This is a genomic window from Arenibacterium sp. CAU 1754 (genome assembly GCF_054482635.1).
The window spans coordinates 62811-120481 of sequence record NZ_JBTLRG010000005.1; the positions used below are offsets into that span (position 1 = coordinate 62811).

52 protein-coding genes (2 of these 52 cut by a window edge) are annotated in these 57671 nt (G+C 61.5%); 44 read left to right on the forward strand and 8 right to left on the reverse strand.

Translation table 11 applies throughout. The annotated features are described in order from the left end of the window. Both ACXYMO_RS16855 and hisG read left to right on the forward strand, forming a co-directional pair. Window positions 1-780, forward strand: partial view of an ATP phosphoribosyltransferase regulatory subunit gene (locus ACXYMO_RS16855; RefSeq protein WP_458879900.1) — the 3' portion only. Its footprint begins 303 nt before the window's first position; the window shows 780 of its 1083 coding nt (coding positions 304-1083); its start codon lies beyond the left edge, outside the window; it ends in the stop codon at window positions 778-780. Between the two features lie 2 nt (window positions 781-782). After that, window positions 783-1478, forward strand: coding sequence for an ATP phosphoribosyltransferase (gene hisG, locus ACXYMO_RS16860; protein ID WP_458880151.1), 696 nt, complete (start codon window positions 783-785; stop codon window positions 1476-1478). Between the two features lie 157 nt (window positions 1479-1635). Here the strand turns inward: hisG and ACXYMO_RS16865 are convergent, their stop codons facing one another. After that, window positions 1636-2067, reverse strand: coding sequence for a hypothetical protein (locus ACXYMO_RS16865; RefSeq protein ID WP_458879901.1), 432 nt, complete (start codon window positions 2065-2067; stop codon window positions 1636-1638). A 107-nt stretch (window positions 2068-2174) separates the two neighbouring features. On the opposite strand from ACXYMO_RS16865, the gene ACXYMO_RS16870 reads away from it, so the two are divergent. Continuing rightward, window positions 2175-2861: a helix-turn-helix transcriptional regulator gene (locus tag ACXYMO_RS16870; RefSeq protein ID WP_458879902.1), complete on the forward strand. Its 687-nt coding sequence runs from the start codon at window positions 2175-2177 to the stop codon at window positions 2859-2861. Window positions 2862-2895: 34 nt separating this feature from the next. On the opposite strand, the gene ACXYMO_RS16875 is transcribed toward ACXYMO_RS16870, so the two are convergent. Continuing rightward, the gene (locus tag ACXYMO_RS16875) at window positions 2896-3327 is read right to left on the reverse strand and encodes a DUF1489 family protein (RefSeq protein WP_458879903.1); all 432 of its coding nucleotides are present in this window, start codon (window positions 3325-3327) and stop codon (window positions 2896-2898) included. Window positions 3328-3446: 119 nt separating this feature from the next. Here ACXYMO_RS16875 and ACXYMO_RS16880 point away from each other — a divergent pair, with 119 nt between their 5' ends. Then, on the forward strand, window positions 3447-5759 hold the full coding sequence (locus ACXYMO_RS16880; protein ID WP_458879904.1) for an adenosylcobalamin-dependent ribonucleoside-diphosphate reductase: 2313 nt from the start codon (window positions 3447-3449) through the stop codon (window positions 5757-5759). A 488-nt stretch (window positions 5760-6247) separates the two neighbouring features. Here ACXYMO_RS16880 and ACXYMO_RS16885 read toward each other — a convergent pair whose 3' ends face one another. Beyond that, on the reverse strand, window positions 6248-6499 hold the full coding sequence (locus ACXYMO_RS16885; RefSeq protein ID WP_458879905.1) for a hypothetical protein: 252 nt from the start codon (window positions 6497-6499) through the stop codon (window positions 6248-6250). 6 nt (window positions 6500-6505) lie between these two features. Beyond that, window positions 6506-7429, reverse strand: coding sequence for a LysR family transcriptional regulator (locus tag ACXYMO_RS16890; RefSeq protein ID WP_458879906.1), 924 nt, complete (start codon window positions 7427-7429; stop codon window positions 6506-6508). A 164-nt stretch (window positions 7430-7593) separates the two neighbouring features. On the opposite strand from ACXYMO_RS16890, the gene chvE reads away from it, so the two are divergent. The 19 genes from chvE (at window position 7594) to ACXYMO_RS16985 (ending at window position 27863) form a co-directional block, all read left to right on the forward strand. Then, on the forward strand, window positions 7594-8658 hold the full coding sequence (gene chvE, locus ACXYMO_RS16895) for a multiple monosaccharide ABC transporter substrate-binding protein (RefSeq protein WP_458879907.1): 1065 nt from the start codon (window positions 7594-7596) through the stop codon (window positions 8656-8658). Window positions 8659-8721: 63 nt separating this feature from the next. After that, window positions 8722-10242 carry a multiple monosaccharide ABC transporter ATP-binding protein gene (gene mmsA, locus ACXYMO_RS16900; RefSeq protein WP_458879908.1) on the forward strand — a complete coding sequence of 507 codons (1521 nt, stop codon included), beginning with the start codon at window positions 8722-8724 and terminating at the stop codon, window positions 10240-10242. 10 nt (window positions 10243-10252) lie between these two features. After that, window positions 10253-11455, forward strand: a complete 1203-nt coding sequence (mmsB, locus tag ACXYMO_RS16905) for a multiple monosaccharide ABC transporter permease (RefSeq protein WP_458879909.1) — start codon at window positions 10253-10255, stop codon at window positions 11453-11455. A gap of 48 nt (window positions 11456-11503) precedes the next feature. Next, window positions 11504-13246: an L-arabinonate dehydratase gene (gene araD / locus ACXYMO_RS16910; RefSeq protein ID WP_458879910.1), complete on the forward strand. Its 1743-nt coding sequence runs from the start codon at window positions 11504-11506 to the stop codon at window positions 13244-13246. Continuing rightward, the gene (locus ACXYMO_RS16915) at window positions 13246-14181 is read left to right on the forward strand and encodes a Gfo/Idh/MocA family protein (protein WP_458879911.1); all 936 of its coding nucleotides are present in this window, start codon (window positions 13246-13248) and stop codon (window positions 14179-14181) included. The genes araD and ACXYMO_RS16915 overlap by 1 nt, the downstream gene beginning before the upstream one ends. An 8-nt stretch (window positions 14182-14189) precedes the next feature. Continuing rightward, complete coding sequence (locus ACXYMO_RS16920; RefSeq protein WP_458879912.1) at window positions 14190-15203, forward strand: aldose epimerase family protein; 1014 nt, start codon at window positions 14190-14192, stop codon at window positions 15201-15203. 13 nt (window positions 15204-15216) lie between these two features. Beyond that, a complete protein-coding gene (locus tag ACXYMO_RS16925) occupies window positions 15217-16134 on the forward strand; it encodes a dihydrodipicolinate synthase family protein (RefSeq protein WP_458879913.1) in 918 nt (305 codons plus the stop codon). Between the two features lie 28 nt (window positions 16135-16162). Next, entirely contained in the window at window positions 16163-17071 is a 909-nt protein-coding gene (locus tag ACXYMO_RS16930; protein ID WP_458879914.1) for a 2-dehydro-3-deoxygalactonokinase, read from the forward strand. Continuing rightward, entirely contained in the window at window positions 17068-17673 is a 606-nt protein-coding gene (locus ACXYMO_RS16935; RefSeq protein WP_458879915.1) for a 2-dehydro-3-deoxy-6-phosphogalactonate aldolase, read from the forward strand. The genes ACXYMO_RS16930 and ACXYMO_RS16935 overlap by 4 nt, the downstream gene beginning before the upstream one ends. Then, the gene (locus tag ACXYMO_RS16940) at window positions 17670-18521 is read left to right on the forward strand and encodes an SMP-30/gluconolactonase/LRE family protein (protein WP_458879916.1); all 852 of its coding nucleotides are present in this window, start codon (window positions 17670-17672) and stop codon (window positions 18519-18521) included. Before ACXYMO_RS16935 ends, ACXYMO_RS16940 begins: the two co-directional genes overlap by 4 nt. A 108-nt stretch (window positions 18522-18629) precedes the next feature. After that, window positions 18630-19331, forward strand: coding sequence for a hypothetical protein (locus ACXYMO_RS16945; RefSeq protein WP_458879917.1), 702 nt, complete (start codon window positions 18630-18632; stop codon window positions 19329-19331). Next, on the forward strand, window positions 19328-20860 hold the full coding sequence (locus ACXYMO_RS16950; RefSeq protein WP_458879918.1) for a GH3 family acyl-acid amido synthetase: 1533 nt from the start codon (window positions 19328-19330) through the stop codon (window positions 20858-20860). Before ACXYMO_RS16945 ends, ACXYMO_RS16950 begins: the two co-directional genes overlap by 4 nt. Window positions 20861-20880: 20 nt before the next feature. Further along, window positions 20881-22239, forward strand: a complete 1359-nt coding sequence (locus ACXYMO_RS16955; RefSeq protein WP_458879919.1) for a B12-binding domain-containing radical SAM protein — start codon at window positions 20881-20883, stop codon at window positions 22237-22239. Further along, complete coding sequence (locus tag ACXYMO_RS16960) at window positions 22236-23591, forward strand: B12-binding domain-containing radical SAM protein (RefSeq protein ID WP_458879920.1); 1356 nt, start codon at window positions 22236-22238, stop codon at window positions 23589-23591. Before ACXYMO_RS16955 ends, ACXYMO_RS16960 begins: the two co-directional genes overlap by 4 nt. After that, window positions 23588-24688, forward strand: coding sequence for a hypothetical protein (locus tag ACXYMO_RS16965; RefSeq protein ID WP_458879921.1), 1101 nt, complete (start codon window positions 23588-23590; stop codon window positions 24686-24688). The genes ACXYMO_RS16960 and ACXYMO_RS16965 overlap by 4 nt, the downstream gene beginning before the upstream one ends. A 36-nt stretch (window positions 24689-24724) precedes the next feature. Then, on the forward strand, window positions 24725-25327 hold the full coding sequence (locus tag ACXYMO_RS16970; protein WP_458879922.1) for a YybH family protein: 603 nt from the start codon (window positions 24725-24727) through the stop codon (window positions 25325-25327). Window positions 25328-25347: 20 nt separating this feature from the next. Next, complete coding sequence (locus ACXYMO_RS16975) at window positions 25348-26331, forward strand: Rieske 2Fe-2S domain-containing protein (protein ID WP_458879923.1); 984 nt, start codon at window positions 25348-25350, stop codon at window positions 26329-26331. Continuing rightward, the gene (locus tag ACXYMO_RS16980; RefSeq protein WP_458879924.1) at window positions 26324-27247 is read left to right on the forward strand and encodes a fatty acid desaturase family protein; all 924 of its coding nucleotides are present in this window, start codon (window positions 26324-26326) and stop codon (window positions 27245-27247) included. The genes ACXYMO_RS16975 and ACXYMO_RS16980 overlap by 8 nt, the downstream gene beginning before the upstream one ends. Next, on the forward strand, window positions 27240-27863 hold the full coding sequence (locus tag ACXYMO_RS16985) for a phosphatase PAP2 family protein (protein WP_458879925.1): 624 nt from the start codon (window positions 27240-27242) through the stop codon (window positions 27861-27863). The genes ACXYMO_RS16980 and ACXYMO_RS16985 overlap by 8 nt, the downstream gene beginning before the upstream one ends. Here ACXYMO_RS16985 and ACXYMO_RS16990 read toward each other — a convergent pair. Then, the gene (locus tag ACXYMO_RS16990) at window positions 27817-29001 is read right to left on the reverse strand and encodes an alpha/beta hydrolase family protein (RefSeq protein ID WP_458879926.1); all 1185 of its coding nucleotides are present in this window, start codon (window positions 28999-29001) and stop codon (window positions 27817-27819) included. The genes ACXYMO_RS16985 and ACXYMO_RS16990 overlap by 47 nt on opposite strands. A 107-nt stretch (window positions 29002-29108) precedes the next feature. Between ACXYMO_RS16990 and ACXYMO_RS16995 the strand changes: the two genes are divergently transcribed. The 18 genes from ACXYMO_RS16995 to ACXYMO_RS17080 all read left to right on the forward strand — a co-directional run bounded on the left by ACXYMO_RS16995 (window position 29109) and on the right by ACXYMO_RS17080 (window position 51537). Beyond that, the gene (locus ACXYMO_RS16995) at window positions 29109-30050 is read left to right on the forward strand and encodes a LysR substrate-binding domain-containing protein (protein WP_458879927.1); all 942 of its coding nucleotides are present in this window, start codon (window positions 29109-29111) and stop codon (window positions 30048-30050) included. Between the two features lie 131 nt (window positions 30051-30181). Next, window positions 30182-31852, forward strand: coding sequence for a sulfatase-like hydrolase/transferase (locus ACXYMO_RS17000; protein ID WP_458879928.1), 1671 nt, complete (start codon window positions 30182-30184; stop codon window positions 31850-31852). A gap of 56 nt (window positions 31853-31908) precedes the next feature. Next, complete coding sequence (locus ACXYMO_RS17005) at window positions 31909-32961, forward strand: TAXI family TRAP transporter solute-binding subunit (protein ID WP_458879929.1); 1053 nt, start codon at window positions 31909-31911, stop codon at window positions 32959-32961. A gap of 68 nt (window positions 32962-33029) precedes the next feature. Further along, window positions 33030-35372: a TRAP transporter fused permease subunit gene (locus ACXYMO_RS17010; RefSeq protein ID WP_458879930.1), complete on the forward strand. Its 2343-nt coding sequence runs from the start codon at window positions 33030-33032 to the stop codon at window positions 35370-35372. 38 nt (window positions 35373-35410) lie between these two features. Then, a complete protein-coding gene (locus ACXYMO_RS17015) occupies window positions 35411-36937 on the forward strand; it encodes a cryptochrome/photolyase family protein (RefSeq protein ID WP_458879931.1) in 1527 nt (508 codons plus the stop codon). A gap of 158 nt (window positions 36938-37095) precedes the next feature. Continuing rightward, on the forward strand, window positions 37096-37761 hold the full coding sequence (locus ACXYMO_RS17020; RefSeq protein WP_458879932.1) for a DNA-3-methyladenine glycosylase I: 666 nt from the start codon (window positions 37096-37098) through the stop codon (window positions 37759-37761). A gap of 21 nt (window positions 37762-37782) precedes the next feature. After that, the gene (locus tag ACXYMO_RS17025) at window positions 37783-38397 is read left to right on the forward strand and encodes a DNA-3-methyladenine glycosylase I (protein ID WP_458879933.1); all 615 of its coding nucleotides are present in this window, start codon (window positions 37783-37785) and stop codon (window positions 38395-38397) included. A gap of 175 nt (window positions 38398-38572) precedes the next feature. Further along, entirely contained in the window at window positions 38573-39637 is a 1065-nt protein-coding gene (locus ACXYMO_RS17030; protein ID WP_458879934.1) for a Hint domain-containing protein, read from the forward strand. Between the two features lie 117 nt (window positions 39638-39754). Then, a complete protein-coding gene (locus tag ACXYMO_RS17035) occupies window positions 39755-41143 on the forward strand; it encodes an SLC13 family permease (RefSeq protein ID WP_458879935.1) in 1389 nt (462 codons plus the stop codon). A gap of 192 nt (window positions 41144-41335) precedes the next feature. Next, window positions 41336-41956, forward strand: coding sequence for a 30S ribosomal protein S4 (rpsD, locus tag ACXYMO_RS17040; protein ID WP_458879936.1), 621 nt, complete (start codon window positions 41336-41338; stop codon window positions 41954-41956). A gap of 86 nt (window positions 41957-42042) precedes the next feature. After that, complete coding sequence (locus tag ACXYMO_RS17045) at window positions 42043-43464, forward strand: homospermidine synthase (protein WP_458879937.1); 1422 nt, start codon at window positions 42043-42045, stop codon at window positions 43462-43464. A 107-nt stretch (window positions 43465-43571) separates the two neighbouring features. Further along, window positions 43572-44675: an endonuclease/exonuclease/phosphatase family protein gene (locus tag ACXYMO_RS17050; protein WP_458879938.1), complete on the forward strand. Its 1104-nt coding sequence runs from the start codon at window positions 43572-43574 to the stop codon at window positions 44673-44675. An 81-nt stretch (window positions 44676-44756) separates the two neighbouring features. After that, complete coding sequence (hisC, locus tag ACXYMO_RS17055) at window positions 44757-45842, forward strand: histidinol-phosphate transaminase (RefSeq protein ID WP_458879939.1); 1086 nt, start codon at window positions 44757-44759, stop codon at window positions 45840-45842. Further along, the gene (locus ACXYMO_RS17060; RefSeq protein WP_458879940.1) at window positions 45839-46765 is read left to right on the forward strand and encodes a prephenate/arogenate dehydrogenase family protein; all 927 of its coding nucleotides are present in this window, start codon (window positions 45839-45841) and stop codon (window positions 46763-46765) included. The genes hisC and ACXYMO_RS17060 overlap by 4 nt, the downstream gene beginning before the upstream one ends. Continuing rightward, window positions 46762-47601, forward strand: coding sequence for an extensin-like domain-containing protein (locus tag ACXYMO_RS17065; RefSeq protein WP_458879941.1), 840 nt, complete (start codon window positions 46762-46764; stop codon window positions 47599-47601). The genes ACXYMO_RS17060 and ACXYMO_RS17065 overlap by 4 nt, the downstream gene beginning before the upstream one ends. A gap of 4 nt (window positions 47602-47605) precedes the next feature. Beyond that, on the forward strand, window positions 47606-48136 hold the full coding sequence (locus ACXYMO_RS17070; protein WP_458879942.1) for a gamma-glutamylcyclotransferase: 531 nt from the start codon (window positions 47606-47608) through the stop codon (window positions 48134-48136). 71 nt (window positions 48137-48207) lie between these two features. Continuing rightward, window positions 48208-49386 (forward strand): biopolymer transporter ExbB, encoded by a 1179-nt coding sequence (locus ACXYMO_RS17075; RefSeq protein WP_458879943.1) that lies wholly within the window; start codon window positions 48208-48210, stop codon window positions 49384-49386. Window positions 49387-49389: 3 nt separating this feature from the next. Then, window positions 49390-51537, forward strand: coding sequence for a peptidoglycan -binding protein (locus tag ACXYMO_RS17080; protein ID WP_458879944.1), 2148 nt, complete (start codon window positions 49390-49392; stop codon window positions 51535-51537). A gap of 3 nt (window positions 51538-51540) precedes the next feature. On the opposite strand, the gene ACXYMO_RS17085 is transcribed toward ACXYMO_RS17080, so the two are convergent. From ACXYMO_RS17085 to gloB, 3 genes are all read right to left on the reverse strand, one after another. Further along, on the reverse strand, window positions 51541-52437 hold the full coding sequence (locus tag ACXYMO_RS17085; RefSeq protein WP_458879945.1) for a M23 family metallopeptidase: 897 nt from the start codon (window positions 52435-52437) through the stop codon (window positions 51541-51543). A 65-nt stretch (window positions 52438-52502) separates the two neighbouring features. Next, window positions 52503-54824 carry an ATP-dependent Clp protease ATP-binding subunit ClpA gene (gene clpA / locus ACXYMO_RS17090; RefSeq protein ID WP_458879946.1) on the reverse strand — a complete coding sequence of 774 codons (2322 nt, stop codon included), beginning with the start codon at window positions 54822-54824 and terminating at the stop codon, window positions 52503-52505. Window positions 54825-54999: 175 nt separating this feature from the next. Next, complete coding sequence (gene gloB, locus ACXYMO_RS17095; RefSeq protein ID WP_458879948.1) at window positions 55000-55770, reverse strand: hydroxyacylglutathione hydrolase; 771 nt, start codon at window positions 55768-55770, stop codon at window positions 55000-55002. Between the two features lie 71 nt (window positions 55771-55841). Here gloB and ACXYMO_RS17100 point away from each other — a divergent pair, with 71 nt between their 5' ends. The 3 genes from ACXYMO_RS17100 to atpA form a co-directional block, all read left to right on the forward strand. Further along, on the forward strand, window positions 55842-56582 hold the full coding sequence (locus tag ACXYMO_RS17100; RefSeq protein ID WP_458879949.1) for a class I SAM-dependent methyltransferase: 741 nt from the start codon (window positions 55842-55844) through the stop codon (window positions 56580-56582). Between the two features lie 353 nt (window positions 56583-56935). Next, window positions 56936-57496, forward strand: coding sequence for a F0F1 ATP synthase subunit delta (locus ACXYMO_RS17105; protein WP_458879950.1), 561 nt, complete (start codon window positions 56936-56938; stop codon window positions 57494-57496). Further along, window positions 57497-57671 carry the beginning of a F0F1 ATP synthase subunit alpha gene (gene atpA / locus ACXYMO_RS17110; RefSeq protein WP_458879951.1) on the forward strand. 1364 nt of this gene lie beyond the right edge of the window, so only the first 175 of its 1539 coding nucleotides appear in the window; the start codon lies at window positions 57497-57499; its stop codon lies beyond the right edge, outside the window. It abuts the gene before it with no gap.

The window sequence follows — 57671 nt, forward strand, 5'->3', positions numbered from 1 at the left end:
AACGAATTCGTTCAGGTCGGATACGAGGTGTTCGATCGCTCGAACGTGGCCGCCGCCGATGCCGAGGTATTCGCGCTGTTTGCCGAGGTTCTCGCACCGCTGAACCTGCGCGCGGCAACCGGGGATATCGGCATTCTGATGGCGGCCGTGCAGGGGCTGACCACATCCGACCGGCGCAAGGCGGCACTGATGCGCCACATCTGGCGCCCGCGCCGGTTTCGTGCGCTGCTGGATCGTTTTGCCCACCGGTCGCCCGTGCCAGCCAGCCGCACAGCTCTGTTGGCAATGTCCGATCCGTTCGATGCCACCGGTCCCGAAATCGGGTTGCGCAGCCGTTGCGAAGTTGAAGCGCGTATCGAGGCCCTGCGCGCCGATGCCGCCGAACCCCCCATTGCCAATCATGAGCTTTCGGCGCTGGAGAGCCTTCTGGCGGTGCGCGAAACCGTGCCCTTCGCTCTGGAAAGGCTCAGCGATATCGCGGTTGACCTGCCGTCGATCCTGCCTGCGGTCGAGCGTTTGAAACTGCGTGCCGAGGCGTTGACCCAACGCGGCGTCAACGTGCAAACCCTTGATTTCGAGGCGAGCTATGGCCGCACGTCGATGGAATATTACGATGGTTTCGTGTTCGGGTTCTACGCCGAGTCCAAACCCGACCTGCCCGCGGTGGCCAGCGGCGGGCGCTATGACGCGCTGACCCGCCGGCTGGGGCAGGGCGCCGAAATCCCGGCTGTGGGCGGGGTCCTGCGCCCCGGCCTGATGCTTGAGCTGGAGGGCGCATGACCATGACGCTTAAGCTGGGTGTGCCGTCCAAGGGGCGGCTGATGGAAAAGACATTCCAATGGTTCGAAAAGCGCGGCGTGACCCTGTCGCGCACCGGCAATGACCGTGAATATGCCGGGGCCGTCGACGGTGTCGAAGGCATGGCGCTGGTTCTGCTGTCTGCCGGTGAAATCCCGCGGGAACTGGCCGCCGGGCGCATTCATCTGGGCGTGACCGGCACCGATCTGGTGCACGAAAAACTACCCCGCTGGGAACAGCAGATCGAAGAGATCGCGCCGCTTGGGTTCGGTCATGCCGATCTTGTTTTGGCCGTGCCGAATTTCTGGGTCGATGTGGACACGCTGGATGATCTGGATGCCGCCGCAGCCGCGTTTCGCGACACTCACGGGTTCCGCATGCGCATCGCCACCAAGTATCACCAACTTGTGCGCGATTTCCTGCGCGATGGGGGCGTTGCCGATTACGCCCTTGTCGACAGCCAGGGCGCGACCGAAGGCACGGTGAAAAACGAAACCGCCGAGGCGGTGGCGGATATCACCTCGACCGGCGAAACCCTGCGCGCGAACCACCTGAAACTGCTGAACGACGGTTTGATCCTGCGCAGTCAGGCAACCCTGTGGCGCAGTCGCGTCGCCGAGTACTCGGATGAGGAAAAGGCGACCCTGAAGGCCCTGTTCAAACTCCTCGACGCGACCTGAGCAGCGCTGGCCGTTGTGGACCGGCAGACACCTTTGACTTTTCTGTCACAGAGCTGACCCAGCCGATCGGGGATCGAACGGCAGACATTCACGCGGGCTGCTACAGGTCCGAGCCAGGGTCGCAAGAATGCTGCTCTGAAGCGAACGGCCGCGTCATCTAGACGTCAAATCCCCGGTTCCACCATCGGTTGGGATTTTCGCGATCTTCGCTATAGTCTGCGCGGCTCGCCATGACCTGCTGTATGATGATGACCGGTTCCTCGTAGGAATGTGTATGCCGAACGGCTTCAATCGCCTTTGCAAGCATTTCAATGCCACCGGCGACTGTGAACGTCAGCACCCTTGCCGGCATCTTAACCGTTTCTTCTGAGGTGCCCAGCTTTGAGCCCTGTTTGGGCCGGAAAAACTGCATACCCGGTCCACTCTCGAATGCGACGCCTTCATACGGACCGTATTCAAGTCCCACGGCATCAACCACTGCCTGACGAACGCGCGCATCATCGCGATCCGCCAGTTCGACCCATAACATCCACGACTCAACGAACGAACATGTCGTCAGGGTGTTGTTCAGTTCAGATAGCTCTCTCATTTTCCGGAACCTTTCTCGCCTTGATTGGAAGATTCCCTATCAGGGGCTTACTGACACATGCGTGGCAGTAGTGTTATGGTTTCCAAAGTCACAGCTGGAGGTACTCCATGGCGAGGACAGAGCGTCTCTTCGACATCATTCAAATTCTCCGCACGGCGTCGAAGCCTGTTCTGGCGGCGCAAATCGCGGAAACTCTGGAGGTCTCAATCAGGACTGTTTATCGCGATATTGCCCATTTGCAGGCGCGGCAGGTTCCCATCTATGGCGAAACCGGGGTCGGGTACATCATGCGCGCCGGGTACGATCTCCCACCCCTGAGCTTTGATGAAGACGAGGCCGAGGCGATCATTCTCGGTCTGTCCATGGTCGCAAGGACAGGGGATGGTGGATTGTGGAAGTCAGCAAAAGCCGCGGCGCGGAAACTTCGAGAAGTGGCGCCGGGCGTGCGGCATCTGATAGCGTCCTCGTGGGGGAATGATGCGTCGGACGCAGGATACACCTCGCTCATCAGGCGCGCGATCCGAACGGAAACGAAACTGCGACTGTCTTATGGCGACGCCAACGGAGTGCGGACTGATCGTACCGTTTGGCCTCTGGCGATGATCTACTATTGCGACAACGAGGTGCTTGTTTCCTGGTGCGAATTGCGGGGCGCAATCAGGCATTTTCGTGTGGACAGGATGCTTGGGTGCGCGCTGTTGGCTGATGAATTTCAGGGCTCAGGGGCTGCGATCTTGTCCGATTGGGAGGAAAAACAAAAGGCGCTGGTCGTTCAAACCGAGCAGCTTCTTTGAACCTGACCCTTCGATAGCCGTCGGTTTTTCGACCTCAAAGCACGCCGATTTCTGCCAGCGCGCGGTTCAACTCGACCGGCAACGGGTCTTCGTTTTCGCGCCCTTCCGGCAGGTCGGGCGGCGCCTCGGCAACGGGAAGGTAGCGCCAGCCCTGAAACGGGCGTTTGGTTGCGCTCTGGGTGCGGTGCAACGCAGGGTCCAGAACGATGGCGCAGCGCCGGATGCCGTCCTGTCCAATCACCTCGTCGAGACGCAGGATGCGCTGGCGGCACTGGATCAGCCCCTTGAAAACCCAATAGATCGACCCGCCGTTCAGGATCTCCTCCGCGCGCTTGGGCCACATGCGGGTGACGTGGCGCGGCAATCCGTCGGCCCCCTGCGCGCGCGTGCTCGCCTGCCATGCGGCCAGCGTTTCCACCGTCTCGGTCCCGACGGAGAGTTTGATCAGATTGACGGTTTTATCCACAGAGTCGTCCCCAGGCCACAGCCCATATTGTAGCTTGCTGACGAGGCACGGCAACCTGTTGTGCTGCTGGGCCGCTTTGCGGTACTGTGAGACCCTGTCTCCATTTCGGGAATCCTGCCATGAGCCGTTTCGCTGCCCCCATCGCCGAGCAGATCTGGGATATGAAGTACCGCTTCAAGGATGAAGAGGGCACGCCCATCGACAAAAGCGTCGAGGACACGTGGCGCCGCATCGCCCGCGATCTGGCTCGGGTCGAGGATGACCCGGGCAAGTGGGAAGAGGTGTTTTACGAGGCCCTGACGGATTTCAAATACCTGCCCGCAGGACGGATCACCGCAGGGGCGGGCACCGCCCGGCAGGTCACCCTGTTCAACTGTTTTGTCATGGGCACCATCCCCGACAGCATGGGCGGCATTTTCGAGATGCTGAAAGAGGCCGCCCTGACCATGCAGCAGGGCGGCGGCATCGGGTACGATTTCAGCACCATTCGCCCCAAGGGTGCATCGGTGTCGGGCGTTGCGGCGGATGCCTCCGGGCCGCTCAGCTTCATGGATGTCTGGGACGCCATGTGCCGCACCATCATGAGCGCCGGGTCGCGCCGCGGGGCGATGATGGCGACGATGCGCTGCGATCACCCCGATATCGAAGATTTCATCATCGCCAAATCCGATTCCGCCCGTCTGCGGATGTTCAACCTGTCGGTGCTGGTGACGGATGCCTTCATGGAAGCGGTCAAGACCGATGGACCGTGGGAGCTGGAGTTCGACGGCAAGGTCTATCACACGCTGCAGGCGCGCGACCTGTGGAACAGGATCATGCAGGGCACCTATGATTACGCCGAACCCGGGGTGATCTTCATCGACCGGATCAACGCGGCCAACAACCTGAATTATTGCGAAACCATCGCCGCGACGAACCCCTGCGGGGAACAACCGCTGCCGCCCTATGGCGCCTGCCTGCTGGGGTCGATCAACCTCGCGCGGATGATCAGTGAACCGTTCGAAGACGGCGCCGCGCTGAACGAAGCCGCGCTGAGCGACCTGGTGACAACAGCGGTCCGGATGATGGACAACGTGGTGGATGCATCGAAATTCCCGCTGCCGCAACAGGCCGAAGAAGCGCGCAACAAACGGCGGATCGGGCTGGGCGTGACCGGGTTGGCCGATGCCCTTTTGATGCTGGGCCTGCGCTATGGCTCGGACGAGGCGGCGCGTCAGACCGAACACTGGTTGCACGCGATCGCCCGCGCCGCATACCTGGCGTCGGTGCAATTGGCCAAGGAAAAGGGCGCCTTCCCGCTGTTCGACGCGGATGGATACCTGGCCAGCGGCAACATGATGAACATGGATGACGATGTCCGCGCCGCGGTGCGCGAACACGGTATCCGAAATGCTTTGCTGACCTCGATCGCGCCGACCGGGACCATCAGCCTGTATGCCGGTAACGTCAGTTCCGGGATCGAGCCTGTCTTTGCCTATGCCTATAACCGGAAGGTCCTGCAAAAGGACGGCAGCCGCACCGAAGAGGAAGTGGTCGATTACGCCGTGCAGATGTGGCGCGACGAATTCGGCGACCGCGAACTGCCAGAGTATTTCGTGAATGCCCAGACGCTCAGCCCGTCGGACCACGTCAAGATGCAGGCCGCCGCGCAGAAATGGGTGGATTCGTCCATTTCCAAGACGATCAACTGCCCCGAGGACATCAGTTTCGACGACTTCAAGGACGTTTATATGCAGGCCTGGGATACGGGCTGCAAAGGGTGCACCACCTATCGGCCAAACGAGGTAACAGGATCGGTCCTGAGTGTCGCCGAGAAGCCGGACGCGCAGACGACGGCCAATGGCGGCGCGCCCGAGGTGATCACATCCGAGATGGGCGAACCGATGACCCCGCATGGCGATGTCATCTACATGTCCGAACCGCTGGACCGTCCGCAGACCCTTGAGGGGAACACCTACAAGCTCAAATGGCCTGACAGCGAACACGCGATCTACCTGACGATCAACGACATCATCATCAACGGCCACCGCCGTCCTTTCGAGGTGTTCATCAACTCCAAGAACATGGAGCATTTCGCCTGGACCGTCGCTCTGACGCGGATGATATCGGCAGTGTTCCGGCGCGGCGGGGATGTGAGTTTCGTGGTAGAAGAACTCAAGGCCGTGTTTGATCCGCGTGGCGGGGCCTGGATGCAGGGTAAATACATCCCGTCGATTCTGGCGGCAATCGGCAGCGTGATCGAACGCCACCTGATTTCCATCGGCTTTATCGAAGGCGAGGGCATGGGGCTGAAAAGCGACCCGCAAGCGCAGGTTATGGCGGTTGGGGAAACGCCGCGTGGCAAGGCCTGCCCCAGCTGTGGCCAGTACGAAATGCGCATGATCGAAGGCTGCATGACCTGTGCAAGCTGCGGCTATTCGAAATGTCAGTAGGGCTGCCAAAGGATCAATTGTTGTTCTGACCGCCAATTAATGGCCACCGGCGGGGCTGAAATAGCCATTTTGCAAGCATAAGAGGGGAATCGGGCCGAAACGCCCGATTTTCTGGTTTTGAGCCCCTGAAACACGATCCCCGAGGTTCGACTCTGTCCCAAGGGATATGGTGTGGTAGAAGTGTTGTCCAAAACTGAATTCGAAGAAATTCTTATCCGGTTCGGAGTTCTCAAGAGCAGGGATGCAAAGCCTATTGCTCCTCGTCGGATGTGATGCGGTTGACGCTTGACCGGTGGGTCGTCCGGAGCAGTGTGGCTTCCATGAGATAGACGCGTTGAATGGGGCGGTCGCGTCTGCTGACCAGGGCGATAGGTTGTCTCAGAGGGCAACTATACCCGGTGGCCCCTTATCTGAGGAAACCTTTCATGGGCTGAAACGCAAATGGGGCGGCCAGAGGCCACCCCATTGTCTATCAGTTTATCTCTGGTCTACGTGAGGTTCGTTGTTGGTGCGCGCACCGCTGCTTCTATCCGTGCATAGGCAATGAGGATCTCGTGCTGCGAATGTCCGCCATCGCAGCAAGGACAGGAGATCAAAGTGCCACCCGTATCCAAGATCTGATACCCGAGCGCGACAAAAGCCTCCCTTGCTGCTTCTGCAAACAGATCGAGGTGGTGCTGCCATTGCATCACCGAGAAGCACGCGATTTCGCGCTGCCGGAAGGCCCGTGGAGGAGCCATCCTGGATCATCCCGCCAATCGCTCCACCACGAGATCAAAAAGCCTCTGTGTGACCGGACTCAGCGGGCGCCCCGATTGCCGGATCAAATGATAGGGCGGCATGGTGATCGGGGACTTCAGGTCAAGAACCCGACAGCCTTCTCCGCCGGATGTGCAGATCAGTTCCGACACCTCGCGCGCCACGGGTGAGATCGCATCCGACGTGCGCAGATAGGCCATCATCACAAGCAGCGAGGCCGAGTCGATCACATCCCGCGGCTGGGTCAGCCCAATCGCCACATGCGCCAGTTCGACGGCCGATCGGATTGGCATGCCCGGGGCCTGCATGATCCAGGGAAATCCCGACAACTGGCGCAGATCGAGGTGGCGGAGCCCGGACAAAGGGTGATCCTTGCGCGCCAGAATGTCCAGATGCTCGGCCCGGCTGTATTGAATGTCCAAAAGGCGCGGGTCGATGCCTTCGGGCAGGCGCGACAGAACGAAATCATATTTGCCGCCCAAAAGCCCGTCCATCAGGTTGGTGCTGGGCGCGACATCGACGCGAATGTCGGGGTTTTCTGTTTCCCGTTTGAGGTCCTGAATCGCGGGCACCACAAACCCCACGGCCGCGCCGGTGACCGCACCAACCCGCACCGTCCCTGCGCGCCCGGAGCGAACGGCGGCCAATTCGTCTGATATCGCTTCGAGATCGCCGAGGATCACACCGGCATGACGCACTAGGATTTCGCCAACATGGGTCGGCGTCATCCCCTTGGGATGCCGCTCGAACAGGGGGGCGCCCGCCAGCCTTTCGATCTCGGCCAGCGACCGTGACGCCGACGGCTGGGTCATGCCCAATATGTTGGCGGCATGCGAAAGCTGACCGTGCGTGGCGATGGCATGGATCAGTCGCAGGTGGCGGGGCTGCAAGCGGGTCAGGATTTTGCTCATGTCGCTACATACCACTATCGGTATGAAAGCGGCAAAATTAAGCAATTGAACGATATGCTGAACTGCAACTACGCTTGGTCAGGGCGTGTCGAGTCTTCGACAGCCCCAGCTTTATGAGCAGGGCGGTCCGCGGATGGAGACGCCCGATTTCGGGAGGAAATACATTGAAACGCATTACGACCGGGCTTAGCGCCCTAGCAATCGCTCTGGGTCTGGTGGCTGCACCGGCCATCGCCCAGGACAAGGGCACCATCGGCATCGCCATGCCCACCAAATCATCTGCGCGGTGGATTTCGGACGGTCAATCGATGGTCGCGGAATTCGAGGCGGCAGGCTATGCGACCGATCTGCAATATGCCGAAGACGACATCCCCAACCAGCTCGCCCAGATCGAGAACATGGTGACAAAGGGTGTCAACGTTCTGGTGATTGCGGCGATCGACGGGACGACCCTGTCGAACGTGCTGGAAAACGCGCATTACGCCGGGATCAAGACCATTGCCTATGACCGCCTGATCCGCGACAGTGAATATGTCGACTATTATGCGACCTTCGACAATTTCAAAGTCGGCGTGCTGCAGGCGAACTCGCTGGTCAGCGGGCTCAAGGAACGGTTCGGTGACGGGCCTTACAACGTCGAGCTGTTCGGCGGGTCGCCGGACGACAACAACGCCTATTTCTTCTACGATGGCGCGATGAGTGTGCTTCAGCCGCTGATCGACGCGGGCACCATCAATATCGTGTCCGGTCAGATGGGCATGGACACCGTCGGCACATTGCGCTGGGACGGTGCTGTGGCACAGGCCCGTATGGATAACCTCCTTTCGGCCCATTACACCGACAAGCAACTGCATGGTGCGCTGGCCCCCTATGACGGGCTGTCGATCGGCATCCTGTCCTCGCTCAAAGGGGTCGGATATGGTTCGGGCGATCTGAAAATGCCGATCGTCACCGGCCAGGACGCGGAATTGCCGTCGATCAAGTCGATCATCGCAGGCGAGCAGTATTCTACCGTGTTCAAGGACACCCGCGAACTGGCCAAGGTTGCCGTCGGCATGGCCGATGCGCTGCTGCAAGATGGCGAGCCCGAGATCAACGACACCAAGACCTATGACAACGGTGTCAAGATCATCCCGTCCTACCTGCTTGAGCCAGTGTCTGTCGACATCACCAATTACGAGGAAATCGTGATCGGGTCCGGCTATCATAAGGCCGAAGATCTCAAGTGATCTGACGTGAACAAGCCCTGTCCGCCGCCGTGGCGGCGGGCGGGCATTCGGGGGGAGGGTATCATGTCTGCTTTGCTGGAGATGCGTGGCATCACCAAGACCTTTCCGGGGGTCAAGGCGCTGGACGATGTCAGTTTCTCGGTCGAGGAAGGCGAGATTCACGCGCTGGTCGGTGAAAACGGCGCCGGCAAATCCACGCTGATGAAAGTCCTGTCCGGCATCTACCCTTTCGGAGACTACCAGGGCGAAATCCACTATGGCGGCGCGCTGGCCAGCTTTTCCGGCATCAAGGATAGCGAAAGCCGCGGCATCATCATCATTCACCAGGAACTGGCGCTGGTGCCGCTCCTGTCGATTGCCGAGAATATTTTCCTGGGCAATGAACGCGCCAGCAATGGTGTGATCAACTGGAACGAAACCTTCCGGCGCACCGAAGAATTGTTGAAAAAGGTCGGGCTGTCCGAGGGCCCCGCGATCAAGGTGGACAAGCTGGGCGTCGGCAAACAGCAATTGGTCGAGATCGCCAAGGCGCTGTCGAAAGAAGTGCGGCTGCTGATCCTGGACGAGCCGACTGCGGCCCTGTCCGAAGCGGACAGTCAGGCGTTGCTTGACCTGATCCTGGAACTCAAGACCCAGGGCGTCACGTCGATCATCATCAGTCACAAGCTGAACGAGGTGCGCAGGGTGGCCGATACGATCACCGTGCTGCGGGACGGTGCCACGGTTTCAACGATCGATTCCCGCACCCATGACGTCACCGAAGACAGGATCGTGCGCGACATGGTCGGTCGTGACATGGCGCACCGATACCCCGAGCGCGAGCGCAAGGTCGGAGATGTTCTGTTCGAAATCCGTGATTGGAACGTCACCCATCCACAACATGCCGACAGGCAGGTCATCAAGAATGTCAGCTTCAACGTGCGCGCCGGCGAAATCGTCGGGATCGCCGGGCTGATGGGCGCCGGGCGGACCGAACTGGCGATGAGCATCTTCGGCCAAAGCTATGGGCGCAACATCACGGGCGAGGCGCTGCTTGACGGACACCCGGTGTATCTGGGCGATCCGGGCGCCGCCATCCGTGCGGGCCTTGCCTATGTCACCGAAGACCGCAAGGAACTGGGCCTTATTCTTGAGGACGAGATCCGCCAGAATATCACGTTGGCCAACCTGGGCGAGGTGTCGAGAAACGGTGTCCTCAACAGAAGCGAGGAAACCCAGGTCGCCGAAAAATACCGCAAGGCGATGAACATCCGAACGCCCAGCGTGTTCCAGCGGGTCATGAACCTGTCGGGCGGGAACCAGCAAAAGGTCGTGCTGTCCAAGTGGCTCTTTACCGATCCCAGGGTGCTGATCCTGGACGAGCCGACCCGCGGCATCGATGTCGGGGCCAAGTTCGAAATCTACAACCTGATGAACGACCTTGCCGCCGAAGGCCGGGGCGTGGTGATGATTTCGTCCGAAATGCCCGAGTTGCTGGGCATGTGTGACCGGATTTATGTCATGAACGAAGGCAGTTTCGTCGGCGAACTGGCCGCCGAGGACGCCAGCCAGGAGCGCATCATGTCGCTCATTGTTACGGAATAGGACAATCGAGATGAGTGAAGCAGCCACCCCCAAGGACACACAGGCCGAACCCTCAGGCATTGCCCATTACTTGGGCACGCACTTGCGGGAATATGGATTGTTGTTCGCCCTGATCGCGATCATGGTGTTTTTCCAGGTCGTGACCGGCGGCACCCTGATGCGCCCCATCAACATCACGAACCTGTTCCTGCAAAACAGCTATATCATCATCATGGCGCTGGGCATGCTGATCGTCATTGTCGGCGGCAATATCGACCTGTCCGTCGGCTCGGTCATGGGGTTTGTCGGGGCCCTTGCGGCGGTGATGATCGTGAACTGGAACTGGTCTGTCGTGCCAACGGTGGCGGCCTGCCTTGTTGTCGGCATGCTGATCGGCGCCGCGCAGGGGTATTGGGTCGCCTTCTGGAAAATCCCGTCCTTCATCGTCACGCTGGCGGGGATGCTCGTCTTTCGCGGTCTCTCGCTCTGGCTGTTGGAGGGTCAATCGATCGGCCCGTTCCCGAAAACCTTTCAGCGGCTGTCGACCGGGTTCATCCCTGACATTTTCGGCGTAGACCGGCCGAATATGACCGCGCTTGCCGTGGGGGCGATCGTCGTTGTTCTGCTGATTTATCTCGGTCTTTCGCGACGGAAACAGAACCGGGCCTACGGGGTCGAGATTGAACCCACCGCATTTTTCGTCGTGCGCACGGCCATCGTTGCTGGCGCGATAATGTTCCTCGTCTATTCTCTGTCGACCTTTCGCGGTTTGCCCAACGTGCTGATCACGATGGGCATCCTGACCGTGGTCTATGCGTTCATCACCGAACAGACGACGCTGGGCCGGCGTATCTATGCGCTGGGCGGCAACGAAAAGGCCGCGAAACTGTCGGGGATCCCGACCGAACGGCTGACCTTCCTGACCTTCGTCAACATGGGCTTTCTCGCGGCACTGGCCGGTCTGATCTTTGCGGCGCGTCTGAACACAGCCACGCCCAAAGCCGGTTTCGCGCTGGAACTTGACGTGATCGCCGCGGTCTTCATCGGCGGGGCATCGATGTCGGGCGGTGTGGGCAAGATCGTCGGGGCGGTCGTCGGCGCCTTCATTATGGGGGTGATGAACAACGGCATGTCGATCATGGGGATCGGCATCGATTATCAGCAGGTGATCAAAGGTCTTGTGCTGCTCGCAGCGGTGATCTTTGACGTCTACAACAAGCAGAAACAGGGCTGATCCTCTGAGACGCTCAAACAGCGTCCAGATGTGCCCGGGAGGACGGACATGACCTTCAAGCCAGCTCAATGGCCCCGGAAACTGCGCTCGCAGGAATGGTACGGCGGCACGTCGCGCGACAGTATCTATCATCGGGGATGGCTGAAAAATCAGGGCTATCCACATGACTTGTTCGACGGGCGCCCGGTGATCGGCATACTCAACACCTGGTCCGATCTGACCCCCTGCAACGGGCACCTGCGCGAACTGGCCGAAAAGGTAAAGGCCGGCGTGTGGGAGGCCGGGGGGTTCCCGCTGGAGGTTCCGGTGTTTTCGGCCTCCGAAAACACCTATCGCCCAACGGCAATGATGTATCGCAACCTCGCGGCCCTGACCGTTGAGGAAACGATGCGCGCCCAGCCCATCGACGGCGCGGTGCTGCTGGTCGGATGCGACAAGACCACGCCAAGCCTGATCATGGGCGCCGCCTCGACCGACCTGCCGTCGATCGTCGTAACCGGCGGGCCGATGCTGAACGGCTGGTTCAGGGGCGAACGTGTCGGCGCCGGCACCCACCTGTGGAAATTCTCCGAGGCGGTGAAAGCCGGGGACATGACGCAGGAGGAATTCGTCGAGGCCGAGGTCGCCGTGACCCGCTCGACCGGTACCTGCAACACAATGGGCACGGCCTCGACCATGGCGTCGATGGCCGAGGCTTTGGGCATGGCATTTTCCGGCAATGCCGCGATCCCGGCCGTCGATGCGCGGCGGCGGGTCATGGCACAGATATCGGGCCGCCGCATCGTGCAGATGGTCAAGGACGATCTCAAACCCTCCGACATCATGACCAGAGAGGCGTTTGAAAACGCCATCCGCACCAACGGGGCCATTGGCGGCTCGACCAACGCGGTGATCCATCTGATGGCCATTGCCGGACGGGTGGGCGTTGATCTGACGCTTGACGATTGGGACCGGCTGGGCCGTGACATCCCGACCATCGTCAACCTTCAACCGTCGGGCAAATACCTGATGGAAGAATTTTTCTATGCCGGGGGTCTGCCGGTGGTGCTGAAACGGCTGGGCGAGGCGGGCAAGCTTCACAAACAGGCGCTGACGGTGTCGGGCGAAACCATCTGGGACGAAGTCAAAGACGTCACAAACTGGAATGACGACGTGATCCTTCCGGTCGACAAGGCGCTGACCCCGCAGGGGGGCATTGCCGTGCTCAGAGGCAATCTGGCTCCGGGCGGGGCGGTTTTGAAGCCGTCCGCCGCCAGCCCGCACCTTATGAAACATCGCGGCCGGGCCGTCGTGTTCGAGAATATCGACGACTACAAGGCCAGGATCGACGATGACGCCCTCGACATCGACGAAACTTGCGTGATGGTTCTGAAAATGTGTGGTCCCCGTGGGTATCCTGGCATGTCCGAGGTTGGTAACATGGGCCTGCCTCCGAAAGTTCTGAGAAAGGGCATCACCGACATGGTCCGGATATCGGATGCCCGCATGTCCGGAACGGCCTACGGCACCGTGATCCTTCACACCGCGCCCGAGGCCGCACGCGGCGGGCCGCTGGCCATCGTGCAGACCGGTGACATGATCGAAATCGACGTGGCGGCGCGGCGTCTCCATCTCGATCTGTCCGAGCAGGAGATCGCCCGCCGGTTGGCGAACTGGACCTGCCCCGAAGACCCGCCGCAAAGTGGCTATGCCAGGATGTTCTACGATCACGTGGAGGGGGCCGAAACCGGCGCTGATTTCGATTTCCTCAAAGGCTGCCGCGGGGCCGCCATACCGAAGGATTCACACTGATGGTCAGAAAAATTGCCCTTGTCGGGATTGGTAAGATCGCCCTGGATCAGCATGTTCCGGCCCTTGCCGCCTCCCCGGACTGGGAGCTTGCCGCCACCGTCTCGCGTTCAGGCACCGTGCCGGGCGTGGAGAGCTTCACCGACATAGGCGATATGCTGGCGGCGCGCCCGGATATCGAGGTGGTCTCGCTCTGCCTGCCGCCGGTCCCGCGATTTGCCGCTGCCGCCGCCGCCCTGCGCGCCGGGCGGCACGTCATGCTGGAAAAACCGCCGGGCGCCACCCTTTCGGAATGCCATGCGCTGGAGGCGCTGGCGCGCGAAAACCGGGTGTCGCTTTATGCAACCTGGCATTCGCGCGAGGCCGAAGGCGTCGCCGGGGCCAAGGCCTGGCTGGCGGAAAAACGGCTGCGCCGCCTGACGGTGACCTGGAAAGAGGACGTGCGGCGATGGCACCCCGGACAGGCCTGGATTTGGCAGCCCGGGGGTTTGGGGGTTTTTGATCCCGGCATCAATGCGCTGTCGATCGTGACCGAGATCCTCCCCGACCCGATCCACGTGACCGAAGCGCTGCTGGAAGTGCCCGCAAATTGCCAGACACCGATCGCCGCCGCGCTCAGGTTTTTTCACCCCGACGGTGCCGACATTTCCTGCGATTTCGATTTCCGCCAGGAAGGCGAGCAGATTTGGACAATCGACGTGGAAACCGACGCTGGTCAGATCAAGCTGGAAAACGGCGGCGCGCTGCTGTCGATAGACGGGGTTGCGGCGGCCTCCTCCGGTGAACTGAGCCTTCTGGGCGAGTACCCGCGCCTTTATGCCAATATGGCCCGGCTCGTGAGCGCAGGTGAAATCGACATGGACCTCGCGCCGATGCGCCATGTGGCCGATGCCCTTGCGCTTGGTCGCCGGGCAACTGTCGAACCCTTCGTCGAGTGAGACCAGCCGTGCGGGATGGACAGGGTCACCCCTTTGGCACCGCCCCGGACGGCAGTCCGGTGCGCCGCGCTGTACTGTCAAACGGCGGCACCACCGCCGCTGTGATGACCTGGGGTGCCAGTCTGCAGGATTTCCGGCTGGCCGGCATTGATCGCTCGCTTGTTCTGGGCAGTCCTGAATTCGCGCCATACCTGGGCCCGATGCGTCATTTCGGTGCGATCGTCGGTCGGGTCGCCAACCGGATTGCGGGCGGGCGGGCCGTGCTGGACGGGCAGAACCTGACGCTGGAGCGTAACGAGAACGGGCGCACGACCTTGCATGGCGGGGCGACCGGCACCAGCGTTTCGAACTGGCATCTGGACGATTTCGATGCCACCTCCTGCCGCCTGTCGATCCGGGTGCCGGACGGCGCGGGTGGGTTCCCCGGTACTTTGGACCTTGCGGCGCTGTATCGGCTGGATGATGACGGCGCCCTTACGCTTGAGATGGAGGGGCGCACCGACGCGCCGACCTTTTGCAGCCCGGCGCATCATTCCTACTGGGCGCTGACGCCGCGTTTGGCCGACCACCGGTTGTGCATCGATGCCGAGAGTTACCTGCCGGTCGACGCCGACAAAATCCCGCTTGGTCCACCGGCCCCGGTGGCCGGAACCCGGTTCGATTTCCGCACTCCACGCAGGGTGACCAGCCAGGGCGACGCGCCGCTTGATCACAATTTCTGCCTGACACAGGGCTGCGGAGCGCGGTTTGCCTGCCGGCTGGAAAGTGGTCCGCTGCGGCTTGATATCGCCACGGACGCGCCGGGGTTGCAGGTTTATGACGGGTCCGGAATCGACAGCGGCGACGCCCCTACACACTTGGGCCAAGCCTATCGCACCCATGCCGGGTTGGCGATCGAACCGCAGGGATGGCCCGACGCCCCGAACCACGCCGATTATCCGCAAATCACGCTCCGACCCGATGAAACCTTTCATCAGGTTTCGCGCTTTCAGGTCACCGCGCCGGGCCGGTCAGAGCCATGAAAAGGACAGCCCCATGATAGACAAACTGACCGGCATCCTGCCCGTCGCGCCAACCCCCTTCCACGACGACGGCCGCGTCGACGAGGACGGCATGCGCCGCGTTCTCGATTGCATGATCGATCAGGGGGTCGATGCAATCTGCATCCTCGCCAATTACTCGGAACAGTTCCTGCTGTCCCATGACGAGCGGGCGACCTTGATGCGCCTCAGTCTTGAGCATGTTGCCGGACGCGTGCCGATGATCGTCACGATCAGCCACTTCCATACCGGTATCGTGGTGGAGCGCGCCCGCGCGGCCCAGTCCATGGGCGCGGCGATGGTTATGATGATGCCGCCCTATCACGGGGTCGGGCTGGTCCCGGGCGAGGCTGGAATCCTCGAGCATTTTCAGGCGGTGTCCGACGCGATCTCGATCCCGATCATGGTGCAGGACGCGCCATTGTCCGGCGTGTCCCTCAGTGTTCCCTTGCTGACCCGAATGGCGCGCGAGATCGAGAACGTAAGCTATTTCAAGATCGAAACCCCGTTCGCCGCCGATAAACTCTCCGCGCTGATTGAGGCGGGTGGAGATCACATCGTCGGCCCCTTCGACGGGGAAGAGGCGGTGACGCTGCTGGCCGATCTCGATGCCGGGGCGACGGGTACGATGACCTCGGCGCTACAGCCCGAACATATCCGGCCCATCGTCACACGCTATCTGAAGGGTGATCCTGACGGTGCGCTGGAACAGTGGAAACTGTGCCTGCCGCTGATCAATCATGAAAACCGTCAATGCGGGCTGCGCGCGGCCAAAACGGTAATGAAGGAAGGCGGCGTGATCGGTTCGGACCACGTGCGCCATCCGCTGAAACCGATGTCCGGGCGCACCCGCGACAGGTTGTTGCATCTGTCGCGCGACCTTGACCTGATCGCGCTGCGTTGGGGAAAATGAGGGGGGCGCTGATGACCGGGATGTCGGAATGAACGTGCAGGCGACATGGATCGCCGCCGATTGGGGCTCCACTCGGCTGCGGATATGGGCGCTCGATGCGTCCGGCGCGGTGATCGGCGAGAGCGTTTCGGAAAAAGGCATGTCACAGCTTCACCCAGATGAATATGAGGCGGCGTTTCTTGAGCTGGCTGAACCGTTTCTTGGTCCCGACGAAAACACCCCTGTGATCGTTTGCGGCATGGCGGGCGCGCGACAGGGCTGGATCGAGGCGCCCTATGCTGTGATCCCCTGCCACCCCGCAGAAGGGGCGGCAGTCACCGCGCCAACCCGCGACCCACGCGTGCAGGTGCGCATCCTGCCCGGTCTGTGCCAGTTGGACCCGCCCGATGTGATGCGCGGGGAAGAGACGCAATTGGCCGGGTACATGGCCGGCGCCCCGGAATTTTCCGGGGTGATCTGCCTGCCTGGGACCCATACGAAATGGGTGCGCGTCGCCAAGGGCAAGGTTGTCGCATTCCACACGGTGATGACCGGAGAGCTGTTCGCCTTGCTGAGCGAGCATTCGGTCCTGCGCCATTCCCTGGACGCCGACTGGAACACCGAGGCGTTCCGGTCAGCGGCGGCCGAAACCCTGCGCGATCCGGCGCGGCTGACCGCTGGCCTGTTCCCGCTGCGGGCGCAATCGCTGGTGGGCACCACGGGGCCCGGCCTTGCAAGGGCGCGGCTGTCGGGGCTGCTGATCGGGGCCGAATTGGCGGCGATGCGCAGCATCTGGCAAGAGGAACCGGTCACGCTGATCGGCTCGCCTGACCTGGTTCGGCTCTATGAAACCGCCTTGACGGGTTGCGGCGTCACCGTGACTGTGACCGACGGCGCAGGGCTGACACTGACAGGGCTCAAGGCTGCCTATACCCGGCTGAGGGAGACTGACGAATGACCCGCAATATCATCGCCATTCTGCGTGGCCTGACCCCGGCCGAGGCCGAACCTGTCGGCGCGGCGCTGATCGCCGCCGGGATCGACCGGATCGAAGTGCCTTTGAATTCACCCGATCCGCTCCTGTCGATCGCCCGTCTGGCCAAGGCATTTGGCGACCGCGCGCTGATCGGGGCGGGCACAGTGCTGACCGTGGATGAGGTGGCACAGGTCAAGGCGGCAGGCGGGCGGCTGATCGTGTCGCCGGATACCAACCCCGAGGTGATCCGCGCGACCAAGGCGGCGGGCCTGCTGTCTTACCCGGGCGCGATGACGCCCAGCGAATGTTTCGCGGCCCTGCGCGCCGGGGCGGATGGTTTGAAACTGTTCCCCGGATCGCTGATCGGTCCGTCCGGGTTGCAGGCCATTCGCGCGGTTCTTCCCCCGGGCACCCAGGTGCTGGCCGTTGGCGGAGCGTCGCCCGAAAACTTTGCCGACTGGCGTGCGGCCGGGGTCGACGGGTTTGGCATCGGCTCTGCGCTCTATCGTCCGGGTGACACACCCGAAACAGTGGCCGCAAAGGCGGCTTTGATCACCGAACGCTATGACGAGGTTTTCAAATGACCACGGCGCAGATGTTCGACGCCCGCCCTTGCAAATTGGGCGAGGGGCCCCTGTGGCACCCGGAGCGCGGACAATTGTTCTGGTTCGACATTCTGGGCAAACGGTTGTTATCGCGGCGGGGCAATGACCCTTTGGAATGGTCCTTTGACGAACATGTCTCGGCCGCAGGCTGGGTCGATCATGACACTTTGCTGATCGCCTCGGAAACCGGGCTTTACCGGTTTGACATTGCGACCGGTGCGCACTCGCTGGTACATCCGCTGGAGGCCGATACCCCGGCCACCCGTTCCAACGATGGGCGCGCGGACCCGCAAGGCGGGTTCTGGATCGGCACAATGGGCAAATCGGCCGAGCGCGGCGCAGGCGCGATCTATCGATTTTTTCGGGGCGATCTCCGATGTCTTTATGATGGGATCAGCATTCCGAATTCGATCTGTTTTGCACCCGCTGGGGACATTGCCTATTTCGCTGATACGGCTGCCCAGAAAATCATGCGCCAGACGCTTGATACCGACGGATGGCCGGTTGGCGCCCCGCAGGTCTTTGTCGATGTGACCGACGAGGGGCTGTTTCCTGACGGGTCGGTCTGCGATGCAGAGGGGGGCGTCTGGAATGCGCAATGGGGCGCGGCGCGGGTGGCGCGCTATCTGCCGGACGGAGGGTTTGAACGCGCCATTGCCGTTGCTGGCAGGCACAGTTCCTGCCCGGCCTTCGGGGGTGCGGATTTGTCGACACTTTTTGTCACCACCGCGCGGGAGGGGCTGAAAAACCCCGGTGAGGCACAGGGCTGCGTCTATTCGGCGGCCCCCGGCGTTCAAGGACTGCGTGAACACCGAGTTGTCCTGTAGAACCATTCACCCAAAGGGTGCGCCGTGTGACAAAGGAACCGATGCGCTGCGTTGTACTCGGTCGCTGAACTGCTATGTTTTGCGGGTACTCCGAATTTGGTCCGGCCCATGAATTTAACCACCGAAGTCCTGCGCGCCTCAGATTTCAGCACGTCGCTGATATCGGATGCCTATGCGATCTATCGGGCCTGTTATGCACCGACGCAGTTCAGGGTGTTCGAACAGGATTTCATGGCCAAATCCTATGCCGTTCTGATCCGGGACGCCGGGCGGCTTGTCGGGTTTTCAACGGTTGAGCGGATGGAGACCGAGTGCGGAGCCCGGGTCTTGTATTCGGGAGACACGGTCATCGACCCGCAGCACTGGGGTACTCAGGCCTTGCCTAACGCCTGGCTGCGCGAGGCCGGGCGCATCTGGGCGGAGGCGCCCGATCGCCCGCTCTACTGGATGCTGATCACCAAGGGGCACAGGACTTATCGTTACCTCCCGGCGTTTTCGCGTGCCTATCACCCGTCGCCGGACCAAGAGACGCCGCCGGAAACACAGGCGTTTATGGACCAATTGGGGCGCGAAAAATTTGGGGATCGCTACGATCCGTCGACCGGAACAATCCGCGCGGACGCGACATTGCCGACCCATGTCATTGGTGAAATCGAAGGCCGGCGCAGCAATCGGTTCGCCGCATTTTTTTCTGCGCAGAATCCCGGGTATCGGCAGGGTGATGAATTGCTGACCCTCTGCCGTCTTGCGCCCGAGGCGCTGACACCACGGGCGCGGCGGATGTTCGTTGCGACGGCTGCGGCCGCATGACCGGGTGGGCGGCTTTGCGCGACGCCGGGCTGGCGTTGCGCAACAGGCACATGATCGCGTTCGCGGCGCCCGAAGCGGCACAGCGCAACGTTTTGCACGCCGTTCTGGGCGCTCTGCACGGCAGCCGCTTTGCGGATGATCACGGCCTTCACCCAGACATTCCGCTTGAGGCGTTCCGAAACTCCGTCCCCGTGCGCACACATGCCGATTTTCAGCCCTGGCTTCATGCCTTGATGGCCGGAGAAGGCACGGCATTGACCGGGGCCCCGCCCGTCGCCGTTGAGTTGACGGGCGGCAGTTCGGGCGGGCGCAAGCCCGTGCCGATGACCCCTGCGCTCTTGAACGGGTTCCGGCAGGGGCTGATTGCCTGGCTGGGGGATATGGTCGACACCTGGCCCGGCATCGCGCGCGGACGCAGCTATTTCGCGCTCAGCCCGGCCTTGCGCCACGCGCCGGAGCCCATCGGTGCCTGGCCGGTCGGGTTGCCCTCGGACCTGGCCTATTTCGGCGAGGAATACGCCCCGCATTTTGCGCCGAACCTGCTGTTCACGCCGCAGATCGCCGCGATTTCCGATCCCGAGGAGTGGCGCACGGCTACCTTGGCCCTGTTGCTGGGCGCCCGCGATCTGAGCCTTGTTTCGGTCTGGAGCCCGACCTTCCTGACCATGTTGCTGGAGAGCCTCGCCGCAGACCCCGACAAGGCCCTGCGGGCGCTGGCCGATGGCGTTGCGGGACTGCCGCCCGATCCTGACCGGGCAGATGCGCTGTCGAAGCTGGACGGTCTGACCCCCGGGGCGATCTGGCCCAACCTCGCGCTGGTCAGCGCTTGGGCCGATGCCAGCGCCGCGCGGCCCTTTGCGCAGCTGGCGTCCGGTCTGCCGGGTGTTGCGCTGCAGGGCAAGGGGCTTTTGGCAACCGAGGGGCTGTTCACGCTGCCTTTCACGGCCTTTGAAGATCCTGTGCCCGCGATCCTGAGCGGCCTGCTGGAATTTCGCGATGAGGGCGGGATATGCCACCTGATGCAGGACCTGACCAAAGGGGCGACCTATGACCTGATCGTGTCCCCCATCGGCGGCTTTGCACGCTATGCCATCGGGGACCGTGTGCAATGCGCCGGCTGGGCACGCGACGGCGTGCCGATGCTGCGCTTTGTCGGACGGGGCAAAACCAATTCGGACCTTGTGGGCGAAAAACTGACCGAGGCGTTTGTGCTCGACTGCCTGCAGGATTGCGACCTTGCGGGCGTGCTGGCCGCACGGGGGGGGCCGCCCCCGCGCTATGATCTGGTGTCGGGCGCGCATGTTCCGCCCGAGGCATTGCAGGCGCTTGATGTGGCCCTGTGCCGGAACCCGCAATACGCTTATGCGCGACAGCTGGGCCAGCTGGACCCGCCCGGTCAGGTCCTCATGGCCGACCTGGAGCATCGGTTGATCCGCCAGCGGCTGAAAATGGGCCATCGCCTGTCAGACATAAAACCACCGGTTCTGTTGTCGCCCGAACAATTTTCTGGTCTTCTGGACGTCAATTGAATGAGTGAGTTTTTGGAACCATGCCCATTTCCCCACGTGGCCGTTCGATGCGCATCGCGCTGATATCTCCGAAAGGCCCGCTTTATCGTCATTCCGGCGGTATCTTCAAAAAATCCCTGCGCTATCAGCCGCTGACACTGACGACGCTGACCGCATTGGCGCCGCCAGAGATGGACATCGAGTTCACCCTGATCGACGAAGGGATCGAGGATATACCCGACACGCTGCAGGCCGATCTGATCGGCATGACTGTCATCACTGGTACCGCGCCGCGCGCTTATGAGTTGTCGGCGAGGTTCCGGGCGGCGGGTATCCCGGTCATTCTGGGTGGCCCGCATGTAACCCTGGTGCCCGAGGAGGCAGCACAAAACGCCGATGCGATCGTGACCGGTTACGCTGAGCAGACATGGCCGCAGTTGCTGCGCGATGTCGCCGCCGGGCAGATGAAGCCCCGCTATGATCAGCCGTCCGATTTCAACCTCGAAACGCCCGTGGTGGCCGACCGTCATCGGCTGAACAAGCGCCATTACCTGACACAAGCAGTGTTCGAGGCGACACGCGCCTGTGCGCATGCCTGCGAATTCTGCGTGTCGCCAGCGGCCTATGGGCGCAAGCAGTTCCAGAAACCCCCGGCCTTTGTTGCCGATGAAATCCGCAAGGTCGGCGCGCGGCGCAACATTTTCATCGACCTCAACCTGATATCGGATCGGGCCTATGCGCGCGAATTATTCACCGCGCTGATCCCGCTGAACGTCAAGTGGTTCGGCTTGGTCACAAGCCTGATTGGCCGCGACGTAGAATTGATGGACCTGATGGCGCAGTCCGGATGCTCGGGCGTGCTGATCGGGTTTGAAACGGTGGGGCAGGCCGCGCTCAAGGCGATGCGCAAGGGGTTCAACGACCCCGACGGGTACGGCCCGCTGGTCGATGCGCTGCACAAACGCGGCATTTCGATCTATGGCACTTTCGTGTTCGGCCTGGACGAGGATGACGCGACGGTGTTTGACCGGACGGTGGAGTTTTGCGTTTCGGCAGGGATCGATCTGCCCCGCTTTGCCATTCAGACCCCGTTCCCCGGCACGCCGCTCTATCGCCGACTCGAAGCCGAAGGGCGCATCCTGACCCGCGACTGGGAGCTTTATGACGGTCAGCACGTCGTCTTTCAGCCCAAGGGGATGAGCGTTCAGGACCTCGAAGACGGCCACGTGCATGCCTGGCAAACGGTCTATTCCGCCCCCAATATCGCGCGGCGCCTGATGAAATCGCGCACCCAGTTGCCCCTCGCGATGCTGACCAACCTTGGCTATCGCTACTACGCGCGGCATCTGGATACGCATTACACCTGCGACTGGATGATCACGCAAGGAAACGCCGCATGAAGGTGACCTTTGTCCATCCGTCCATCGGGCGCCGCCCCGGTGAAAACTATATGCGCACATGGCAGATGGAATCCCTGCCCATTGCCGCGCTCAAGGCGCTGACCCCGGCCCATGTCGAAACGCAATTCTACGATGACCGGATGGAAAAGGTCGAATTCGATGAGCCCACCGATCTGGTCGCCATTCCGGTTGAAACCTACACCGCCAAACGCGCCTATCAGATCGCCTCCGAATACCGCGCCCGCGGGGTGCCGGTGGTGATGGGCGGGTTCCACGCCACGCTGATGCCTGACGAAGTCGCGCAATATGCCGAGGCCGTGGTCATAGGCGAGGCCGAAAGCGCCTGGCCCGAGGTTCTGGACGACGCTGCCCACGGCACGCTCAAACCGCGCTATATGGGCACCGACCGACGCTCGCTTGCCGGTGTTCGGTTCGACAGGTCGGTGTTCCAGGGCAAACGGTACCTGCCGCTGGGCCTGGTCGAAACCGGGCGCGGCTGCCGGTTCCCTTGCGAATTCTGCGCCATCCAGACCTTTTTTGGCCAAACCCACCGCCGCCGCCCCGTAGACGAAATCATCGCCGAACTCACCGAAATCCGGGACAAGCATAACCTGATCTTTTTCGTCGATGACAATTTCGCCGGATCCATTCCGGACGCCTCTGAACTGGCCGAGGGGCTTGAGGGTCTGAACCTGCGCTGGGTCACGCAGATGAGCATCGACGCCGCCCATAACGAAGATCTTGTTGCGCGCCTCGCGCGGGCCGGGTGCGCGGGCGTTCTGATCGGGTTCGAAAGCCTTGAACGCGAAACGCTGCGCGCCATGGGCAAGAAATTCAACACCATGGGCGGTGGGTATGGCCCGGCGCTGGAAAACCTGCGCCGCCACGGCATCCGCGTCTATGGAACCTTCATCTTTGGCTATGGCACGGAAACGGCCGAGACGTTTGAAAACGCCTATCAATTCGCCACGGACGAAAATTTCTTCCTCGCCGCCTTCAACCATTTGACGCCTTTTCCCGGCACCCCGCTGTATCGCAGGCTCGAACAGGAGGGGCGGTTGCATTACGATGCATGGTGGCTGGATGAGCGGTATAGCTATAACACCTTGCCCTTCGATACCGGCGGCATGCCGGGCGAAGAGATCACCGCCCGTTGTGTCGAGGCGCGCAAGAAATTCTATACCCTGCGTAACATGACCGGACGGGGATTTTCCCGCTCAAATCGCGGCGACATGACCATGTTGCGCGCCTTCTTTATCATCAACCTGTTGCATCGGGGTGAGGTCAACAAACGCCACATGCTGCCCTTCGGCGATCCCGACTGGCAGGGGCCCTATCTCAAGGTCGCATGACCGGGTCCGACATTTCCTATGCGCTGGCCGGGCCAGGCGATTTCGGTGATATCGAACGCCTTCTGGCGCAGACTGATATGCCCGGATGGATCACGCTCAGCTATCGCTCCGACCTGTCGCGCGCACGGGTGATGTCGCCCGCCGGGTCGGTCCAATCCGTGATCGGGCGCAATGACCGGGGGACGCTGGCGGGCATGGCCTCGCGCATGGTTTTGCCGGGCTACTGGAACGGTCAGCCCCGCGCCATCGGCTGGGCGGCACAGTTGCGCCTGGCACATGCGTTTCGCCATCGCCCTTCGGTTTTGCGGGGCGGGTTCGACGCGTTTCGCCGCGATCTGCACGACCCGCAGGAAACACCGTGGTACATGGCCTCGATCCTGTCAGAAAACCGGGTTGCCAAACGGCTTTTGGAACGGGGTCTGCCGGGGTTTCCGACGTTCACACCTGTCGCCCGGTTGCACACGCTGGCGTTCAGCGCGCAGCATGCCTCAGGGTCTGACGCGATCCGCTGCGCCACGCCCGGTGACGCACCGGCCCTGCGCGCCTTTCTGAACCGCGAAAACCGCTTGCGCCCGCTGGCCCCCGCGCTTGACGAAACCGAAGATTTTTCCCCCAATCGCTGGCCGGGTCTTTCCATCGGGGATTTCCTGATCGCGGAACGCAGCGGCGAGATTACAGGCGCAACCGCGCTCTGGTCGCAAGACCCGTATCGCTGCCTTGTGGTTACGGGATACAACCCTTGGCTGGCGCGCGCGCGTCCATTGGTCAATCTTGTCTCACCCCTGACGGGTCTGCCGAAACTGCCGCCATTTGGGGCGGCGTTGCCGATGGCCTATCTTGCGTTTTTCACCGTCGCGGGAAACGACGCGACCTGCGCGCTTGCGTTGCTGCGCGCCGCACGGGCCGAGGCGCGGGCGCGGCAATTCTCCTTTGTGTCGCTGGGCCTTGTCCAGGACGATCCGTTATGGCCCACGCTTTCGGCGCTGCGCCACCGTGACTACGGCGCTACGCTGTACACAGTCACATGGAAAGATGGGGAAATCGCCCCGCCGCCCGAACAGTTTCATCTCGCAAAAGTCGAACTTTCCTTGTTATGAAGAGGTGTGAGTTTTGCAAAAAAGAGGTTTGATAAAATGTCTGGCTTGATCCGTTCATATGTCCGTTTGTGGCGGCTTGCTGCCGTTCTGGTGTTTTTCCTGCCGGCTGTCGCGCAGGCACAGGAAAACCCGGCACATGAAGAAATCCGCGCGATGCGCGACGCGATGATCGGTGCCTTTATCGAACGCGACAAGGACAAGCTGCTGACCTACTTCACCGAGGATGTGATTTTCACCGCCATGAATAACGAAGTGGTACGCGGTCTGGAGGCGGCGGACGTTTACTACGACCGCATGATGGAAGGGTCCGAAAGCATCGTCACCGATCTGGATGTCGATTTTGCGGTCGATGACCTGACAACCCTCTATGCGCAGGATCAGACAGGTATCGCGGCCGGTGACGTGACCACCGCCTTCAAGATGCGCGCGGGACTGGAGTTCACCGTACCGCTGCGCTGGACCGCCGCGATGGTCCGGGAAGAGGACGGCTGGAAGGTTTCGGCCCTGCATTTTTCGGCCAACATGTTCGACAATCCGCTCGACAGTTCGATCCGCAACTACCTGTGGCTGATGCTGGCCGCTGCCGCGGTGGGCGGCCTTGTGATCGGGGGGATCGTGGGGCGGATGACGTCCCGGTGATGGATGCTGCGCCTCTTTCCATGAAGGACAGGCAACGCGCCCCTGAGCTCACGCCACCTGCCTTGCCCGTCAACTGGTACATGCTCGCAGGGAGCCGCGAGGTCAGGCGCGGGCGGGTGATCACGCGGTCCCTGTTCGGGCAGGAATATGTCCTTTACCGGTCGCCTGCGACGGGACAGGTCACTGTCTTTGCGGCCCATTGCGCGCATATGGGATGCCACCTGAAACATGCCACCCCGCAAGAGGACGGCCTGCGCTGTGCCCTGCATCACCGGCTGATCGGGTTCGACGGGGCCTTTACCACCCCGGATGGCCGAAAATCGGCGCAACTGGTGCAGCCGCGCCTGACCGCGCGTGAACATATGGGCGGTGTTTTTGTCTGGATCGGGCCACGGGGCAGCGAAACCCCCTTGCCCGAACCGGCCATCGCCGGAAACGGCCCGGTGATGGCGCGCTATGTTGGACAGTTCGAATTCGACACCAGTTGGTATTCCCTGATGGCCAACGGGCTGGACATGGAACACCTGTCTGCGGTCCACGGGCGGGTTTTGCGCGAGGACCCCGTGATTGAAACCGGTATTCCCGGACGCTTTCGCATTTCCTATCTCACGCGGGTGATCGGGACATCGCTGAGCGACCGTGTGGTGAAATGGCTGTCGGGCGATCACATCCGCGCCTCGATGATGGCAGTGAACGGATCGATGATGCTGGTCGAAAGCGATGTCGCGCGTCCCAGCTTCGTCATCCTGTCCGTGGTTCCGCGCGGCGATGGCGGCACGATCGCCCGTGCGCTCATGGGGTCGACCGGCGAGATTCAAAAACCGCTCGACGCGCTGCGGATGCGGGTCACCAGCTGGCTGTTCAAACGGTTTTTCGAGGCGGATTTCGGCATTTTCGACGGGCTGGACTGGCACCCGCCCGAGGCGGCACTGACACGCCCTGACACCTATTCGCAAAGCCTCTACCGCTATTTCTGCCAGCAGGAAAACGCCGCCGATGTCTGACGTGCACGCAATCCCTGGCAGGCTGAACCTTGCCATCCTGGGCGGTACCGTCGTGATCCTTGCGGCGGCGCTCTGGACGGCATCGCACGCCCAAAGCTGGGTCGTCATTCTGCTGGCCGCGCTGGTGTTTTCGTTTTTCAACAACACCATGTACGCCCTCATGCACGAGGCGGTACATCGCCATTTCCACGCCGATGCGCGGATCAACGAAGGGGCAGGACGCTTTATCGCCGCCTTCTTTCCGACCGCCTTTGCGCTGCAGCGGGTGTTCCATCTGGCCCATCACCGCAACAACCGCACCGAACATGAACGGTTCGACTATTACGCGCCCGGCGAAAACGTCCTTCTCAAGCGGGTTCAGTGGTATTCGATCCTGACCGGGCTCTACTGGCTTGCGCCGCCAACATTTGCAGTGATCTATTTCTTTACCGCCGACCTGATCCGCTGGCGGCATCTGTTCGGCGCCAAGGGCGCCTGGTTCGCCAAACAGACCAGCGCGCAGGAGTTTCTCGAGGCGCTGGACGATGTGCCGATATCGCGGGTGCGCATGGATATCCTGATCGCGGTAAGCGTTCAGGCGGCGTTGATCTGGGCGCTTGATCTGTCGCTGCTGGGCTGGGTGCTGTGTTACGCGGCCTTCGGGATCAACTGGTCGTCCCTGCAATATACCGACCACGCCTTTTCGCCCCTCGATCAGGAAGAGGGCGCATGGAACCTGCGGGTGCATCCGCTGGTCCGCGGAATTTTCCTGAACTACCACTATCACCTTGTCCATCACCGCGACCCGTCGCTGTGCTGGACCGAATTGCCAGATCACGACAAACCGGACGATCCAAGCCCCAGTTTCTGGTCGATCTATCGTCAGATGTGGGCCGGGCCGCGGCCCTTGCCCCAGGCGGAGGATGGGAATGCGTAACGACCGGGGCTGGCGGATGCGCGTCGGCGCGGCGGTGGGCCTGTGGTTCTGGGTTGTCTATGGTGGTGCGGACTGGCTGACCGGGCTGCGCGCGGGGCAGGGGGCGTTGGCCTCAGTGGAAATCGCCGCAGACGCGGCCATACCATTCTGGCCGTCGGCGGCCTGGGTCTATATGACCGTCACGCCGGCGATGATCCTGCCGCTTTTCGTGCTGGGTGAGCGCAGCGCGGTACGGGCGCTGGCGCTGGTCCTTGCCGTTGAGATTGCACTTGCCGGGGTGGTCTATCTGGTCTGGCCGGTCGCCCCGACCCGGACCCCCGAAGGTGATCTGCCGACCATGATACAAATCGCCGATCTGGTGAACCTGACCTACAACTCGGTCCCATCGCTGCATGTGGCGCTGTCGATGACATGCACCATGGCGATGATGGCGGCCGGTCAATGGGCGCGCAACGGGGCGCTGGCCCTTTGGGCGTTGGGCATAGCGGCATCCACGCTTGTGACGCATCAGCATTTCATCGCGGATGTGGCGGCGGGGGCCGCCCTCGCCGGGGTGGGTGCGCTTCTCTTCAATCGCCTTTCGAGGCGTCCCTTGGAACTGGAAGCTGTGCCCTGAAGAACCCGGCCATGTCGCGGCGGATTTCCGGAATGTCCCCGGTACAGCAATGATCGCCGTTTTCGATCACCCGCATGGACAGATCGCGCACTACGTCCAGATTATGAAACGTGTCTCGCAGCCACTCCTTGTCGGCGAGCGCGACGACCCGATCCCTGGTGCCATGCACGATCCGCACCGCGGCCCCGATGCGGCGCAGGATGTCGGGTTTGTCGATATAGGTCTGCGCAAGAACCTCGCGAATTTCGCCATCGGTGCGGGCGCCGGTGATCTGGCAAAGTTTGCTTTTGATGATGAAGGGGATCCGCGCGAACGCCTCGGTGTTGATCGGCGCCCCAAGATCGTAAATGGCGGTGATGCGGGGATCGCGCGCCGCCGCTTCATAGGTCCACAGCGCGCCAATGCTCATCCCCATGACCCCCACGTTCTGCGTGTCTACGTAGGGCCCTGTTACCGCGTCGATGGCGGCACTGATCACCTCGTGAAATCGCGGTGTCCAGAGTTTTCCGTCCAGCAGAAACGCCTCGGCCTGTCCGGGGCCATCAAAGGCAAGAACCGCTAGCCCGGCCTCAACCATGGCCAGTTCGGTGGCCAGATGTTCCTCCTTGCAGCCGTCGATGCCGTGCACAAGGATCACCAGCGGGGCGGGCGTCACGCGGGGAAGGTGCAAATTCCCATGAAAGACCTGCCCGCCCCACGGGATGTCGATGCGTTTGTATCGCTCTGCAAAGGCAAGTGTTTCGGCCTCGATATAGGCATCGCGTGACCGGATATAACAGGCGCGTTTCTGTGCGTTGATCGGCAGGATGCCCCAATGGGCCAGGTTGGTCATGTAAGACAACCGGCGCAGCGCGCGGATCTCGGCGACGCGATCCATAAGGCTCCGCTGCGCCGCCAATTCCGCCTCGGCCTTTTCCAGCATCCGCTCGGCCGCATCCGGCCAGTCATCAAGGCTGCGGATGGAATTCAGAAAGTCGAACAGCACATCGTCGTCCACATCCCCGGCGCGCCAGCGGTTCCAGAACGGTTTTGTCAGCCGCCGCATGCCCACCACCCTCGACAGGGACCGCACGCCGTAGACAAAGAAATGGTCAAACCGTGTATAGGCCTCGGTATCGCTGATATTGGAGGATTGCATCGCGCGCCTTTCAATGATGCCTTGGAACCACACCGTACCGACGGCGGGGGTGAAGGCAAGTCCCGCCAGTGTCGCGCGCGTAACCCGTAGGGAAGAGGATCACAGACATGATTTCGCGCCGGATCAGAATGCGGCATCTGCGTTGTTTTCTTGCGGTGGCGCGCTGTGGCTCGGTGTCGCGCGCGGCCGAAACCATGGGCACCGTGCAGCCCAGTGTTTCACGTTCCATCCGCGAGTTGGAGGATGAACTGGGCAACCCGCTTTTTGACCGCACCTCGACCGGGCTGACCCTGAATGACGCGGGCAATACGCTTTATGCTTATGTGTCCAACGGGTTGGGGCAGGTGGATCGCGGTCTTGAAACGATGCGCGGCCATCTGGCCGGTCAGCGGGTCGTGGCCTATGTGCTGCCCAACGTTGTACGCATGGTGATGCCCGGCGCCGTGCAGCGGTTCAAAGCGCTCTACCCGGCCATCGATCTGACCTTTTTGGCGACAACTGGCGGCGGGCTGCACCAAAATCTGCGGGACGGGACTGTTGATTTCGGGTTTGGCCGGTTGTTGGCCGCCGATCACATGGAAGGTTTGAATTTCGAACATCTGTTCAGCGAACCGCTGGTCTTTTTCGTCCGGGCCGGTCATCCGCTCGACGGGGCCAGGAACGTGACGGTCCATGATATTGACCAGTATCAGGTCGTCATGCCGATCCCCGGAACGATCATCCGCGCCGAAATTGACCGGTTCGTCATCTCTCAGGGATTGTCGCGTTTTACCAACTTGATCGAAACCATCTCATTCGAATTTGCGCGGACCTACCTGACCATATCCGATGCGGTTGTCTGTCAGCCCCTTGGTGCGATGCACCGTGAACTTTCTGAAAACCGGGTCTGCCGGTTGGATGTCGCCGCAGCAGAGCTGACCGGGGCCGTCGGGCTGACCACGTCGTCCGGCCAAAATGCCAGCGCGTCGGCGCATTTGCTGATGGACATGATCCGAACCGAGGTGATTGAGTTGAAAAACCCCGGCGGATATATAGCCGAATTGTTATAGCCTTGCATGAAAAAGCATTACGAGCGCGCCTGTCCCGATGTTAACCTTGCCCGGACGGGATCAGGGAGGAAACGTCACTCGGACCGGTAAACAGGGGAAATATCCTGGCCGTCGGGGGGCTGAAGCATGACATGGGCACACCCAGGAACATTCTTTTCATCATGTTCGACCAGCTACGCTGGGATTATCTGAGTTGTTATGGGCATCCGCATCTGGACACGCCCAATATCGACAAGTTGGCAGACAAGGGCGTGCGCTTTACCCGCGCCTATATCCAGTCTCCGATCTGCGGTTCGTCGCGGATGAGCACCTATACCGGGCGCTACGTGCATTCGCACGGCGCGTCGTGGAACGGGATCCCGCTCAAGGTCGGTGAAATGACCATGGGGGACCACCTGCGCAACTCCGGCATGGATTGTTACCTTGTGGGCAAGACCCATATGCGCGCGGATGTCGAAGGTATGGCGCGACTGGGCCTGGCGCCGGATTCCATCATCGGTGCGCGGGTGTCTGAATGCGGGTTCGATATATTCGAACGCGACGACGGGATGCTGCCCGAAGGGCCGGATGGGTCATATGATCCGGATGGCGCGAAAGAGTATAACAAATGGCTCAGGGCCAAGGGATACGACAGCGACAACCCCTGGCACGACTTTGCCAACTCGGGCCTCGACGAAGATGGCAATGTTCTTTCAGGCTGGTTCCTGAAAAATTCGACCGAAGCCGCCAACATCGCCGAGGAGCACAGCGAAACGCCCTATCTCACAGGGCGCGGGATCGAGTTCATGGAGACCCATGACGGCCCGTGGTGCTGTCACCTGTCCTTTATCAAGCCACACTGGCCCTATATCGTGCCTGAACCCTATGCCTCGATGTACGGGCCCGAACATGTCCTGCCGGTCAACCGCTCGGACAGTGAGCGCCAGAATGCCCATCCGGTGTTCAAGGCGTTCATGGATACCAAGGTCGGCGAAACCTTTTCGCGCCAGGACGTGCGCGATGCGGTGATCCCCGCCTATATGGGCCTGATCAAACAGGCCGACGACCAGATGGGCCGCCTGTTCAAATGGCTGGAAGACACCGGGCGGATGGATGACACCATGATCGTCCTCACCTCGGATCACGGCGATTTTCTGGGCGATCACTGGATGGGGGAAAAGACGTTTTTTCACGACACCTCGACCCGCGTGCCCCTGATCATCTACGACCCGTCGCCCCAGGCAGATGCGACGCGCGGCACAGTCTGCGACGCGCTGGTCGAATGCATCGATTTCGCCCCCACCTTTGTCGAGGTCGCAGGCGGCGAACCGGCCACGCATATCCTCGAAGGTGAGAGCCTGCTGCCCCTGCTGCATGGAACGGCGACGGAAACGAAACGCGACTACGTGATCTGCGAATATGACTTTTCCGGCACCCCCGTCGCGCATCTCAACGACATATCCGTGCGCGATGCGGTCATGTTCATGGTGGCCGACAAGAAATGGAAGCTGATGCATTTCGAAGGCGGGCACCGGCCGATGCTGTTCGATCTGGAAAACGATCCGCTTGAACTGACCGATCTGGGCGACAGCGCCGACCATGCGGACGTGATCGCCGGGATGTATGACAAACTGTTCGCCTGGGCGCGTCGTCAATCACAACGCACCACCCGCAGCGAACAACAACTGATCGACATGCGCACCAAGACCCGCAAGCGCGGCGTGGTGATCGGCGTCTATGATGAAAACGACACCCCGCTTGAACTGACCGTTCACTATCGCGGGAAAAAAGCCCCGAACAAGAAGCATACAACCGGCGGCTAAAACATGCGGGGCCTGGGGGAGGGAACCGCAACATCAAATGAAATGGGAGGACACCAATGAAATACTTTACCAGGACACTGGCCACACTTGGCCTTGCGTCGATACTATCGGCGGGCACCGCCTCGGCACAGGCGAACCTGACGGCTGAAACCTCGAGCCCGGGCAACAGCCCGCATGTTTCGGTCCTGCACATGGCCCAGATCGCATCAGCCGCCGGTATTGCAAATCTGCAGGTGCAAGAGGGTCAGACGCTGACCAATTCGGTGCTGAACGTCGCCGAAGGCCGGACCGACATTGCCGCAATGCCGCTGATCCTTGGCTTTCTGATGGCCAAGGGGCGTGGCCCCTATTCCAAACAGGGCGAACAGGGCGCTGCACTGGCAGCAAACCTGCGGGCGCTCTATCCTTATAATGCCGGGGCCTATGGCCTGCTTGCACTGGAAAGTGAGGGCATTGATGGTTGGGACGATCTTAAGGGGAAAAACGTATGGAACGGTCCGCCGCGCGGCGCGGCCCTTGTGAATGCACGCCAGGCCATCTTTCTTGCGGCCGGATTAAAAGACGGTGAAGACTACACCGGTCATCAGGCCAATTGGGGCCAGTTGCCGACATTGCTGGTCGATGGATCGATGGACGCCTTTGTCTTTCCGCTGACGTTCCCGTCGGCGCGCGCTGTCACGATGCAGGCGGCCGGGAACGTGGTGATCATCTCCACCCCCAAGGATGTCTTCGAAGGCGATGCATATCAGAAAATCTTCAACGCGCCGGGCAACGTTCCCATCGTCGTGGCATGGGATGACATGGGGTATGAAGAAGGCAAAGGCATTCGCATGATTTCCGAAGACGGCACATTCCGGGGCATGGGAACGGCCTTTACCGATGTGGTGAACAAGGACATGTCCTTTGAATTGGCCAAGGCCCTGACCGCCGAATACATCAAGACGATCGAACAGCTGAAGGCCAAGACGCTTTACATGAAGAACGTCGGCATCGGAAATCTTGACCCGTCGGCATCGGGCTTTTGCGGCGTCAACCCGGTTCCCTACCATCCCGGCGCCGTTGCCGCATGGGAGGAAGCGGGCGTAACCGTGCCCGATTGCGCCAAGTAAAGACCAGACAAAGCGGCTGGGCGGCGTGATCCGCCCGGCCGTTCGCCTTTCCGGTCAGGAGCCCCCCAATGTCATCTGCCTTGTCCGCCCCGGCGCGGAGCTTACTGCGCAAATTCGCCTTCGTGCTGGGCCTGCTGCTTGTGATCGTTGGGCTGATGAACACCATGCCGTCTTTTCCGGGCCTTGATGCCTGGGTCAAGTCGGCCTTTGGCGAAGGGGTTGTGCTGCGCCGCTTCAGCTATGAATACCTGTTTCCGGCCGTGTTTGTTGTCATGATGACCATCGTGGCGATCGAGAACTCCTTTGCCCGCGACTTTCGTGAACGCGGTCGCGCCCCGGCCCTGTGCCGGTTCGGGCTGGTCATGGATATCGCGCTTGTGGTCATGGCCCTCGTCATCGCGGCGGCCTATCTCATCGAAATCGACAGCGTCTGCCTGATCGATCAGTTCACCGGCGAACGCGCCGAACTGATCGCTAGGGCCCTGCAGGAAGAGATCGAATTCAATGAATCCATGGGGCTGCCCCCGCCGACAAGTGTCGATGATCCCAGCTGCATCAGAACGCTTGGGGTGTGGATTTTTCCGCTGATGGCTTTGGCGATTGCAGTGTTCCTTGGATACAACGTGCGGGTCTGGGGTTTTCCCCTTGTGGCGGTGGCGATCCTGATCGCGTCCTATACCCTGCTGACGGTGCTGATCTGGTATGTGATCGGCGCCGACGACATCAACAAATATCTCGTGACCAAACTGGGCGGTGAACCGCGCCAGCTGATCGACGGGCGCCCCAATATTCAGGACATCCTGGTCAACAACGCCCAGGGCCTGCTGGGCCGGTTCATGGGCATCCTGATGAACACGGTCTTTCCCTATATCGTGCTGGGGTCACTGTTCGGCGTTTCGGCAGGCGGGCGATCCCTGATCAAGATCGCGTTCCTGTGGACACGCCGGATGCGCGGCGGCCCGGCCCATGCGGCCATCGTGTCTTCGGCCATGTTCGGCACCATCTCGGGCGGGCCCGTGGTCAACGTGTTGTCGACCGGTGTTCTGACCATTCCAATGATGCTCAAACGCGGGTTTTCGCGCACATTCGCCGGCGGGATCGAGGCCGCGGCCTCGTCCGGTGGCCAGATCATGCCGCCGGTGATGGGCGTGGCGGCCTTTGTCCTGTCGGCGATGACGGTGGTACCCTACCGCGAAGTGATCATCGCGGCGACGCTGCCGGCGGTTGCATATTTCGGCTGCCTGTTCCTGACGGTTGTGTTCCAGGCGCGCAAACAGGGGATCGAAGCGGTCGGTGAGGTCACCGATGACATGCGGATGAGCCGCGAGGACAGGATCCACCTGCTGATGATATTCCTGCCCATCCTGCTGATCCTTGTCCTTTTGCTGACCCCGAAAGAGGCCATTGGCTGTGGCCCGCTGGCCGGGCTGTGGGGGGTGACGCAAATCCTGTCCGAACATGGGTGCAGGGCAGAAAACCTGCCTTGGCTTCTCCAACTGGTTCAGAACTCGGCGGGCGATGCGGGCTCGGCCGGGTGGTGGGCCGCGGCACTTTTGCTGGTGCTGTTTTTTCTGGATCGCGAAATTCGTCAGGCGCCGCAGAAAATCATCTCTGCTCTGGCGGATGCGGGCATTCTGGTCAGCCGGCTTTACCTGATGTTCCTAGCCGTTTCGGTCATCGACTTCTGCCTGAATTTCACCGGGCTTTCGAATTATATCGCGGTTGATATCCTTGCGTGGCTGCGCGCCTCCAACGGGCTGGTTGGGGAAAGTTCGGCGTTCCTGTTCCTGGCCCTGCTAGGCACGATGATCATGGCCATCATTCTTGGCATGGGCATGCCGACCGTTCCCGCCTATATCAACGTCGCGCTTTTGATGGGGCCGATGCTGGTCGGCCTTGGTATCGCCAATTTCACCGCCAACATGTTCGTGTTCTATTTCGCGGTCGCCTCGGCGATTACCCCACCCGTCGCCGTGGCCGCGTTTGCGGCCTCGTCCATCACCAAGGCTGATCCGATGCGTACCGGTCTGGCCGCCGTGCGCGCCGGGGTGGTGATCTTCGTGATCCCGTTCATCTTTGCCTTTTATCCCGAACTTCTTCTGATCGAGGCGGCGCAGCTGAACCCGCACTCGGGAGCAGGCAGGTATCTGCCGGGATATGACGGCACCATCGATCTGGCCGGACTTGCCTTTGTTGCCCTGCGGGTATCCATCGCGCTGTACCTGCTAGCCAGTGTTCTGGCCCGGTACGAGGCGCGGCCGATCACCGGCGGTGAAATCCTGCTGCGTCTGATCTTGGCCTTCCTGGTGCTGCAAAAATCCGTGCTGCTGAGCGGTCCGGCCATTGCGGCCTGCGCCGCGCTGCTGGTGTGGCACCACACGCGCCCCGCGCGGCCGGTCGGCGCGGCCTGAACCCTTGCTGTCGGTGCGCCGTGCGCTAGCTCTGCGGAATGACCAAACCTAGTCTCATACTTGTTCTCGGCGATCAGCTGACCACTGGGATTTCGTCGCTCGGCGATGCCGACCCGGAGCGCGATATCGTGGTTATGGCCGAGGTCGCAGACGAAGCGACATATGTCGCCCATCACAAGAAAAAGATCGCGTTCATCTTTGCGGCCATGCGCCATTTCGCCAAACAGCTGGAACAGGACGGCTGGCGCGTTCTATACACGCGGCTGGATGATCCGGACAACACCGGGTCCCTGGGTGGCGAGGTCGCGCGACATATCAAATCCCATGACCCCAAAGAGGTGATCTTGACCGAACCGGGCGAATGGCGACTTCTGTGCGATCTCAAGGACCGTTCCACAGATTGGCCGGTGCCCTGCCGCATTTTGGAGGATGACCGGTTCATCGCCTCCCATCAGGATTTCGATGACTGGGCCGAGGGGCGCAAACAGTTGCGCATGGAATATTTCTATCGGGACATGCGCCGCAAAACAGGGTTGCTGATGGAGGGCGACGACCCGGTGGGCGGCAAGTGGAACTTTGACGCCGAGAACCGAAAGCCCCCCGACGACGGGCTGTCGGTTCCCCGGCCGAAAAGGTTTACACCCGATGACATCACATCCGGCGTGCTGGATTTGGTTGAAACCGAATTCGCCGACAACTTCGGCACCCTTGACCCGTTCTGGTTCGCCGTCACGCGCAAGGACGCGCTGGGCGCGCTGGATCATTTCGTGGCCGAAGCCTTGCCGAACTTCGGCGACTTTCAGGATGCGATGCTGGCGGATGAACGGTTCCTGTTCCACTCTATCCTTTCGCAATACATCCACGTTGGGTTGCTTGATCCGATCGAGGTGTGCCGAGCGGTCGAGCGGGCCTATCACGATGGCGACGTTCCCCTGAACGCCGCCGAAGGGTTCATTCGCCAGATCATTGGCTGGCGCGAATATGTGCGTGGCATCTACTGGCGCGAAATGCCGGGATATACAGACCGGAATTTCTTTGACGCCGACCGGGACTTGCCGGCGTTCTACTGGACCGGGGAAACCGACATGGCCTGCATGCGTGCCGCCATCACCCAGACCCGGGACGAGGCTTATGCCCATCACATCCAGCGCCTGATGGTCACCGGGAATTTCGCGATGCTGGCGGGCGTCGATCCCCATCAGGTGCATGAATGGTATCTGGCGGTCTATGCCGACGCTTATGAATGGGTCGAGGCCCCCAACACCATCGGGATGAGCCAGTTCGCCGACGGCGGTCTGCTGGGGTCAAAACCCTATGCCGCCAGCGGGAACTACATCAACAAAATGTCCGATTACTGCAACGGCTGCGCCTATGACGTGAAACGCAAAACCGGAGAGGGGGCCTGCCCGTTCAACCCACTTTACTGGGACTTTCTGGATCGCAACCAGTCCAAACTGCGCGACAATCCCCGGATGGGCCAGATGTACAGCCTGTGGGATCGTATGGGTGACGACAAGAAGGACGCCTATCGCGGCAGCGCACGGGCCGTTCTGGACAGGCTCTGACCCTGCAGCAGGCCTGTTCGTCCTGCGGCCCGTTGTGTGATAGGCTGCGGGAGTTTCCGCGCAGGGGTGAGGATGTGCGATGGCCCGACGTTCCGGATTGACCCATGACGACGCGTTTGAAGCGGCGATTCCGCGTATTTGGCGCGCGAGGGTGCGTCATGCGTGATCTCGAACAGATCCATGCAATTGCCGCCGAACGCAAAGGCGGCGCCGCAGCGCTTGAGGCGTTGCTGAGCAAACCGCTCAGCCCGGAAGATTTGGCAAGGATCCCTGATGACCGCTGGCTGTCGGCCATGGCGAAATGCGTTTTTCAGGCCGGGTTCAATTGGAAGGTGATCGAGACCAAATGGCCCGGCTTTGAAGCCGCCTTTGACGGGTTCGATCCGGCGCGCGTCGCCTTTTACCACGACGAGGATCTTGATCGTTTGCTTGGCGACAAAAGCATTGTCCGGAACGGGGCCAAGATCAATTCGGTCATCGAAAACGCCCGGTTCATCTGCGACCTGTCACGCGACCATGGCAGCGCCGGCGCCTTTTTCGCGCGATGGCCCAACACCGAATACGTTGGCCTGCTGGAATTTCTGAAAAAACGCGGTGCGCGGCTGGGCGGGCTGACCGGTCAGCGCATGCTGCGCAGCATGGGGCGCGACAGCTTCATGTTCTCGCCCGATGTGACCGCCCGCCTGATCGCCGAAGGGATCGTTGATAAACCGCCCACATCCAAACGTGATATGGCGGTGGTGCAAACCGCCCTGAACCAGTGGAGCGAACAGTCCGGGCGCAGTCTGACGGAAATCAGCAAGATCCTGGCCTATAGCGTCTAATCGAATGAAAAGGGTGCAAGAATGAGCGCAACATTCACCGGCCCGGACGGGCACCCCCGATGCGGCTGGTGCGGTGGCGCTCCGGAATTCCTGGATTATCATGACAGGGAGTGGGGTTTTCCTGTCGACGACGACCGGCGCCTGTTCGAAAAGCTGAGCCTTGAGTTGTTCCAGTCCGGGCTGAGCTGGCGCACCATCCTAGCAAAGCGCGAAAATTTCCGCACTGCCTTTGCCGGGTTCGATTTCAACGCCATTGCGGAATTTGTCCCGCATGACGTGGACCGCTTGCTTCTGGATGCGGGGATCGTGCGCCATCGCGGCAAGATCGAGGCGGTCATAAACAATGCGCAAAGGGCCTGCGAGATGGTTGGGCGTCACGGATCGCTGGCGGCGTTTTTCTGGTCGCATGAACCGGACGCCGATCAGCTGGGGCCGCCTCAGACCGCGTCGATCACGGCCGGGTCGGTGGCCCTGTCCAAGGCGCTGAAAAAGGACGGCTGGAAATTCGTCGGCCCGACCACCGTTTTTGCCTTTATGCAGGCGATGGGGCTGGTCAATGACCATGCCCAGTGCTGTGTCATCCGCGACAGGGCCGCGCGCGCCCGGCAGGCATTCACCGTTCCCACAGCAAGTTGACCGTTCAGGGGCGCGAAATTCCGATTTGGACAGACCGCCGGATGATGGGTCATTCCGGACTGCGTTGCGCTTGTGACACTGTTTTATTTCGGCGGCCGGATAAAAGACTTTCTTTGGCGAATCACCTCTGTTAACGTTTTTTCAATAAAAAAAGACAAGGCAGGCATACAGGCAAATGAAAACGGGCTTTCGTGGCACGTTTGTCATCTCCTGGTCGCAAACGGATGTGGACGGCTTGAAAGCCGCGCCGATTGAGGCCCTCAACGTAGGGGCGGCGTGGTCATGGCACGGCGAAGCCGTGCGGGTAGACGGGCCCAACGACATTCTGCGACTGGATCAGGCAGACGGAGAGGAAAACCTCCGCCGACGCGCCGCACGCAAAGTGCGCCGTTTGGTCGGAGCGGTTGTTCAAAACACAGACGACCTGCAAAAGGTCGAAGTCGACGAACCGCTGATGGACAGCAGTTTTGTTGTCACCAACGGGTCGCAAAGTTACACCGTCACCATGGTCGAGGTCGGCCCCGGATCGCATCCCTTGCTGATGTTTCTGGATGACATGCCGCCGCGCAACACGGATTTATGGGTTGTACATCACTCGCTCGGATCCCCGGCCAAATCCGCGGACAAGGCGCCTGGGTCCGGTGTCATCTGCTTTACGCCGGGCACGTTCATTTCCACGCCGGATGGCCCCAGAAAGGTCGAGGATCTGCGCCCGGGCGACCAGATTCAGACCCGTGACAATGGCGCGGAAGAAATCCAATGGACCGGCAGCCGCCGCATGTCCGGGGCGCGTTTCTTTGTCATGCCGCACCTGCGTCCCATTCGCATCGGGGCAGGGGCGCTGGGCATCGACCGCCCGGATCAGGAGCTTCTCGTGTCGCCCGAACACCGCATGCTGGTGCGCGGCCACGCTGCACGGGCGCTTTTCAATACATCCGAGGTGCTGGTCGCAGCCCGGGAACTCGTCAACGGCACGACCATCAACGTGGATCTCAAGGCCCGCGAAGTGACGTATATCCATCTCCTGCTGCCCAGCCATCAGATCATCTGGGCCAACGGTGTGGAAACCGAAAGCTTCCATCCGGCAAACGCCGATCTGGACACGCTTGATGAGTTTGACCGTCTGCGCCTGCTTGATCAGTTTCCCGACCTGGAAGGCGACCCGTTCAACTATGGTGCCCACGCACGGCGCAACCTGACGGCATCCGAGTCCGCAATCCTGCGCTACGAGGCTGCGTAACAAGATCGGGTCCCTGCGCCCTTGCCTCGGGTCCCGACTTGAATGCCTTTGTCCGGTGTCTCTTTCTGCGGGCGAGGATTGGCTTTCCTCTGCCCCCGTCATTGATAAGCTGCACGGATGAAATTCAGGCTGCTGACCAGCATTGCAGGATTGTTCCTGATAATCGCGCCCGTCGTCCTGCCGGCGCCGAACGGTATGCCCGACGGCGCATGGCTGGCCTCGGGCCTTGCCCTTGCCATGGCGCTTTGGTGGCTGACCGAGCCTGTGCCGCTTGCCACCACCGCGCTTTTGCCGCTGGCGGTGGCCCCCATTTTGAACATTGCCGACCTTGGCGAGGTTTCGCGTTATTACAGCCAACCTCTTGTCATCCTGTTTCTCGGCGGTTTCCTGTTGGCCAAGGCCATCGAAAAATCAGGGCTGCACCGCCGTTTGGCCATCACACTTCTTGGGGTCGCCGGCAAAAGCCCGCCCCGCGTTCTGGCATCCATCATGCTGACGACGGCCTTTCTCAGTCTCTGGATCAGCAACACCGCTTCGGCGATGGTGGTCGCGCCAATCGCCGCGGCAATTGCCAGGGCACAGGATGAGTGCCCCGGCTTTGGCACCGCATTGATGCTGGGGGTTGCCTTTGCAGCCACAATTGGCGGGATGGGTTCCCTGATAGGCACGCCCCCGAACGCGATTTTTGCCGCCTATGTCAGTTCGACCTACGGGGTCGAGGTCGGGTTCGCACAATGGGCCGCAGTCGGCATTCCCGTGGCGGTGGTCCTGCTGATCATCTCATGGCTTGTCCTCGTATGGCTCACCCCCGGACTGGACAACCATGATCTGGCGACAATCGGTGTCGAACGCGCGCGCCCTGCCAGCACAGCCGAACGCCGCGTTGCCCTGATTGCCGGGCTGACGGCCTTGGCATGGATTTTCCGGCCCGCGATAGAATGGGTCTTTCCGACCATCCTGCTCAGCGACGCAGGGATTGCCATGCTTGCGGCGCTGGCCCTGTTCCTGGTTCCGTCCGGGGACGGCCAACGATTGCTTGACTGGGACACGGCCGGGACTTTGCGGTGGGACGTGTTGATCCTGTTCGGCGGCGGGCTGGCCCTTGCGGGCATATTGGAACAGAGCGAGCTTGCAGCATGGATCGCGGGCAGGCTCGAAGGGTTCGCCTATCTGCCGGGATTGATGTTCGTCCTCATCATCGCCAGCCTCATGGTCTTTGTCGGTGAACTGGCCAGCAACACGGCGATGGCGGCCATTTTCCTGCCCATTGCGGGGGCCACGGCGATCTCGTTGAACCTTGATCCGGTCGCGTTCATGCTGCCGGTGGCACTGGCCGCGTCGATCGGGTTCATGCTTCCGGTTGCGACGCCTCCCAATGCCATTGTCTTTACCAACCCGGCCGTGACCCGCGGGGATATGCTCAGGGCCGGTGCGCCGCTGGATGTAATCGGGATACTGATTGCTGTCGGGGTGAGCTCGCTGCTGGGGCCGCTGGTCTTTGGCTGATCCGCTGGAAGGCCCGCCGTCTTGTCCCAGTGGCGGGTGCATCATTCTCCATTGACTCCCGCACGCGGGCGGCTATAAGCGCGGCTTCATTGGTGTTGGTGGCCCCCGCAAGGGGATGCCTGTCAGGAGCAATCCAAAGGACAACGCCCTTCATAGCCGCGGCAACGCGGCGCCCAAAGAAGGAGATCAGCCGTGACAAAACGCACGTCTGCCAAGTACAAACTCGATCGCCGTATGGGCGAAAACATTTGGGGCCGCCCCAAATCCCCCGTCAACCGTCGTGAATATGGCCCCGGTCAGCACGGTCAGCGCCGCAAGGGCAAGCTGTCGGATTTCGGCATTCAGCTGCGCGCCAAGCAGAAGCTGAAAGGCTACTACGGCGATTTGACCGAGAAACAGTTCCGCCGCATCTATGGCGAAGCCGAGCGTGTCAAAGGCGATACCGGTGAAAACCTGATCGGTCTGCTCGAGCGTCGCCTGGACGCGGTTGTCTACCGCGCCAAGTTCGTTCCGACCGTGTTCGCCGCGCGTCAGTTCGTGAACCACGGCCACGTCCGCGTGAACGGCAAAAAGGTCAACATCCCCTCCTACCGCGTGAAAGAGGGTGACGTGATCGAAGTGCGTGACCGTTCCAAGCAGATGGCCGCCATTCTCGAGGCCACTCAGCTGCCCGAGCGTGACGTTCCCGATTACATGGACGTTGACCACTCGAAACTGACATGCACCTTCGTGCGCACCCCGACTCTGGGCGATGTGCCGTATCCGGTCATGATGGAACCGAACCTGGTCGTGGAATTCTACGCCAAGAACTAAGGTTCTCCGCATATCATTCCCAAGGGGCTGCGCCGGAGAGAACCGACGCGGCCCCTTTACGTTTCAAACCCCGCAGATGGTGCGCCATGACACAGACATATCCCAACTACGGCCGGATCGACGGACCCATCGTGATCATCGGATACGGCTCGATCGGGCAGGGCACCTTGCCCCTTATCGAGCGGCATTTCGATTTTGATGCCGACAGGCTGGTGGTCATCGACCCCAGCGAAGCGGCGCGCGCCCTTCTGGCCGACCGCGGCATCCGTCACATGCAGGTGGCCATCAAGCGCGACAACTATCGCGACATTTTGGGCGAGCTGTTTGCCGGGGGTCAAGGGTTCTGCGTGAACCTCAGTGTCGATACATCCTCGCTCGATCTCATGCGGTTCTGCCGGGAGCTGGGCGTTCTCTATATCGATACCGTGGTCGAACCCTGGGAGGGGTTTTATTTCGAAACCACCGAAAACGCGGAGCGCACCAATTACGCCCTGCGCCAGAAGGTGCGCGACGAAAAGGCGGCCAACCCGGGCGGCACCACGGCGGTGTCCTGCTGCGGGGCCAACCCCGGCATGGTCAGCTGGTTCGTGAAAGAGGCGCTTTTGACCCTTGCGCGGGACACGGGACGCGACACACCTGCGCCCGCCGACCGGGCCGGATGGGGCGCGTTGATGCAGGACTTGGGCGTCAAGGGCGTGCATATTGCCGAGCGTGACACCCAGGCCCGCCGCACCCCGCGCCCGCGCGACGTGTTCGTGAACACATGGTCGGTCGAAGGGTTCATTGCCGAAGGGTTCCAGCCCGCCGAACTGGGTTGGGGCACCCATGAAAAATGGATGCCCGAAAACGCCCACAGCTATGATGTGGGCTGTCAGGCCGGCATCTGGATGGAACGCCCCGGCGCCATCACCCGCGTGCATACCTGGTGCCCCACACCGGGCCCGCAGTTCGGCTTCCTCGTAACCCATAACGAGGCGATTTCGATCTCGGATTACTATACTGTCGGTGACCCTGGTGCGCCCGACTACCGGCCGACTTGCCACTATGCCTATCACCCCTGCGACGATGCGGTGCTCAGCCTGCATGAAATGTTCGGGTCGGGTCGCCAGCAGCAGGTGCATCACATCCTGAATGCCGATGAAATCGTCGAAGGCATCGATGAACTGGGCGTGCTGCTCTATGGGCACGAAAAGAACGCGCTCTGGTACGGCTCGCGCCTGTCAAACGACGAGGCCCGCACCCTGGCCCCGCATCAGAACGCCACCGGGCTTCAGGTCACCTCGGCCGTTCTGGCCGGGATGGTCTGGGCGCTGGAAAACCCGGCGGCTGGGATCGTGGAAACCGACGAAATGGACCACGCCCGCTGTCTTGAGGTTCAGCGCCCGTACCTTGGCCCGGTCGAGGCGCATTACACCGACTGGACCCCGCTTCAGGACCGGTGGGAGTTGTTCCCCGAAGACATCGACGAAAGCGACCCCTGGCAGTTCCGCAACGTGCTGGCCAGCTAGGCGCGATCATGCGCTGATGACAGGGCGTCCCAATCGGGGCGCCCTTTTTGTTTTGGCAATTCATCATGTTGGGGTAAAACCGTCGAAATTTTGCCGGAGATTTCAAAGTGGCATTTTATCATGGCCTCAAATCCTATGCCGACGATCCCGATTACCCGGACAAACAGAAATGGATCGCCAGCCGTCTTTTGACGCTGCGGCGGGATTTGAACACGCATATCGTGTCCGAACGGCAACCCAATTCGCTGATCGTCGGATCCTGGAATATCCGGGCCTTTGACGACGGGATGCTGCGGCTGGACGAAAGCTACCACTACATCGCCGAGATCGTGGACAAGTTCGACATCTGCGCCATTCAGGAGGTCAAAAGCAGCCTGAAACCGCTGGAACGGCTGGTCAAACTGCTGGGGCCGCACTGGGAATATTTCGTTTCGGACGTGTCCAGCCACAAGGGCGGCAACAGTGAGCGCATGGCCTTTGTCTATAACACCGACAAGGTCATCTTTCGCCACTTGATCGGCGAAATCGTCCTCCCGCGGGAGGATCTGATCAATGGCGAACAAATCGCGCGCTCACCGTTTTTCGCGGCGTTTCAGGCGGGCTGGTTCCGCTTTGCGCTTTGTTCCACGCATATCATTTTCGGCGGCACCACGGTGCAGGAAAAGGAACTGCGCGTTGGCGAAATCCGCGCCATCACCAAAACCCTCGTCAAACGCGCTCAGGACGAGGATCAGGTCTATGTCTTTCTGGGCGACATGAACATCGACGAACCCGACGGCGCAATCATGAAGGCGCTGAAGGACAGCAAGATGTGCGTGCCCAGTTTCCCGCCTACCAATCTGGGCGGCGACAAATATTATGACCAGATCGCCTTTACCGTGAAAGGCAAGGCCGAGCTGAAGACGCGGTTGATCCGGCACGGCTGTTTCGACTGGCGCCGCGCCGTATTCGGGCCCTATCCGGACGATGCCTTTCCGCCCCAGTCCGAGGGTGAGGCCACCAGCCCGACCCGACGCATCCCGGATTCTGAACAGTTGGCGCATTACGAGCCGGTCAACATCAAGCAGCGCGCCATGGCCGGAAAGGACCCCTACAAGAACTGGGCCAGCAGTTATCGGACGTGGACAACCTATGAAATGTCCGACCATCTGCCGATCTGGATCGAGATCGAGATCGATTATTCCGACGATTATATCGCCCGTTACCTGTGACCGGCCCGTGTCGGGCGTCGTTTTGCACTGGTCTTGATGCGCGTGCACGCTTAGAAAACCCTCGCTAACAGGGGGGATCAGATGAGTTCGATCAAGCCACAGCCGGGGATCATGGACATCTCGCTCTATCAGGGCGGGGCGGCGCATGTGCAGGGCGTGACCAATGCGATCAAACTGTCGTCCAACGAAAACCCCTTTGGCCCCAGCCCCAAGGCGATCGAGGCGGCCAAGGTCACGCTGGCGCAGATGCACCGCTATCCCTCGACCGATCACGCCAGCCTGCGTGCCGCCATCGGGGCGGCAACGGGGCTGGACCCTGACCGCATCATTTGCGGCGCGGGCAGCGATGAAATCATCGCCTTCCTATGCCAGTGCTATGCCGGTCCGGGGGACGAGGTCGTGCACACCGAACACGGGTTCGCAATGTACCGGATCAGCGCGCTGGCCGCCGGGGCCACCCCGGTCGAGGTGCCCGAACGCGACCGCGTGACCGATGTCGATGCCATTCTGGCCGGATGCACCGAGCGCACAAAGCTGGTGTTCATCGCCAACCCCAACAACCCCACTGGCACCATGATCGGCGAGGCCGAGGTTGCCCGTCTGGCCGATGGCATCCCGCCACAGGCGCTGTTGGTGCTGGACGGGGCCTATGCCGAATATGTCGAAGGGTTTGATGCGGGCGCCGCCCTCATCAATGCGCGCAACAACGTGGTCATGACCCGCACCTTTTCCAAGCTTTACGGATTGGGCGGCATGCGCATCGGCTGGGGCTATGGCCCGCAGGACATCATCGATGTGCTGAACCGCGTGCGCGGCCCCTTCAACCTGTCCAGCACGGCGCTTGCCGCCGCCGAAGCCGCCATTCAGGATACCGAGTACACCGAAAAATGCCGCGCCGATAACACCCGCTGGCGCGCCTGGCTGGCCGAGGCGCTGGCCGAAGCGGGCGTAGCCTCGGACACGTCTTGCGCCAATTTCATTCTGGCCCGCTTTGCCGATCAGGCCGAGGCGGAGGCCTGCGATACCTACCTGCAATCCAAGGGGCTCATCGTGCGCCGGGTGGCGGGGTACAACCTGCCCAACGCTCTGCGCATCACGGTGGGCGACGAAATCGCCTGCCGTCAGGTCGCCGCCGCCGTCGCCGCGTTCAAGAAGGGCGCGGTATGAGCAAAGTGATCTATGACCGCGTCGCCCTGATCGGGCTGGGCCTGATTGCCTCGTCGATGTTCTGGGCGATCAAACGCGCCGGTCTTGCGGGCGAGGTCACCGGATATGCCCGGTCCGCGCAAACCCGCGAGACGGCGCGCCGCATCGGCCTGTGCGATCGGGTTTGCGACAGCGTCGCCGAGGCGGTGAAAGATGCCGACCTTGTCGTGCTCTGCGTGCCCGTGGGCGCCATGGGCGCCGTTGCCGAGCAGATCGCCCCGGCGCTGAAACCGGGTGCAACCGTGTCTGACGTCGGATCGGTCAAACGCGCCGTGATCGAAGCGGTCGCGCCACATCTGCCCGGCACCGTGCATTTTATTCCGGGCCACCCGCTCGCTGGCACGGAACATTCCGGTCCCGAAAGCGGCTTTGCCGAATTGTTCGATAACCGATGGTGCCTTCTGGTTCCGGTCGAGGGCACGCCCGATGCCCCGGTCGAACAGCTGCGCCACCTGTGGGAGGGCATGGGCGCAAATGTCGATACGATGGACGCCGATCACCATGATCTGGTGCTGGCTGTGACCAGCCACGCGCCCCACCTGATCGCCTATACGATGGTGGGCGTGGCCGACGACCTGCGCCGCGTGACCGACAGCGAAGTTATCAAATACTCGGCCGCCGGTTTCCGCGACTTTACCCGGATCGCGGCCAGCGATCCCACCATGTGGCGCGACGTGTTCCTGAACAACAAGGATGCGACACTGGAAATCCTCGGCCGCTTTACCGAGGAACTGTTCGCGCTCCAACGCGCCATCCGGACCGGCGATGGCGATCATCTGCACGCCTATTTTACCCGCACCCGCGCCATCCGCCGTGGTATCATCGAGGCCGGACAAGATACCGACGTCCCGGATTTCGGCCGTTCCAAAAAGGGGGAGAGATGATCGCTCGTGTTCTGCTGCCTGCTCTGATCGCAATGCTTGGCCTGTCGGGTCCGGCAACAGCCGAAGCGCCGGAAACATCGCTGCGCCCGCAACCGCGCGCCATGGTCAGTTCTGTCCCGACGCCCGCCGAAACCGCCGCCCTTGCCCAATCGATCGCCCAATACCGCCTGCGCCCTCAGGTGCGCCCGCCCTCGCAACAGTCGCTGATGGCCGCGGCCCGTCCTGAAACCCTGCCCTTTGTCAGTGTCGAAACCTCATCGCGCCCGTGGTTGCGCCCGGACGGCATCGTGAAAAAGGCGATGGCCAAACGCCGGGCTCGCCGCAAGGGGGCCGTGTGCGGTGACGTCGATATCCAGGGCGAGGTCGTCGGCTACGTGCCGGGCCGGATCAAGGCCTGCGGAATCAAGGACGCGGTGCGCGTTCGCTCGGTTGCCGGGGTTGCGCTCAGCCAGCAGGCGCTGGTCAATTGCACCACCGCGAAATCGCTCAAGAAATGGGTGGAATCCAGCGTCAAACCGGCCTTTGCCAAACGCGATCCGGTGGTTCAGCTGAACGTGGCGGCGCATTATGCCTGCCGCACCCGCAACAATCAGCCCGGCGGCAAGATTTCGGAACACGGCAAGGGCAACGCGATCGATATCTCCGGATTCAAACTGAAAAGCGGCAAGGTCATGACCGTTTTATCCAGCTGGCATGGGAAGACACCCCTTCAGCGCCTGCACAAGGCGGCCTGCGGCCCGTTCGGCACTGTGCTTGGGCCAAGATCCGACCGCTATCATCAGGATCATTTTCACCTGGACGTGGCCCGCCATCGCGGCGGCCCGTATTGCCGTTAACGCCATGACCATGTGGGTTTTCGGCTATGGCTCCCTTTTGTGGAACCCCGGGTTTGACGTGGCCCACAGCGTGGCGGGTACGCTGGATGGCTACGCGCGGTCGTTCTGCATGCGGTCAATCCACCATCGCGGAACCGAAACCGACCCCGGCCTGGTCCTTGCCCTGGACGAGGTTTCGCAGGCCTCTTGCCGCGGACTGGCGCTGGCCGTGGCACCCGGGCAGGAAGATCGGACGCTCGACTATTTGCGCGAACGTGAGCTTATCTCGTCGGCCTATCTGGAAAGGATGCTGGATATCACACTTGAGGATGGCCAGCGGGTCACGGCCGTCACCTATGTGATCGATGCAGACCACGTGCAATATTGCGGCGGTCTCCCGCTTGAGGAGCAGGCCCAGATCATTGCCCGTGCGGTGGGCGGGCGCGGTCCGAACGCCGAATACCTGTTCAATACAACCGATCATCTGGCCGAAATGGGCGTGCCCGATCCCGATCTGGATTGGCTGGCCAACCGTGTGCGCGCCCTGATGGCATAAAGCCTTGGCGCTGGCTGTGGTTTTTCTATAGGCTTTTTACAGAGCAGATAACCCGTCAGGATGCTGAGCGCATGGCGCAGCCAGACCAACAAACACGACCGCAGTTTTCACAACCCTTCCGCCAGATCATCATGATGATCACCGTGCTTGGACTGTCCGGGATGGGCGGTTTTCTGGCCCTGCCCAGCGTTTTGCCGGTGTTTCAGGCGAACCCCTATCTGAACGGGTTCATCGGTTTTGTTTTTTTCATCGGGGTTCTGGCCTGTTTCTGGCAGGTGTTCCAGTTGACCGGGTCGGTGCGCTGGATCGAGGGCTTTGCCAGCGGCGACACCGAAACCGCCAAGAAACCGCCCCAGCTTCTTGCGCCCTTGGCCTCGCTTCTGCGCTCGCGCGGGGCGCGGATGCAATTGTCGTCCTCTTCGACGCGCTCAATCCTCGATTCCGTGGCAACCCGCATCGACGAAGCGCGCGAAATCACGCGCTATATCGTCAACCTGCTGATTTTCCTCGGCCTTTTGGGGACGTTCTATGGTCTTGCCACGACCGTTCCTGCGGTGGTCGACACCATCCGCAGCCTTGCCCCGCAAGAGGGCGAAGAAGGTATTGCTGTCTTCAACCGCCTGATGACCGGGCTTGAGGCACAGTTGGGCGGCATGGGCGTTGCCTTTGCCTCGTCCCTTTTGGGGCTGGCCGGATCGCTGGTCGTGGGGCTGCTGGAACTGTTCGCCGGGCACGGTCAGAACCGGTTCTACCGCGAACTTGAGGAATGGTTGTCCTCGATCACCCGTGTCGGGTTTTCGTCGGGTGACGAGGGCGGCGAGGGGTCTGGCGCCGTGTCCGGAGTTCTGGACCACATGGCCGAACAGATGGAAACCCTGCAACAGATGTTCACCCAATCCGATGTCAGCCGCTCTGCGGTGGATCGGAAATTGGGCGATCTTGTCGATGTGATTGGCCAGATGAACGCGCGGCTGGATCGGGGTGACACCACGGCCACCGCGCTGGATCGCGTGGCCGATGGGCAGGAAACGTTGATCGAGGTTCTGCGCGCGCAGGGATCGGGCGAAGGCATCGATGCCGAAAGCCGCATGCGCCTGCGCTCGATCGACGTGCAGATGTTGCGTATCCTGGAAGAAATATCCGCCGGCCGACAGGAAAGCCTGACCGAGTTGCGCAAGGATATCGACCTGTTGGCCAAGGCCCTGTCACGCCCGCGCGGCCGAAACCGGGCTGCGGGCGGAGAGGGGTAGGGCATGGCCCTTTCACGCCGCACGGGACAACGGTTTCAGGCCTCGATCTGGCCCGGCTTCGTGGATGCGATGACCGGCCTGTTGCTGGTCCTGATGTTCGTGCTGACCATTTTCATGGTTGTCCAGTTCGTGCTGCGCGAAACCATTTCCGGCCAGGAAAGTGAACTGGACCTGCTTTCAGGCGAAATCGCCGCCCTTGCGCAGGCATTGGGCCTTGAAGAACGCCGCGCCAATCAGCTTGAGGCGCGCATGGGGGCGCTCAACACCACGCTCGGCGAAACCCGGAACGATCTGGAATCGGCTCAGTCTGAACTGGCCAACCGTGCCGCCCTGATTTCCTCGCTGACGGCCGAGCGAGCCGCACAGGATGCGGTACTTGATCAGGCCCGCATCCAGATTACCGATTTCGAGGCACAGGTCGCCGCCCTGATCGCCACCCGCGACCGCGCCTTTGCCGATATTCGCACGCTCCAGCAGGAGCGCAGCGCCTTGCAGGAGGAACAGACCGAACTGCTCAGCGGACAGGAGGCTCTGAATGCCGCGCTGGCCCAGAGCCGGTCGGAAATCGACGAACAGACCGAAGCTGCGCGCCTTGCCGCCGCCAAGCGCAAGGCGCTTGAGGCACTGATCGCCGATCTGCGCAGCGAACAGGCCGTCACGCAGGCCCGGGCCGAGGACCTTTCGGGCCGTGTCGCAACCCTGGAAACCCAACTCAGCGAGGAAGAGGCCAATCGCCTGGCTGAATCCGCGGCCGCCGAGGCCCTGCGCAAACGGCTTGAGGAGGCGGACACGGAACTGACCGCGATGACGCTGGCCCTGGAAAAGCAACGGCAAGAGGCCGAAGATACCCTGACCCTTCTGGCCGCCGCCGAAGCCGCGCGCAAGGATCTTGATGCGAAACTTCTGGCTGCTCTGGGCGCGGCGGAAACCGCTCAGGCGCAGGTGCAGGAACGCGATGAACTGGCGCAGCGGCTGACCCGCGTGCTGAACCAGATGGAAGCAACGCAGGCCCAGAACGACCAAATGATCGCGGCGCTTGAGGCTGAATTGTCCAACACCCAAACCGCGCGGGACGAAACAACCGCCGCCCTGCGCGCCCAACTGGACGAGGCCGCCCAGACCCGCACGCGGCTGGAATCCGAACTGACCGCGGCCCGCGCCGCCACGCAACTGTCCGAACAGGACCGCGCGACGGTCGAGGAAAAACTGCTTACCGCGCTGCAATCACTGGAACAGGCACAGGCCGCCGCCACCGATGAGGAAGAATTGCGCGCCCGCCTGTTGGCTGCGCTTGCCGCACGCGAACAGGCTGAAGCCACCGCCGCCGACCAGCTGAGCCTTGCCGAACAGCGCGCCGCCCTTCTGGCGCAGGCGCGCACCACCCTGTCCGAGCAAAGCGAAAAATCGCAGGCGGCGCAGCGCGAAACCGAATTGCTGAACCAGCAGGTCGCCGCCCTGCGCGGCCAACTGGGCCAGCTTCAGGCACTGCTGGACGATTACGAAGAACGCGATGCGGCCGCCAAGGTGCAGATTCAGAACCTCGGCTCGGACCTGAACACGGCCCTTGCCCGCGCGGCCTCGGAAGAACGCAAGCGGCGCCTGCTGGAAGAGGCCGAGCGCAAGCGGCTTGAGAAAGAGGCCAAGGCACTGGCCGCCGAGACCGAGGCGCTGAAAACCCAGACCAAGGATCTGGAGCGCTATCGCTCGGAATTTTTCGGCAGGTTGCGCGACGTTCTGGGCCGTCAGGAAGGTGTGCGGATCGAAGGGGACCGGTTCGTGTTCTCCTCCGAAGTTCTTTTCCCGCCCGGTGGCGCCGAACTGTCCGAGGATGGCCGGCGCGAGGTGGCCAAGGTCGCGAATATTCTCAGGGGCATCGCCAATGATATTCCCCCCGAAATCGACTGGGTGATCCGCGTTGATGGCCATACCGACGACACCCCCCTGATCGCCGGGGCAAAATACGCCGACAACTGGGAACTCAGCCAGGGCAGGGCGCTTTCGGTGGTGAAATATATGGTCAACGCGCTTGGCATCCCGCCGGATCGTCTGGCCGCCAACGGGTTTGGCGAATACCAGCCTGTGAACCCCGCCGACACGCCCGAGGCGCGCGCCCAGAACCGCCGGATCGAACTGAAATTCACCGAGAAATAGCGCCTAGTCCAGTGTCATGGACACCTGACGCCGGTCCAGCTCCTTGCCTGCGCGGATCAGGCTGACCGTGCCCAGATAGTTACCCGCAGGCCAGCGGTCGGTTTTCAATTTCTTGCCTGCGGCGCGGAAATACCTGGCCTGATCCTTTTCCAGCGTGAGCGATTGGTCCAGCATCGCGCCTTTGGGGCCGGCAATGGTCAATCTGACCACATCGCCGGCCTGACCGCCAAAGGCATAGCCGAACAGCACCAGACCGCCGGCATCGGGCAGCAGGCTGACCTGGGCGGCGGTGCCGTCTTGGATATCATCGTATCCCGGTATGCCGTTGGTAAACCCGATGTCCAGGATCGCGCTGGACTGGTAAAGCGGCGTTTCCTGCCACAGATCGCGCCCCGGCGGTCCGCAGGTTTCCGCGTCATCCGTGTCGAACGGATCAACCAGCGTGTCATTCAGGCGCACCGACAGATGCAGATGGGGAAACTGTGTCAGCCCGCTCAGACCGACCTGACCCAGAACCGCGCCGCGCGCGACCCTGTCGCCCTGTTTCACGCTGAGGGAGCCTTTTTTCATATGGCAGTACTGGGTCACGTAGCCGCCGTCGTGGCGTATCACCACCCCGTTGCCGCATTCGCGCCCGGCCACCCGGGCGCGGGTGTCCGCAGTGAAAGCCATGTCCTCCATCCCGTCGCGCAGGTTCTCCACAACCCCGGGCGCGGCGGCCAGAACATCCACCCCCCGGCGCATGTCCGCAAGTGTGGAAAGGCCGAAATCGGTACCCTGATGGCCATCATAACTCAGCCCGCCACAGAAATAGTCGCGGGCACCGGGCCCGATATCGCGATCGACAAACTGCTGAATATGGCAGGTCTCGCCCAGAACGCAGTCAATCGGCTGACTCAAACGAAAATCGCCCGCCACACAGGGTGTGGCGAGCGTTATGAGTGCGGCCGCAACCGCACCGCGCATCAGTCCGCGGTCAGAAGGGGCGGCTTGTTGCCCGAAAGGCGCGGGTTTTCCGGCCCTTCGATCTGCAGGTCCAGCTCGCCCTTCTTGACGCCAACCTTGACCACGCCGCCCTTGGCTAGCTTGCCAAACAGCAGCTCTTCGGCCAGCGGTTTCTTGATATGCTCCTGGATGACCCGGCCCAGCGGACGGGCACCCATCTTGTCGTCATATCCCTTGTCGGCCAGCCATTCAGCCGCCGGCTTGGTCAGTTCAATGGTCACGTTGCGGTCCATCAACTGGGCCTCAAGCTGCAGAACGAACTTTTCGACCACCTGCAGGATGACCTCTTTGGGCAGAGGCGCGAAGGAAATGACCGCATCCAGACGGTTGCGGAATTCCGGCGTGAATGTCCGCTCGATTGCGGCCGTGTCCTCGCCCTCGCGGCGATCCCGGCCAAAGCCGATGGCGGCCTGCGCCTGTTCCGCGGCACCGGCGTTGGATGTCATGATCAGCACCACATTCCGGAAGCTTACCGTGCGCCCGTTGTGGTCCGTCAGTTCACCATGGTCCATCACCTGCAAAAGGATGTTGTAGACATCCGGGTGCGCCTTTTCGATCTCGTCCAGCAGCAACACGCAATGGGGGTGCTGATCCACACCATCGGTCAGCATGCCGCCCTGATCAAAGCCGACATAGCCCGGAGGCGCGCCGATCAGGCGGGATACGGCGTGTTTCTCCATGTACTCGGACATGTCGAACCGCAGCAGTTCCACACCCAGCGTATCGGCCAGTTGTTTTGCAACCTCGGTCTTGCCCACACCGGTCGGCCCGGCAAACAGATAGTTGCCGATGGGTTTTTCCGGTTCGCGCAGGCCCGCACGGGCCAATTTGATCGCGCTGGACAGGGCCTCGATGGCCTTGTCCTGACCAAACACCACGCGCTTGAGCGACACTTCGAGATCCTTGAGAACCTCGGCATCGTCCTTGCTGACGTTCTTGGGCGGGATGCGCGCGATCTTGGCCACCACGGCCTCGACCTCTTTGGTGCCGATGGTCTTGCGCCGTTTTGCGGCGACCACCAGATGCTGGGCCGCGCCCGCCTCGTCGATCACGTCGATCGCACTGTCGGGCAGTTTGCGGTCATTGATGTAACGCGCCGCCAGTTCCACGGCCGTCTTGATCGCATCGGCGGTGTATTTCACCCCGTGATGTTCTTCGAAATACGGTTTCAGCCCCCGCAGGATCTTGATCGCATCCTCGACCGACGGTTCGTTCACGTCGATCTTCTGGAACCGGCGGCTCAGCGCGCGATCCTTTTCGAAATGCTGGCGGAACTCCTTGTAGGTGGTCGATCCCATGGTGCGCAGCTTGCCGCCCTGCAACGCAGGTTTCAGCAGATTTGAGGCATCCATCGCCCCGCCCGATGTGGCGCCCGCGCCAATCACCGTGTGGATTTCGTCGATGAAAAGAACCGCGTCCGGGTGATCCTCAAGCTCGGTCACCACGGCCTTGAGCCGTTCTTCGAAATCTCCGCGATACCGGGTACCGGCCAGCAATGCGCCCATGTCGAGCGAATAGATGGTCGTGTTGGCCAGAACCTCGGGGGTTTCGCCTGCAACGATCTTGCGCGCCAGACCTTCGGCAATGGCCGTTTTGCCAACGCCTGGGTCCCCCACCAGAAGCGGGTTGTTCTTGCGCCGGCGGCACAGCACCTGAATGCAGCGTTCCACCTCGGCGTCGCGCCCGATCAGTGGATCGATGTCGCCCTCACGCGACTTCGCGTTCAGATCGACACAGTATTTCGCAAGCGCGCTTTCCTTTTGCTCACCTTCGGTGACGCCCTGCGGCTCTTCCTCGGGTTCGGACGATCCGGTCACGGGGCGCGCTTCGCCATAGGCGGGGTCCTTGGCCACACCATGGGCGATGAAATTCACCGCGTCATACCGGGTCATGTCCTGATCCTGGAGGAAAAACGCGGCGTTGCTCTCGCGTTCGGCAAAGATGGCAACCAGAACGTTCGCGCCGGTCACTTCGGTGCGGCCGGACGATTGCACATGGATCGCGGCGCGCTGGATCACGCGCTGGAAGGCGGCCGTCGGAACGGCCTCGGACCCTTCGATGTCGGTCACGAGGTTCGACAGATCCTCGTCGATGAATTCCACCAGCGTGGCGCGCAGTTCGTCCAGATCGACACTGCAGGCCTTCATGACCCGTGTCGCGTCCGGCTCGTCCAGCAGGGCCAGCAGCAAGTGTTCCAATGTTGCAAATTCGTGGCGGCGGTCGTTCGCAAGGGCGAGAGCCGCATGAATTGCCTGTTCCAGGGTGCTCGAGAATGAAGGCACGTGCGTGCTCCTCTTTGTCTGGGTCGGGGTGAGAGCAAAGGGCGCCTGCTCTGTCAGCCCAACCATGTCTTCATAGTATTAGAGTTTGGTTGATCATGCCCCAGCTTCAAGTTTTTTCTTTCACTTTGACGTCACATTTAACGTCGTTCTGACAACAGCGCGTTGATTTGCAGCATCAGAAGCGGTCTTTCCGGGCGCGAATTTCGGCAAACACTGCCGCAGGTTCGGCCCCTTCCATCCCGATGTTGCGCTGTACGGATGCTTCGCCGGCGCGCAAGAAAGGGTTCGTCGCCAATTCCAGCGACAAAGCCGAAGGAACAGTTGGATTGTTCTGCTCCCGCGCGGCGGCGATGTCTTGGACTCGGGATATAAGAGTGGGGTTTTCCGGTTCAATGGTCAATGCAAAGGCGCCATTGGATTGTGTATATTCGTGCCCCGAGTAAACAATCGTATCCGCGGGCAGCGCTGCCAGCTTGCTGAGCGAGGCCCACATCTGTTCTGCCGTTCCTTCGAAAAGCCGCCCACATCCCAGCGCCATCAGGCTGTCGGCGGTGAAAACGGCGGCGCTGTCGGGGAAATGATAGGCGATATGGCCCACCGTGTGCCCGGACACATCGATCACGTGCCCGACGGACCCGCCGATCTGCACGGTGTCGCCTTCACGCACGGCGATGTCCAGCGGCGGCAATCGCCCCTCGTCTGCCTTTGCGCCGATGACCTTTGCGGTTTTGTACTTGGCCAGAACCTCGCCCAGCCCGTCAACGTGGTCCCAGTGGTGATGCGTCAGCAACACATGGCTCAGGGTCCAGCCCCGTTCGGCCAGGGCGGCCAGGATCGGTCCGGCCTCGGGCACATCGATCAGCGCGGTTTCTCCGCTGTCCGCGTCATGGGCCAGAAAGGCATAGTTGTCGCTCAGACACGGGATGGTCACGATCTCAAGAGGCATGGTCTTTCGCCCTTTCGTTGGTAAACTGGATCTCACAGGCCCCAGCTTGGCCGATCATACAGGCGCCCGCAATGCATCTTGATGTGCAGGATCTCCGCAATTTCTATTATCGCAGCACCCTGGGGCGTGCGGCGCAAGCGTCCGTGCGAGCACGGTTGCTGGATTTCTGGCCCGAGGCGAAGGGACAGACCGTCGTGGGATTCGGCTTTGCCGTGCCGCTTTTGCGCCCCTACCTGGCCGACGCGCGCCGCGTGATTGCGCTGATGCCGGCGCCGCAGGGGGTGATGCCCTGGCCCGCGGGGATGCCCAATGTTTCGGTCCTGTCCGAAGAAACGCTCTGGCCGCTGGAAACCGGGCATGTCGACAAGCTGATCGTGATGCACGGGCTGGAAACATCGGAACGGCCCACCCGTCTGCTGGAAGAATGCTGGCGCGTGCTGGGGCCGGGTGGAAAGGCGGTGTTCATCACCCCAAACCGGGCCGGTCTGTGGGCCCGAAGTGATCGCACGCCCTTTGGCTTTGGGCATCCTTATACCCTGGGCCAGTTGGAAAATCTGCTCAGGAAACATCAGTTCCTGCCCGAACGCCACAGCGCCGCGCTCTACCAGCTTCCCAGCGAACGGCGCTTCTGGCTCAAATCCGCACCCTTGTTCGAACGGATCGGTGCGCGCATGCCCGCGATGATGGCGGGCGGGGCGGTGATCGTCGAGGCCAGCAAACGGGTGGTGCCGCCCAGCGGAACGGTGGTCCGGGAAACGGCGCGCAACCGGTTGCGGGGACTGGCGCCGAAACCCGAGACCTCTCCGGTCTGATAGGGGCAGGGGGGCCGGACGTGGAAAAAAGCGTGCCCGCACAAAACGAAACCGCCGATCTGCGTGAAAACATACAAAATTGCGCCCAAAATCGCAGCGGGATTCGGGCGAACATGCAAAATTTCTGCTTTTTTTCGGCGGAAACAAAGGCGCAAACGGTCGCACTTACTGCAACCCATTGTAATTTATAAACTAATGCCTAGAGCCACCAACCATATACTGTATTGCGGGGATAGGACCGCTCTGTTACATCCACGCTGATTTCGATGCCCTGCCATTCGGTGGGGCCGCTTCACGCCCCCGGAGATCGTGAAAACCGCGGCAAACCGGGGCCAATTATCGGAAGGGTGGACGTGTCCGAACCAGCTTCGATTTCCGCCGGTATAGCGGAACGTTATGCCACAGCGATTTTTGAAATCGCACAAGAGAACAAGAATCTCGATGGTCTTGAGGCCAGCGTCAAGGATCTGGCCGTTGCGCTGGACGAAAGTGACGACCTGCGCACGCTGATCCAGTCGCCCCTGATCTCGCGGGATCAGCAGGGCGCTGCCATCACGGCCGTTGCCGAAAAGATGGATCTCGCGCCCGTGATGCGCAAGACGCTGGGCCTGATGGCCGAAAAGCGTCGGCTTTTTGTTGTGCCCCACCTGCTGCGCGCCCTGCGCGAATTGCTGGCAGAAGAGCGTAACGAGGTCACCGCCGAAGTGGTAAGTGCCAAGGCGCTGACCAAGGCGCAGACCGAAAAGCTGGCCGCGACGCTGACCGCAAATGTCGGCAAGAGCGTGACAATCAATGCGACCGTTGATGAAAGCCTCATCGGCGGTCTTATCGTCAAAGTGGGCTCGAAAATGATCGATACGTCGATCCGTTCCAAGCTCAACTCACTCCAGAATGCAATGAAAGAGGTCGGATAAATGGGTATCCAAGCAGCAGAGATTTCTGCGATCCTGAAGGACCAGATCAAGAACTTTGGTCAGGAAGCCGAGGTGGCCGAAGTTGGCCGCGTGCTGAGTGTCGGCGACGGGATTGCCCGCGTTTACGGCCTCGACAACGTGCAGGCCGGTGAAATGGTCGAATTCCCGGGTGGCA

What these genes read in the sequence shown, in the direction of transcription:
- ACXYMO_RS17100 (WP_458879949.1), top strand. Translation starts at nt 55,842, where the DNA reads ATGCATCTTGATGTGCAGGATCTCCGCAATTTCTATTATCGCAGCACC.
- ACXYMO_RS17070 (WP_458879942.1), top strand. Translation starts at nt 47,606, where the DNA reads ATGACCATGTGGGTTTTCGGCTATGGCTCCCTTTTGTGGAACCCCGGG.
- ACXYMO_RS17010 (WP_458879930.1), top strand. Translation starts at nt 33,030, where the DNA reads ATGTCATCTGCCTTGTCCGCCCCGGCGCGGAGCTTACTGCGCAAATTC.
- ACXYMO_RS17075 (WP_458879943.1), top strand. Translation starts at nt 48,208, where the DNA reads ATGGCGCAGCCAGACCAACAAACACGACCGCAGTTTTCACAACCCTTC.
- ACXYMO_RS16865 (WP_458879901.1), bottom strand. Translation starts at nt 2,067, where the DNA reads ATGAGAGAGCTATCTGAACTGAACAACACCCTGACGACATGTTCGTTC.
- ACXYMO_RS16890 (WP_458879906.1), bottom strand. Translation starts at nt 7,429, where the DNA reads ATGAGCAAAATCCTGACCCGCTTGCAGCCCCGCCACCTGCGACTGATC.
- araD (WP_458879910.1), top strand. Translation starts at nt 11,504, where the DNA reads ATGACCTTCAAGCCAGCTCAATGGCCCCGGAAACTGCGCTCGCAGGAA.
- ACXYMO_RS16915 (WP_458879911.1), top strand. Translation starts at nt 13,246, where the DNA reads ATGGTCAGAAAAATTGCCCTTGTCGGGATTGGTAAGATCGCCCTGGAT.
- ACXYMO_RS17065 (WP_458879941.1), top strand. Translation starts at nt 46,762, where the DNA reads ATGATCGCTCGTGTTCTGCTGCCTGCTCTGATCGCAATGCTTGGCCTG.
- mmsB (WP_458879909.1), top strand. Translation starts at nt 10,253, where the DNA reads ATGAGTGAAGCAGCCACCCCCAAGGACACACAGGCCGAACCCTCAGGC.
- ACXYMO_RS17060 (WP_458879940.1), top strand. Translation starts at nt 45,839, where the DNA reads ATGAGCAAAGTGATCTATGACCGCGTCGCCCTGATCGGGCTGGGCCTG.
- ACXYMO_RS17020 (WP_458879932.1), top strand. Translation starts at nt 37,096, where the DNA reads ATGCGTGATCTCGAACAGATCCATGCAATTGCCGCCGAACGCAAAGGC.
- ACXYMO_RS16940 (WP_458879916.1), top strand. Translation starts at nt 17,670, where the DNA reads ATGACCACGGCGCAGATGTTCGACGCCCGCCCTTGCAAATTGGGCGAG.
- ACXYMO_RS16885 (WP_458879905.1), bottom strand. Translation starts at nt 6,499, where the DNA reads ATGGCTCCTCCACGGGCCTTCCGGCAGCGCGAAATCGCGTGCTTCTCG.
- ACXYMO_RS16880 (WP_458879904.1), top strand. Translation starts at nt 3,447, where the DNA reads ATGAGCCGTTTCGCTGCCCCCATCGCCGAGCAGATCTGGGATATGAAG.
- ACXYMO_RS17045 (WP_458879937.1), top strand. Translation starts at nt 42,043, where the DNA reads ATGACACAGACATATCCCAACTACGGCCGGATCGACGGACCCATCGTG.
- ACXYMO_RS16945 (WP_458879917.1), top strand. Translation starts at nt 18,630, where the DNA reads ATGAATTTAACCACCGAAGTCCTGCGCGCCTCAGATTTCAGCACGTCG.
- ACXYMO_RS16975 (WP_458879923.1), top strand. Translation starts at nt 25,348, where the DNA reads ATGAAGGACAGGCAACGCGCCCCTGAGCTCACGCCACCTGCCTTGCCC.
- ACXYMO_RS16955 (WP_458879919.1), top strand. Translation starts at nt 20,881, where the DNA reads ATGCCCATTTCCCCACGTGGCCGTTCGATGCGCATCGCGCTGATATCT.
- mmsA (WP_458879908.1), top strand. Translation starts at nt 8,722, where the DNA reads ATGTCTGCTTTGCTGGAGATGCGTGGCATCACCAAGACCTTTCCGGGG.
- ACXYMO_RS16930 (WP_458879914.1), top strand. Translation starts at nt 16,163, where the DNA reads ATGAACGTGCAGGCGACATGGATCGCCGCCGATTGGGGCTCCACTCGG.
- ACXYMO_RS17030 (WP_458879934.1), top strand. Translation starts at nt 38,573, where the DNA reads ATGAAAACGGGCTTTCGTGGCACGTTTGTCATCTCCTGGTCGCAAACG.
- ACXYMO_RS17015 (WP_458879931.1), top strand. Translation starts at nt 35,411, where the DNA reads ATGACCAAACCTAGTCTCATACTTGTTCTCGGCGATCAGCTGACCACT.
- ACXYMO_RS16985 (WP_458879925.1), top strand. Translation starts at nt 27,240, where the DNA reads ATGCGTAACGACCGGGGCTGGCGGATGCGCGTCGGCGCGGCGGTGGGC.
- ACXYMO_RS16950 (WP_458879918.1), top strand. Translation starts at nt 19,328, where the DNA reads ATGACCGGGTGGGCGGCTTTGCGCGACGCCGGGCTGGCGTTGCGCAAC.
- ACXYMO_RS16970 (WP_458879922.1), top strand. Translation starts at nt 24,725, where the DNA reads ATGTCTGGCTTGATCCGTTCATATGTCCGTTTGTGGCGGCTTGCTGCC.
- ACXYMO_RS17035 (WP_458879935.1), top strand. Translation starts at nt 39,755, where the DNA reads ATGAAATTCAGGCTGCTGACCAGCATTGCAGGATTGTTCCTGATAATC.
- ACXYMO_RS17025 (WP_458879933.1), top strand. Translation starts at nt 37,783, where the DNA reads ATGAGCGCAACATTCACCGGCCCGGACGGGCACCCCCGATGCGGCTGG.
- gloB (WP_458879948.1), bottom strand. Translation starts at nt 55,770, where the DNA reads ATGCCTCTTGAGATCGTGACCATCCCGTGTCTGAGCGACAACTATGCC.
- hisC (WP_458879939.1), top strand. Translation starts at nt 44,757, where the DNA reads ATGAGTTCGATCAAGCCACAGCCGGGGATCATGGACATCTCGCTCTAT.
- ACXYMO_RS17080 (WP_458879944.1), top strand. Translation starts at nt 49,390, where the DNA reads ATGGCCCTTTCACGCCGCACGGGACAACGGTTTCAGGCCTCGATCTGG.
- ACXYMO_RS17000 (WP_458879928.1), top strand. Translation starts at nt 30,182, where the DNA reads ATGGGCACACCCAGGAACATTCTTTTCATCATGTTCGACCAGCTACGC.
- ACXYMO_RS16965 (WP_458879921.1), top strand. Translation starts at nt 23,588, where the DNA reads ATGACCGGGTCCGACATTTCCTATGCGCTGGCCGGGCCAGGCGATTTC.
- ACXYMO_RS17005 (WP_458879929.1), top strand. Translation starts at nt 31,909, where the DNA reads ATGAAATACTTTACCAGGACACTGGCCACACTTGGCCTTGCGTCGATA.
- ACXYMO_RS16870 (WP_458879902.1), top strand. Translation starts at nt 2,175, where the DNA reads ATGGCGAGGACAGAGCGTCTCTTCGACATCATTCAAATTCTCCGCACG.
- ACXYMO_RS16990 (WP_458879926.1), bottom strand. Translation starts at nt 29,001, where the DNA reads ATGCAATCCTCCAATATCAGCGATACCGAGGCCTATACACGGTTTGAC.
- ACXYMO_RS16960 (WP_458879920.1), top strand. Translation starts at nt 22,236, where the DNA reads ATGAAGGTGACCTTTGTCCATCCGTCCATCGGGCGCCGCCCCGGTGAA.
- hisG (WP_458880151.1), top strand. Translation starts at nt 783, where the DNA reads ATGACGCTTAAGCTGGGTGTGCCGTCCAAGGGGCGGCTGATGGAAAAG.
- ACXYMO_RS16925 (WP_458879913.1), top strand. Translation starts at nt 15,217, where the DNA reads ATGATAGACAAACTGACCGGCATCCTGCCCGTCGCGCCAACCCCCTTC.
- ACXYMO_RS16995 (WP_458879927.1), top strand. Translation starts at nt 29,109, where the DNA reads ATGATTTCGCGCCGGATCAGAATGCGGCATCTGCGTTGTTTTCTTGCG.
- ACXYMO_RS16980 (WP_458879924.1), top strand. Translation starts at nt 26,324, where the DNA reads ATGTCTGACGTGCACGCAATCCCTGGCAGGCTGAACCTTGCCATCCTG.
- ACXYMO_RS16935 (WP_458879915.1), top strand. Translation starts at nt 17,068, where the DNA reads ATGACCCGCAATATCATCGCCATTCTGCGTGGCCTGACCCCGGCCGAG.